Source organism: Blastococcus sp. OS1-29, assembly GCF_057628075.1.
In genome coordinates, this window is the sequence record NZ_JBXXJK010000005.1 from 339,229 (window position 1) to 395,594 (window position 56,366).

General features: G+C 74.5%; 53 protein-coding genes (2 of these 53 only partly in view). 17 read left to right on the forward strand and 36 right to left on the reverse strand.

Features of this window, described 5'->3' with window-relative positions; genetic code table 11:
• A protein-coding gene (locus AC2H4J_RS15255; RefSeq protein WP_487465718.1) for a type VII secretion EssC family protein crosses the window boundary here: on the forward strand, positions 1-2,565 show its 3' portion. 1,725 nt of this gene lie to the left of the window's left edge; the window shows 2,565 of its 4,290 coding nt (coding positions 1,726-4,290); its start codon lies beyond the left edge, outside the window; its stop codon occupies positions 2,563-2,565.
• Here the strand turns inward: AC2H4J_RS15255 and AC2H4J_RS15260 are convergent.
• The 4 genes from AC2H4J_RS15260 to AC2H4J_RS15275 are packed head-to-tail and all read right to left on the reverse strand — an operon-like array spanning position 2,508 to position 6,533.
• Positions 2,508-3,020, reverse strand: a complete 513-nt coding sequence (locus AC2H4J_RS15260; RefSeq protein ID WP_487465719.1) for a DUF6912 family protein — start codon at positions 3,018-3,020, stop codon at positions 2,508-2,510. The two genes, AC2H4J_RS15255 and AC2H4J_RS15260, sit on opposite strands and share 58 nt — an antisense overlap.
• A gap of 50 nt (positions 3,021-3,070) precedes the next feature.
• Positions 3,071-4,450 (reverse strand): WS/DGAT/MGAT family O-acyltransferase, encoded by a 1,380-nt coding sequence (locus AC2H4J_RS15265; RefSeq protein WP_487465720.1) that lies wholly within the window; start codon positions 4,448-4,450, stop codon positions 3,071-3,073.
• Between the two features lie 50 nt (positions 4,451-4,500).
• Positions 4,501-5,796 (reverse strand): CpaE/TadZ family protein, encoded by a 1,296-nt coding sequence (locus AC2H4J_RS15270; RefSeq protein WP_487465721.1) that lies wholly within the window; start codon positions 5,794-5,796, stop codon positions 4,501-4,503.
• Positions 5,796-6,533, reverse strand: coding sequence for a CpaB family protein (locus AC2H4J_RS15275; protein ID WP_487465722.1), 738 nt, complete (start codon positions 6,531-6,533; stop codon positions 5,796-5,798). The genes AC2H4J_RS15270 and AC2H4J_RS15275 overlap by 1 nt, the downstream gene beginning before the upstream one ends.
• A gap of 225 nt (positions 6,534-6,758) precedes the next feature.
• On the opposite strand from AC2H4J_RS15275, the gene AC2H4J_RS15280 reads away from it, so the two are divergent.
• Positions 6,759-6,995, forward strand: a complete 237-nt coding sequence (locus AC2H4J_RS15280; RefSeq protein WP_487465723.1) for a helix-turn-helix domain-containing protein — start codon at positions 6,759-6,761, stop codon at positions 6,993-6,995.
• A gap of 3 nt (positions 6,996-6,998) precedes the next feature.
• Here AC2H4J_RS15280 and AC2H4J_RS15285 read toward each other — a convergent pair whose 3' ends face one another.
• Positions 6,999-7,568, reverse strand: coding sequence for a hypothetical protein (locus AC2H4J_RS15285; protein ID WP_487465724.1), 570 nt, complete (start codon positions 7,566-7,568; stop codon positions 6,999-7,001).
• A 100-nt stretch (positions 7,569-7,668) separates the two neighbouring features.
• Between AC2H4J_RS15285 and AC2H4J_RS15290 the strand changes: the two genes are divergently transcribed.
• Positions 7,669-8,367: a LysM peptidoglycan-binding domain-containing protein gene (locus AC2H4J_RS15290; RefSeq protein WP_487465725.1), complete on the forward strand. Its 699-nt coding sequence runs from the start codon at positions 7,669-7,671 to the stop codon at positions 8,365-8,367.
• A gap of 49 nt (positions 8,368-8,416) precedes the next feature.
• Entirely contained in the window at positions 8,417-8,962 is a 546-nt protein-coding gene (locus AC2H4J_RS15295) for an Rv3235 family protein (RefSeq protein WP_487465726.1), read from the forward strand.
• 79 nt (positions 8,963-9,041) lie between these two features.
• Here AC2H4J_RS15295 and AC2H4J_RS15300 read toward each other — a convergent pair whose 3' ends face one another.
• The 7 genes from AC2H4J_RS15300 to AC2H4J_RS15330 form a co-directional block, all read right to left on the reverse strand.
• On the reverse strand, positions 9,042-10,502 hold the full coding sequence (locus tag AC2H4J_RS15300; protein WP_487465727.1) for a benzaldehyde dehydrogenase: 1,461 nt from the start codon (positions 10,500-10,502) through the stop codon (positions 9,042-9,044).
• A 19-nt stretch (positions 10,503-10,521) separates the two neighbouring features.
• On the reverse strand, positions 10,522-11,094 hold the full coding sequence (locus AC2H4J_RS15305) for a zinc-binding dehydrogenase (RefSeq protein WP_487465728.1): 573 nt from the start codon (positions 11,092-11,094) through the stop codon (positions 10,522-10,524).
• A gap of 78 nt (positions 11,095-11,172) precedes the next feature.
• Complete coding sequence (locus tag AC2H4J_RS15310; RefSeq protein ID WP_487465729.1) at positions 11,173-12,957, reverse strand: glycosyltransferase family 39 protein; 1,785 nt, start codon at positions 12,955-12,957, stop codon at positions 11,173-11,175.
• Entirely contained in the window at positions 12,954-13,442 is a 489-nt protein-coding gene (locus AC2H4J_RS15315; protein WP_487465730.1) for a phosphatase PAP2 family protein, read from the reverse strand. Before AC2H4J_RS15315 ends, AC2H4J_RS15310 begins: the two co-directional genes overlap by 4 nt.
• Positions 13,439-14,356 (reverse strand): DMT family transporter, encoded by a 918-nt coding sequence (locus AC2H4J_RS15320; protein ID WP_487465731.1) that lies wholly within the window; start codon positions 14,354-14,356, stop codon positions 13,439-13,441. The genes AC2H4J_RS15315 and AC2H4J_RS15320 overlap by 4 nt, the downstream gene beginning before the upstream one ends.
• The gene (locus AC2H4J_RS15325) at positions 14,350-15,063 is read right to left on the reverse strand and encodes a polysaccharide deacetylase family protein (protein WP_487465732.1); all 714 of its coding nucleotides are present in this window, start codon (positions 15,061-15,063) and stop codon (positions 14,350-14,352) included. The genes AC2H4J_RS15320 and AC2H4J_RS15325 overlap by 7 nt, the downstream gene beginning before the upstream one ends.
• Complete coding sequence (locus tag AC2H4J_RS15330; RefSeq protein WP_487465733.1) at positions 15,060-16,172, reverse strand: MGDG synthase family glycosyltransferase; 1,113 nt, start codon at positions 16,170-16,172, stop codon at positions 15,060-15,062. Before AC2H4J_RS15330 ends, AC2H4J_RS15325 begins: the two co-directional genes overlap by 4 nt.
• Positions 16,173-16,299: 127 nt before the next feature.
• On the opposite strand from AC2H4J_RS15330, the gene AC2H4J_RS15335 reads away from it, so the two are divergent.
• Together AC2H4J_RS15335 and AC2H4J_RS15340 are read left to right on the forward strand one after the other, a co-directional pair.
• Complete coding sequence (locus AC2H4J_RS15335) at positions 16,300-17,001, forward strand: response regulator transcription factor (RefSeq protein WP_487465734.1); 702 nt, start codon at positions 16,300-16,302, stop codon at positions 16,999-17,001.
• Positions 17,002-18,294 carry a sensor histidine kinase gene (locus tag AC2H4J_RS15340; RefSeq protein ID WP_487465735.1) on the forward strand — a complete coding sequence of 431 codons (1,293 nt, stop codon included), beginning with the start codon at positions 17,002-17,004 and terminating at the stop codon, positions 18,292-18,294. It begins immediately after the preceding gene.
• A 60-nt stretch (positions 18,295-18,354) separates the two neighbouring features.
• On the opposite strand, the gene secA is transcribed toward AC2H4J_RS15340, so the two are convergent.
• Positions 18,355-21,288 (reverse strand): preprotein translocase subunit SecA, encoded by a 2,934-nt coding sequence (gene secA, locus AC2H4J_RS15345; RefSeq protein ID WP_487465736.1) that lies wholly within the window; start codon positions 21,286-21,288, stop codon positions 18,355-18,357.
• 72 nt (positions 21,289-21,360) lie between these two features.
• On the opposite strand from secA, the gene AC2H4J_RS15350 reads away from it, so the two are divergent.
• Complete coding sequence (locus AC2H4J_RS15350; RefSeq protein WP_487465737.1) at positions 21,361-21,585, forward strand: pyridoxamine 5'-phosphate oxidase family protein; 225 nt, start codon at positions 21,361-21,363, stop codon at positions 21,583-21,585.
• Positions 21,586-21,766: 181 nt separating this feature from the next.
• Positions 21,767-22,321, forward strand: coding sequence for a GNAT family N-acetyltransferase (locus AC2H4J_RS15355; protein WP_487465738.1), 555 nt, complete (start codon positions 21,767-21,769; stop codon positions 22,319-22,321).
• A 45-nt stretch (positions 22,322-22,366) separates the two neighbouring features.
• On the opposite strand, the gene hpf is transcribed toward AC2H4J_RS15355, so the two are convergent.
• The 13 genes from hpf to AC2H4J_RS15420 form a co-directional block, all read right to left on the reverse strand.
• Positions 22,367-23,062, reverse strand: coding sequence for a ribosome hibernation-promoting factor, HPF/YfiA family (hpf, locus tag AC2H4J_RS15360; RefSeq protein ID WP_487465739.1), 696 nt, complete (start codon positions 23,060-23,062; stop codon positions 22,367-22,369).
• 45 nt (positions 23,063-23,107) lie between these two features.
• A complete protein-coding gene (locus tag AC2H4J_RS15365; RefSeq protein WP_487465740.1) occupies positions 23,108-23,896 on the reverse strand; it encodes a ComF family protein in 789 nt (262 codons plus the stop codon).
• 75 nt (positions 23,897-23,971) lie between these two features.
• Positions 23,972-25,693, reverse strand: coding sequence for an LpqB family beta-propeller domain-containing protein (locus AC2H4J_RS15370; RefSeq protein WP_487465741.1), 1,722 nt, complete (start codon positions 25,691-25,693; stop codon positions 23,972-23,974).
• Entirely contained in the window at positions 25,690-27,411 is a 1,722-nt protein-coding gene (gene mtrB, locus AC2H4J_RS15375) for an MtrAB system histidine kinase MtrB (RefSeq protein WP_487465742.1), read from the reverse strand. Before mtrB ends, AC2H4J_RS15370 begins: the two co-directional genes overlap by 4 nt.
• 16 nt (positions 27,412-27,427) lie before the next feature.
• Positions 27,428-28,144 carry an MtrAB system response regulator MtrA gene (mtrA, locus tag AC2H4J_RS15380; RefSeq protein WP_487465743.1) on the reverse strand — a complete coding sequence of 239 codons (717 nt, stop codon included), beginning with the start codon at positions 28,142-28,144 and terminating at the stop codon, positions 27,428-27,430.
• Between the two features lie 108 nt (positions 28,145-28,252).
• Positions 28,253-29,749 (reverse strand): adenosylhomocysteinase, encoded by a 1,497-nt coding sequence (ahcY, locus tag AC2H4J_RS15385; protein WP_487465744.1) that lies wholly within the window; start codon positions 29,747-29,749, stop codon positions 28,253-28,255.
• 171 nt (positions 29,750-29,920) lie between these two features.
• Entirely contained in the window at positions 29,921-31,096 is a 1,176-nt protein-coding gene (manA, locus tag AC2H4J_RS15390) for a mannose-6-phosphate isomerase, class I (RefSeq protein ID WP_487465745.1), read from the reverse strand.
• A gap of 73 nt (positions 31,097-31,169) precedes the next feature.
• Complete coding sequence (locus tag AC2H4J_RS15395; RefSeq protein WP_487465746.1) at positions 31,170-32,918, reverse strand: glycerol-3-phosphate dehydrogenase/oxidase; 1,749 nt, start codon at positions 32,916-32,918, stop codon at positions 31,170-31,172.
• A 69-nt stretch (positions 32,919-32,987) separates the two neighbouring features.
• Positions 32,988-33,962 carry a cation diffusion facilitator family transporter gene (locus AC2H4J_RS15400; protein WP_487465747.1) on the reverse strand — a complete coding sequence of 325 codons (975 nt, stop codon included), beginning with the start codon at positions 33,960-33,962 and terminating at the stop codon, positions 32,988-32,990.
• Positions 33,959-35,104 (reverse strand): SIS domain-containing protein, encoded by a 1,146-nt coding sequence (locus AC2H4J_RS15405; RefSeq protein ID WP_487465748.1) that lies wholly within the window; start codon positions 35,102-35,104, stop codon positions 33,959-33,961. Before AC2H4J_RS15405 ends, AC2H4J_RS15400 begins: the two co-directional genes overlap by 4 nt.
• A 13-nt stretch (positions 35,105-35,117) precedes the next feature.
• Positions 35,118-35,315: a Trm112 family protein gene (locus AC2H4J_RS15410; RefSeq protein WP_487465749.1), complete on the reverse strand. Its 198-nt coding sequence runs from the start codon at positions 35,313-35,315 to the stop codon at positions 35,118-35,120.
• Positions 35,312-36,676, reverse strand: a complete 1,365-nt coding sequence (locus AC2H4J_RS15415) for a phosphomannomutase/phosphoglucomutase (RefSeq protein WP_487465750.1) — start codon at positions 36,674-36,676, stop codon at positions 35,312-35,314. Before AC2H4J_RS15415 ends, AC2H4J_RS15410 begins: the two co-directional genes overlap by 4 nt.
• A 28-nt stretch (positions 36,677-36,704) precedes the next feature.
• Positions 36,705-37,055: a DUF3499 domain-containing protein gene (locus AC2H4J_RS15420; protein WP_487465751.1), complete on the reverse strand. Its 351-nt coding sequence runs from the start codon at positions 37,053-37,055 to the stop codon at positions 36,705-36,707.
• Positions 37,056-37,222: 167 nt separating this feature from the next.
• Between AC2H4J_RS15420 and AC2H4J_RS15425 the strand changes: the two genes are divergently transcribed.
• Entirely contained in the window at positions 37,223-37,690 is a 468-nt protein-coding gene (locus tag AC2H4J_RS15425) for a metallopeptidase family protein (RefSeq protein ID WP_487465752.1), read from the forward strand.
• On the opposite strand, the gene AC2H4J_RS15430 is transcribed toward AC2H4J_RS15425, so the two are convergent.
• The gene (locus tag AC2H4J_RS15430; protein WP_487465753.1) at positions 37,687-38,571 is read right to left on the reverse strand and encodes a phosphotransferase; all 885 of its coding nucleotides are present in this window, start codon (positions 38,569-38,571) and stop codon (positions 37,687-37,689) included. The genes AC2H4J_RS15425 and AC2H4J_RS15430 overlap by 4 nt on opposite strands.
• 83 nt (positions 38,572-38,654) lie before the next feature.
• Here AC2H4J_RS15430 and AC2H4J_RS15435 point away from each other — a divergent pair, with 83 nt between their 5' ends.
• Complete coding sequence (locus AC2H4J_RS15435; RefSeq protein ID WP_487465754.1) at positions 38,655-39,539, forward strand: hypothetical protein; 885 nt, start codon at positions 38,655-38,657, stop codon at positions 39,537-39,539.
• On the opposite strand, the gene AC2H4J_RS15440 is transcribed toward AC2H4J_RS15435, so the two are convergent.
• Together AC2H4J_RS15440 and AC2H4J_RS15445 are read right to left on the reverse strand one after the other, a co-directional pair.
• Positions 39,514-40,353 (reverse strand): hypothetical protein, encoded by an 840-nt coding sequence (locus tag AC2H4J_RS15440; protein WP_487465755.1) that lies wholly within the window; start codon positions 40,351-40,353, stop codon positions 39,514-39,516. The two genes, AC2H4J_RS15435 and AC2H4J_RS15440, sit on opposite strands and share 26 nt — an antisense overlap.
• A gap of 81 nt (positions 40,354-40,434) precedes the next feature.
• Positions 40,435-40,689, reverse strand: a complete 255-nt coding sequence (locus AC2H4J_RS15445; RefSeq protein WP_487465827.1) for a WhiB family transcriptional regulator — start codon at positions 40,687-40,689, stop codon at positions 40,435-40,437.
• A 339-nt stretch (positions 40,690-41,028) separates the two neighbouring features.
• Here AC2H4J_RS15445 and cofD point away from each other — a divergent pair, with 339 nt between their 5' ends.
• The 3 genes from cofD to AC2H4J_RS15460 are packed head-to-tail and all read left to right on the forward strand — an operon-like array spanning position 41,029 to position 43,753.
• Positions 41,029-41,988, forward strand: a complete 960-nt coding sequence (cofD, locus tag AC2H4J_RS15450) for a 2-phospho-L-lactate transferase (RefSeq protein WP_487465756.1) — start codon at positions 41,029-41,031, stop codon at positions 41,986-41,988.
• Entirely contained in the window at positions 41,981-43,117 is a 1,137-nt protein-coding gene (locus AC2H4J_RS15455; RefSeq protein ID WP_487465757.1) for a coenzyme F420-0:L-glutamate ligase, read from the forward strand. The genes cofD and AC2H4J_RS15455 overlap by 8 nt, the downstream gene beginning before the upstream one ends.
• A 27-nt stretch (positions 43,118-43,144) precedes the next feature.
• Positions 43,145-43,753 (forward strand): dTDP-4-dehydrorhamnose 3,5-epimerase family protein, encoded by a 609-nt coding sequence (locus AC2H4J_RS15460; RefSeq protein WP_487465758.1) that lies wholly within the window; start codon positions 43,145-43,147, stop codon positions 43,751-43,753.
• 101 nt (positions 43,754-43,854) lie between these two features.
• On the opposite strand, the gene AC2H4J_RS15465 is transcribed toward AC2H4J_RS15460, so the two are convergent.
• The 5 genes from AC2H4J_RS15465 to AC2H4J_RS15485 form a co-directional block, all read right to left on the reverse strand.
• Positions 43,855-44,718 carry a DNA-3-methyladenine glycosylase family protein gene (locus tag AC2H4J_RS15465; protein ID WP_487465759.1) on the reverse strand — a complete coding sequence of 288 codons (864 nt, stop codon included), beginning with the start codon at positions 44,716-44,718 and terminating at the stop codon, positions 43,855-43,857.
• Between the two features lie 103 nt (positions 44,719-44,821).
• On the reverse strand, positions 44,822-45,592 hold the full coding sequence (locus AC2H4J_RS15470) for an SDR family NAD(P)-dependent oxidoreductase (protein ID WP_487465760.1): 771 nt from the start codon (positions 45,590-45,592) through the stop codon (positions 44,822-44,824).
• 23 nt (positions 45,593-45,615) lie between these two features.
• Complete coding sequence (locus tag AC2H4J_RS15475; protein WP_487465761.1) at positions 45,616-46,716, reverse strand: mannose-1-phosphate guanylyltransferase; 1,101 nt, start codon at positions 46,714-46,716, stop codon at positions 45,616-45,618.
• Between the two features lie 22 nt (positions 46,717-46,738).
• A complete protein-coding gene (locus AC2H4J_RS15480) occupies positions 46,739-47,707 on the reverse strand; it encodes a glycosyltransferase family 2 protein (protein ID WP_487465762.1) in 969 nt (322 codons plus the stop codon).
• Between the two features lie 35 nt (positions 47,708-47,742).
• Positions 47,743-48,813 carry a glycosyltransferase family 4 protein gene (locus AC2H4J_RS15485; RefSeq protein ID WP_487465763.1) on the reverse strand — a complete coding sequence of 357 codons (1,071 nt, stop codon included), beginning with the start codon at positions 48,811-48,813 and terminating at the stop codon, positions 47,743-47,745.
• A gap of 145 nt (positions 48,814-48,958) precedes the next feature.
• Here AC2H4J_RS15485 and rfbA point away from each other — a divergent pair, with 145 nt between their 5' ends.
• Complete coding sequence (rfbA, locus tag AC2H4J_RS15490) at positions 48,959-49,843, forward strand: glucose-1-phosphate thymidylyltransferase RfbA (RefSeq protein ID WP_487465764.1); 885 nt, start codon at positions 48,959-48,961, stop codon at positions 49,841-49,843.
• On the opposite strand, the gene AC2H4J_RS15495 is transcribed toward rfbA, so the two are convergent.
• On the reverse strand, positions 49,840-50,931 hold the full coding sequence (locus AC2H4J_RS15495) for a glycosyltransferase family 4 protein (protein ID WP_487465765.1): 1,092 nt from the start codon (positions 50,929-50,931) through the stop codon (positions 49,840-49,842). The two genes, rfbA and AC2H4J_RS15495, sit on opposite strands and share 4 nt — an antisense overlap.
• Before the next feature lie 136 nt (positions 50,932-51,067).
• Between AC2H4J_RS15495 and AC2H4J_RS15500 the strand changes: the two genes are divergently transcribed.
• The 3 genes from AC2H4J_RS15500 to AC2H4J_RS15510 are packed head-to-tail and all read left to right on the forward strand — an operon-like array spanning position 51,068 to position 55,303.
• Positions 51,068-53,128, forward strand: coding sequence for a DUF7657 domain-containing protein (locus AC2H4J_RS15500; protein WP_487465766.1), 2,061 nt, complete (start codon positions 51,068-51,070; stop codon positions 53,126-53,128).
• 43 nt (positions 53,129-53,171) lie between these two features.
• Positions 53,172-54,251: a glycosyltransferase family 4 protein gene (locus AC2H4J_RS15505; protein WP_487465767.1), complete on the forward strand. Its 1,080-nt coding sequence runs from the start codon at positions 53,172-53,174 to the stop codon at positions 54,249-54,251.
• Positions 54,248-55,303, forward strand: a complete 1,056-nt coding sequence (locus AC2H4J_RS15510; RefSeq protein ID WP_487465768.1) for a glycosyltransferase family 2 protein — start codon at positions 54,248-54,250, stop codon at positions 55,301-55,303. The genes AC2H4J_RS15505 and AC2H4J_RS15510 overlap by 4 nt, the downstream gene beginning before the upstream one ends.
• 19 nt (positions 55,304-55,322) lie before the next feature.
• On the opposite strand, the gene AC2H4J_RS15515 is transcribed toward AC2H4J_RS15510, so the two are convergent.
• Positions 55,323-56,366, reverse strand: the final stretch of a protein-coding gene (locus AC2H4J_RS15515) for a glycosyltransferase (RefSeq protein WP_487465769.1). The gene runs 1,488 nt beyond the window's last position; the window shows 1,044 of its 2,532 coding nt (coding positions 1,489-2,532); its start codon lies off the right edge, out of view — the gene reads right to left on this strand; its stop codon occupies positions 55,323-55,325.

The window sequence follows — 56,366 nt, forward strand, 5'->3', positions numbered from 1 at the left end:
GCGCGCGACCTGGCTGCACTGACGCCGGCGGCCGCGGACAGCGACCTGCCCCGCCGGGTCCGGTTGCTCGATCTGCCCGACACCGGCCTCTCCCTGGACCCGGCCGGAGAGCTCGGCGGATCCTGGGTGGACGACCGGGACCGGCTGATCGCCACCCTGGGTCGGACCGCAGAGGGCCCGGTCCGGGTGGACCTGTGCCGGGAGGGTCCGCACGCTCTCGTCGCCGGCACCACGGGATCGGGCAAGTCCGAACTGCTGCAGACCCTGATCGCGGGCCTCGCGCTGCACCACCCGCCCGACCGGTGTTCGTTCCTACTCGTCGACTACAAGGGCGGCGCCGCGTTCGCCGAGGCGGCCACCCTGCCGCACACCGTGGGACTGGTCACCGATCTGGACGCGCAGAGCACCGCGCGCGCTCTGCGCTCCCTGAGCGCCGAGCTCGCCCGCCGGGAACACATCCTCGCGGCGCACGACGCCGTGGACATCGCCGGCCTACCCGGCCGCGTCCCCCTGGCCCGTCTGGTCATCGTGGTAGACGAGTTCGCCACCCTCGCCGAGGAGCTGCCGGAGTTCGTTCCCGGCCTCATCGGCATCGCCCAGCGCGGGCGCTCCCTGGGAGTGCACCTCGTGCTGGCCACCCAGCGACCGAGCGGCGTGGTGTCCCCGGAGATCCGCGCGAACTGCACCCTGCGGATCTGTCTGCGCACCACCGACGAGGCCGACTCACGGGACGTGCTCGGAACCGTCGACGCCGCCCACCTGCCCGTGGACCTGCCCGGGCGGGCGTTCCTGCGCTCGGGCAGTGGTACGCCGGTCGCCCTCCAGGTCGCCCGTGTGGCCGGCGCCGCGGACCAGGAGCTCGGCCGCGCCCCGGAGGTCCGGCTGCACCCGTGGCCGACGGAGCCGCCGCTCCCGGCCGAGCGCTCCGGCCAGGCCGGGGTCAGCGACCTCGCGCGCCTGTGCCGGGCGCTGACCCCCTACGCGACGACGCTCGATCGCCCGCTCCCGCACCGCCCCTGGCTGCCGCCGCTGCCCACCTCCATCGCCGCAGAGCACCTCATCGATCACCTCCTCGACCATCTCGCAGACCACCGCCCCCGCGAGGTGGACGAAGCAACCGGGCACGCCCGGCTGGCGATCGGACTGATCGACCGGCCCGACCGCCAGACGCGGGAAGCCCTCGAGGTCGATCTGGAGGAGGGCGGTACGTGGCTGGCCGTCGGCGGACCGCGCAGCGGGCGCACCACGCTGCTCCAGGCCGTGCTGGGGGAGGCGGTGCATCGCTTCGCCGCCGACGACCTGCACGTGCACGTCATCGAGTCCGGTGGCGGAACGCTGGCGGCCGATGCCGCCGGCCTCCCGCATGCCGGTACCACCGTCCAGACCGAGGACGCCTTCCGGACAGTTCGGCTCGTCGACCGCCTGTGCCGGGAGGTGGCCGCCCGCCGCGCCGGCACCCTGCCGGGTCGTCACCCGCGGATCCTGTTGCTCGTCGACGGCGTGGAATCACTCACCACACAGCTGGACGACGCTGACCCGGCACGTGGGTCAGCGTCGCTGCTGCGGCTGCTCCGCGACGGCGCTGCCGTCGGTCTGACCTGCGTGGTCACCGCCGATCGGGCCGTACCCGGCGGGCGCCTCGCGGCCGTGGCGCGACAGCGGATCGTCCTGCCGCTGCCCGACCGCGCCGACTACGCGGTCGCCGGGATCCCGTCGCGCGCGGTCCCCGAGGTCCGGCCGGCCGGGCGCGGCCTCGTCGGGGAGGCGGCGTTGGAGTGCCAGCTGGTGCTGCCCCGCCGGATGGCCGCGCCGGCGTCGTCCGGAGGGCCGTTCCCGCCACCGATCCGCATCGCGGAGCTCCCGGCCGAGGCGGTGCTGCCACTGTCGGCAGCGGGCGACGCCACCCCGGCAGACGGGATTCTCCCGCTCCCGCTCGGGCCGGGCGGCGACGAGGGCGAGCCGGTCGTCATCGACCTCCTGCGGACCGGCGGTCTGCTGGTCACCGGATCTCCCGGCAGCGGCCGCTCGACCGCCCTGGACGCCTTCGCCCAGCACCTGCGGGCCGGGGGCACCCAGCTGGTCCGCCTCGGGCTCTACCCGGGGTCGGCCGAGGCCGGCGGTGCGGGAGACGTTCCCTGGTTGGACCCCGGCGACGAAGCAGCCCTCCGCGGCTGGGTGGCGGCACTCGACGGGCGGCCCGGCGTGGTCCTGGCCGACGACGTGGGCGCCCCGCTGGAATGGGCCGCCCTCGGGGCGCTGCCGTCCCTCGGAGCCCGCAGCGGTGTCGTGCTGATCGCGGCGGCCGGTTCCGGTCAGCTCACCGGGCACTACCAGGGGCCGATCGCTGCCCTGCGGCGCGCCCGCTCCGGACTGCTGCTGTGCCCGGGGCCCGGCGACGCGGACGTGCTGGGCGTCCGACTGCCCCGTCTGCCGCTGCCCGTCCGGCCCGGAAGCGGCTGGCTCGTGGGGTCATCCGGCATCGATCGGGTGCAGGTGGCCAGACGTCCTCACAGCAACTCGAGCGCCGGACCGATCTCCTGCGTCGCATACCAGGCCAGCTCATGACCTTCGGCCTGGTCGACCAGGAACTGCGCGTCCTCGCTGCCTAGATCGGCCTCCAGGACGACGTTCACCGCCTTCCGGACGTCGTCCTCGGCCTCGGCGCCGTCGATGTGCGCGCTGGCGACGTCCTTGACCCGGATGTCGGCCTCGACGCGGGCGGCGCCACGATCGGTGTCCGGGTCGTCGAGCGGGCGCACCTGGGCATCGGGCACGTCCGCAGCGAGCACGACCCGGCGTCGCGCCGCGGTCGGGTCGACGTCGATCAGCCGCAGGCTCGCCCGCGCCGCGGCGAGCAGTGCCGCGTACTCCAGCTCCTCGGTGTCGGCGCCGGCGTCACTGAGCTCGTAGAACTCCCGGAGCTGCGGCGTGACGGCGAACGCCGTGTGCGGTCCGTGCAGGACCCCCTCGTCCACGAGGTTCCGCAGGACGCTCGTCGTGGCAGGCAGGTAGACGCGCACCCGGCTCGTTCCCTTCGTCGATGAAGGGCGACGGTAACCCGGCCGCGCCGTCAGCCGGCCGCCTCCACCAGCTCGGCGACCTCCTGCTCGATGAGATCGGCCAGGACGTCGACGTCTCCCACGCTGTCGCGGTCGGCGTTCAGCCCGAAGTAGACGCGCCCGTCGTAGCTGGTCATGCCGATCGACAGACCCTGGCCCCGGGCCAGCGGCACCACCGGGAACACCTCGAGCATCCGGCTGCCTGCCGCATACAGCGGGAACTGCGGGCCGGGCACGTTGGTGACGACGAGGTTGAACAGGCGCCGGGACAGGCCGCGCGCCGCCCGGGCGCCCAGCGCGTGCAGGGTCGGCGGGGCGAAGCCGGTGAGCGCGATCAGGCTGTCCGCACCGACCGACTGGCCGTGCAGGGCGATCCCCCGCATGGCATAGCTCAGCCGGGCCAGTCGCACCCGCGGATTGGGCTCGCCCACGGGCAGGTCGACGAGGTAGGAGGAGACGCGGTTGCCCGCGGCGGCGTCCTCGTCCTGCATGGAGACGGGCACCAGCGCCCGCACGGACGTTGCCGCGACGACCGGCTCGCCGCGGGAGAGCAGCCACTCCCGCAGGGCACCCGTGACGACGGTGAGCAGCACGTCGTTCACGGTGCCGCCGTAGGCCTTGCGCACCTTCTTCACCTCGTCGAGCTCGGCGCGCGCCACCGCGACCCGTCGCTGCCGGCTCACCGTCGTGTTCAGCGGGGTGTGCGGAGCCGCCAGCACGGTCTTGCGCGCCGTGCGCAGCAGGCCGCCCGCCACCCCGGTGAGCCGGACCGCGGTCGACCGGACGTCGGTGATCGCCCCCCGCGCCGTCTCCACGATGGCGGAGGGGCGGCGGGCGTACTCGTCGAGCGCCTCCCAGACCAGCTGGGCACCGTTGGGGGGCCGTTCGGGCCGCCACTCGGCCGGCTCGGGCGCCGGCGCGTCCGGCTCGACGTCGAGCAGCACCTGGCCGATGTCGATGGCGCTGAGCCCGTCCACCAGGGCCGGATGCGTCTTCGTGATGACGGCGACGCGTCCCTGCGACAGCCCGTCCACGAGGTACATCTCCCACAACGGGCGCCGCCGGTCCAGCGGCCGCGAGGCCAGCCGCGACACGAGGTCCAGCAGCTGGGCCTCGGTGCCCGGCCGTGGCAGCCCGTTGCGGCGCAGGTGGTAGGCGAGGTCGAAGTCGGGATCGTCGACCCAGACCGGGTTGGCCAGATGCCCGGGCACCTCGGCCACCCGCTGCCGGTACCGGGGCACCAGCGGCAGCCGGGCCTCCACCAGCGCCGCGAGCGCGTCCACTCCGCCGCGTGGCGCCTCGAGGATCAGCACCCCGCCGACGTGCATGGGGGTGCCGGGCTCCTCCAGGTACAGGAAGGAGGCGTCCAGTCTGGTGAGCCGCTCGACCATCGATCTCCTCACAGGTGGGGGCCCACGCTACGTGCGGCGCAGGCCGCCGGCTATCCGGCCGCGCGGTCCCGCTTCCTGGCACGCCGACCGGAGGCTGGCTCGGCGACCTCCGCCAGCTGCGCGGCCAGCGAGCGCAACCCGACCCGCAGCGGGGAGGCCGGGGCCACCTCGGCGAGGGTGCGTCCAGCGGCCAGCGCTGCATCGGTGGCCCGGCGGTCCGCGGGCAGGAAGAACCGAACGTCATGGCCGGTGAACCGCCCGATCGCGTCGGCGATCTCCTGCCGCGGGTCGCCGGGCACCGGGCCGCGGCGCACCTGGTTGACCACGAGCTCCGGCTCCACGCCGGGGAGCACCTCCCGCAGCTCCCCCAGCGCCCGGATGCTGCGCTGCAGGGCCACCGGGTCGGCGCCGCCCACGCAGAGCACCGTGTCCGCCTGCTCGAGCACCGCCAGGGTGGCCCCGTTGCGCCTCGGCGCCGCCGTGTCGAAGGAGAGTTCCTCGTCGTCCTCCAGGCTGAACGAGCAGTCCACCACGGTGAGGTCGGCCAGTCGTCGCGCCTCGTCCAGGACGGCGGTCACCGCGCGCGGACGCAGCTCGGGCCACCGGTCGGCGCGCGCCAGGCCGGTGAGCACGCGCAGGTGCGGACGCACCGACCATGCGAGCCGGACCAGTGCCGCCCCGTCCAGCGTGCCGCTCCCGGCCAGTCGCGCGGCACCGGCCAGCCCGGGCGACTCGTCGAGCAGCCCCAGCATCTGCGCGATGACGCCCCCGTACACGTCCGCGTCCACCAGCAGTGTCGAGACACCCAGGCGGGCGGCCTCGTCGGCGAGGCCCACCGCGACGGTCGTACGCCCGGGTGCGCCAGTCGGGCCCCAGACGGCGACGACGCGGCCGCGACCCACCGGTCGGTCCTCCGGCGCCACGGGGGCGCCGAGCGCCGGAAGGGCCGCGCGGGGGTCGGCGACGTCGCGGCCCGGGGTTGCGGCGCCGGCCACCGCCTCGCGCAACGCCGCCGCGATGGCCTCCGGCTCGGTGTCGGCGGGCAGCACCCGGTGGACCCCGAGCTGGCGCAGCCGGTCGGCCGCCCGCTCGTCGCCGGGTTCGACCAGGCCCACGACGGCGACGCCGGCAGCCTCGAGGCGCGCGACGGCGTCACCGTCGAGGCTGCGCAGCTCCGCGGAGAGCAGCGCGGCCTGCCCGGTGCCGGTGGCGGCGACCGACAGCAGCTCGGAGACGTCCACGCACCGGCGGACGACGGTCACACCGTGGTCGGCGCGGTCGAGGGCGCCGACCAGCTCCGACTCCCAGGCCGCGCCGGTGACCGCGGTGAAGACCTGCAGCGCCATCAGCCCGTCGGCCCTGCCCCGGGGGCCTGCCCCGCCGCCGGCACTCCGGAGCCCGCGTCGGCCGAGTCGTGCACGACGACGACCAGGGGCCGTCCGGCGATGGCGGCCAGCACCTTGGGGGCGTCGTCGGCAGCGACCGAGACGACGACCTGGATCGCCGTCGTCGGGGTGGAGAGCACCCCCTGGGAGCGGCCGGAGACTGCCGCGACGGGGGCCTTGCGCACCACCGGCGTCACGCTGCCGTCGGCGACGGCGGCCCCCGCGGCCGGGTCCGCCACGGCGTAGACGTCGACCAGCTGCCCCCGTTCCAGCCCCGGCGGCACGTAGCCCGACTGCACGGGAAGGGCCAGCTGCACCAGCTCGGTGCTCGGGTCCAGCGCCGCCCGCGGCAGCAGCTCACCGGCCCGCACGGCGCGAGCCAGCGTGCGCCCCTCCGGTCGCGTGCTCGTCCCGAGGTAGGCGTCGGCCGCATCACCCAGCCGGACGTCGACCGCGCGCAGATCGCCGGCGTCCAGCCGGGTGCCTGCGGCGAGGTCACCGGTGAGGGCCCAGACCGGGACGGTCGCGTCGGCGGCGCCCACGACCCGGGCGCCGAGCAGCACCGAGCCGAGCACGAGCAGCACGCCCAGGACGAGCCGGAGGTCCAGCCAGCGGGGTGGGCGGACGCGGCGGGGGGTCGGTCCGGGGCGTGCGTCGGACGACACCCCGACGGGAGCGGGAGTTCGGACGGCGGTCACGGCACGCGCCCCGGATCGACCCTCACGTGTGTGCGCACCCCTTCCGAGCCGACGCCGGCGACCGGTGTGTCGCATGCCGATGTGCCGACGTAGCAGCGTTCGAATGCAGATGATGCGTCATTCGTGCGATGGGGCGCACTGGCCATCCACACGTTCGGGTGTGGACGGTTGCCACGAACCACCGTTGTGGCTGACACACTGAGCGGGACCGGACGGAGAGAACCGATGCCCACGCCCCGCTTCCTGACCCTCGACGACGTCGCGGAGATCCTCAACGTGTCGTGGTCGCAGGCGTACGCACTGGTGCGCCGCAAGGAGCTGATCGCCATCCAGATCGGCGGCCGCGGTCAGTGGCGGGTCGAGGTGGACGAGCTCGAGCGGTTCATCCAGCAGAAGTACGCCGAGGCGCGCGCCGGCTCGGTTCCCGCCGAAGCGGAGACCGCCGCCGAGCAGGACGCCTGACGGTCAGCCGAGGCCCGGCGTCACCGTCCGGACGACGGCGATCCGGGCGATGACCACGGCGCGCACGCCCTGCACCGCCTCGGTGCGGCGCGGGAGATCGGCGGGGTGCTCGGCCAGCTCCACATAGTCCGCGCCCACCCGGTCCAGCGTCCCACCCAGCACGTTCCCGTCGTCCAGCACGATCTGGACGGCGCCCCGGTCGCGAACCAGCCCGCGCAGCGCGCGCCGTAGGTCCAGCCGACCGCGCACCGGTCCCGCCGGTTCTGCGGCCGCCGTCCGCCGGCCCAGTCCCGCCACCGACCGCACCGCGTCCAGCGCGACGAGGCAGGCCCGGGAGCCGTCGTCCTCGACCAGCAGCCAGTCCGGGCCCACCTCCACCAGGACGCCGCACACCGTTCCCGCGCCGCCGCAGGCCAGCGTCAGCGGAAGGCCCAGCGCACCGCGCAGGCGGTCGAGCAGGGCGACGGCGCCCACTTCCGCCCGCGTGCGTGAGGCCGACTCCGCGCGCTCCAGGGCGGCTTCCTCCGCCTCGAACTGCGCCTGCAGGTCGGCGAACAGCTGCTGCCACCGCATCTCCCCACCTCCGTCGCACAGCCTAGATCCACGCGAAGACTTGCGTTTGCGTGCATTTGCTTGCTTTAGTGCTCATCCGTCACTTACGGAGGAGGTCGAGATGTCGATACGTCGCCTGGTCGCCACGGCCGCAGCCATGGGCGTGATCGCCGTCCTGCTCGGTGTCCTGACGCCGGACCTGACCGCCATGACCCGCGCGGTCGCCGACGCGCAGCGCACGGTCGACACGCAGGGGGCCGACGTGGTCATCGCCTCGGCCGCCGGGCTGCTCGCCTGGGCGGTCTGGGGATGGGGTGCGCTCGGCCTGGTGCTGACCGCCGCCTCGGCGGTGCCGGGTGCGATCGGCGGCACGGCGCGCGCCCTCCTGCACGTCGCCCTGCCGGCCGGCGCACGCCGCGGCGCCGCGCTGCTGCTGGGCGTGGGGCTGGGCCTCTCGGCCCCGATGGCGGGAGTCGTCCTCCCCGCCCTCGCACCGCCGGCCTCGGCGGCGGGCGCGGTCCAGGACCTTCCCGACTGGCCGGCCACGGAGCTGCCCGGTACGCCCGTTCCGGACTGGCCCGACCCCGCGGCGGAGGCCCCACACGCAGCGCCGGCGCCCGGCGATCGGGTCGTCGTGCGCGGCGACTGCCTCTGGCACATCGCCGCCGACTCGCTGCTCGGTCAACTGGGCCGCCTGCCGGCCGACGCCGAGGTCGCGGCCGCCGTCGAAGCCTGGTGGCAGGCCAACGCCGACGTCATCGGCCCCGACCCCGATCTCCTGCAGCCCGGCCAGGTGCTCCGGGCCCCCGGACCACCGTGACCCGCCGCGCCGACCGCCCCCCGTCCACCGCACGCCCTGGGAGTTCCCGATGACCGCCTCGCTCCGCCCCACGACCAGGCCCCAGCGCCCGCCGCTGCGGCTGGTCGTCGTCCCCACCCCGCAGCCCCCACTGGAGGACGAGCGGATCCCGGTCCGGCTGCTCCACCCCGGCGTCGCCGTCCCCCGGCCCCTCCACCGGCCGGGGCCCCGCGTGCGCCCGGCCGCCGGACTGCCTCGGGACGACGACTTCGGCCCGACCTGGTCCAGCCGCAGCGAGCTGCCCGATCCCCGGGTCGCGGGTCGCCGGCTGTTCCTGCTCGCGCTCGAGGCGATGGCCGGACGGCGACCGCTCGCCCAGCTGCGCGCGCTGACGTCCGCCGGGGTCTTCGCCGCGCTGTCGGGGGGACGACGGCCCGGCTGGTGCACCGCCGGCACGGCGCCGCTACTGGTCGGCCGCGTCCACGTGTCCGAGCCGGTCGACGGCGTCGCCGAGGTCAGCGCGGTCGCACGGAGGGACGGCCGGGCGCACGCAGTGGCCGCGCGACTCGAGGGGATCGACGGCCACTGGCGCTGCACCGCGCTGCAGATCGGCTGAACCCGGACGTGCACAGCGCCCCCGCCGTGAAGGCTCGGCGGGGGCGCTGGCGTCCGAGGGGAACGGGCGTTCCGTGGGATCAGAAGGGGTAGGCCGGCAGGTCCCCGCGCAGGGTGACCCACTGCGTCTCGGTGAAGGCCTCGATGTTCGCCATCGGGCCACCGTGGCGGGAGCCGGTGCCGGAGGCGCCGACCCCACCGAACGGCGCTACGGCCTCGTCGTTCACGGTCTGGTCGTTGATGTGCACCAGTCCGGACGGGATCCGCTCGGCCAGCTGCAACCCGGCGTACACGTCGCGCGTCAGGATGCCCAGCGAGAGCCCGTACTCGGTGCCGGCGGCCAGATCGACGACCTCGTCCACCGAGGAGAACGGCGTCACCGGAGCCACCGGCCCGAAGATCTCCTCCTGGTACGCAGGGGCGTCCACCGACACGTCGGCGAGCACCGTCGGCCGGTAGAACAGTCCCTCGTAGGTGCCGCCGGTGCGCACCGTGGCGCCGCCCTCGACACTGGCGGTCACGAGCCCGTGCACCCGGTCGCGCTGACCGGCGTCGATCAGCGGGCCCAGCGCCACCTGGTCGCGGAACGGGTCCCCGACGGGCAGCTTCTCCACCTTCTCGGTGAGGATCTGCGTGTACTCCTCGGCGATGTCGCGGTGCACCAGGTGCCGCGACGTGGCCATGCAGATCTGACCCTGGTGGGAGAACGTGCCCCACGCGCCCACCGAGGCGGCCGCGCGGACGTCGACGTCCGGAAGCACGATCAGCGCCGAGTTGCCGCCCAGTTCCAGGTGCGCCCGCTTGAGGTGCTGACCGGCCAGGGCACCCACCGCGCGCCCGGCCCGGGTGGACCCGGTGAAGGCGATGACGCGGACGGCGGGCTCGACGACGAGCGCCTCCCCCACGTCCGCGCCGCCGGGGAGGACCTGCAGCACGCCCGCCGGCAGTCCGGCCTCCTCGAAGACCCGGGCGAACATCGCGCCACCGGAGATCGCCGTCCGCGGGTCGGGCTTGAGGATCACCGCGTTGCCGAGCGCCAGCGCCGGGGCGACGGCCCGGATCGCCAGGATCGTCGGCACGTTGAACGGCGCGATGACGCCGACCACGCCGGCCGGCACCCGGCGGGCGAAGGACAGCCGCGGCGAGCCGGTCCGCAGCAGCTCGCCGTACGGGTGCGAGGGCAGCGCCGAGGCCTCGAAACACTCCTGCGCGCTGGTGTGCACCTGGAAGTCACCGAACGGCTGGATGGCCCCGGACTCCCGCGCCAGCCAGCCCTTGATCTCCTCGGCGTTGGCCTCGAGCACCTCACCGGCCCGGCGCAGCACCCGCGCCCGCTCCTCGAACGGCAGCGCGGCCCACGACCGCTGCGCCTCCACCGCGCGCACCGCCGCGGTGTGCACGTCCTCCGGCGTCGCCTTCCCGACCGGGGCGATCACGTCCCCGGTCGCCGGCTCCACCGCGTCGTACGTCCCGCCGGAGCTGTCGCTCCACGTCCCGGTCCAGACCTTGCCCTGCCAGGCGCCGTCCTCGAGCAGTCCCATGTCCTCGTTCTCCTGTCGATCAGTGCGGCATCGTGAGGACGGGCTTGAGCACGTCCCCTCGGTGGCTGGCCTCGAGGGCCTCGTCGATCTCCTTCAGTTCGTAGAAGCGGACCAGCCGGTCGATCGGGAACCGGCCCTGCCGCTGCAGTTCCACCAGAGTGCCGATCAGCGTCTCGCTGCGGCCGCTGCCACCGAGTGTGCCCACGATCCGCTTGCCCCAGAGCGTCGTGAGGTGGTCCAGGCCGAACTCGGCTCCCGCGGGGGCCCCGCCGATCAGCACGCAGGTGCCGAGCATCCCGACGCTGTCCGCGGCCTGGCGCACGACCGGGATGACGCCGGTGCACTCCAGCGCGAAGTCGGCCGGGCCACCGCAGATGCGGTGCACCTCGGCGACGGCGTCGGCGTCGTCGGCGTTCACCGTGTGGGTCGCACCCAGCTCCTCGGCGAGCGCCAACCGGGCCGGGTGCCGGTCGACGGCGATCACCGTCCTGGCCGGCGACAGCCGCGCCGCCATCACCGCGGCCAGTCCCACGGCGCCGACGCCGTAGATCACCAGGCTGGCGCCCGGCCCCGGGCGCAGCGTGTTGAACACCGCGCCGGCGCCGGTCGAGATGCCGCACGCCAGCGGGCCCAGCAGCTCGATCGGGGCATCCTCCGGGACGACGACGGACTACGTCGCGTCCTCGTAGTGTCCCGCCGCCAGCGCCGCGAGGTCGTAGACGGTCGTGGCACCCACCCGGACCGCCGGAGCCTGCCGGCGCACCCAACGGTCGATCTGCCTGGCCGTCCCCCGCCCGACCAGGCCGGGCACGTACCAGTGGATGCGGTGTGACCGCACGTCGGCCTCGAACTCGATCAGGCTCGGTGCCGGATCGCGGCCGAAGAATCCCCCGACCGGCAGGACCGGCGCGTCGGCAGCCAACTGGAGATCGCCGGCACGGCGGCCGACGGTGGCGGCCGTCCAGGTCCAGTCGTCGGTGTCCTGCCGAAGCAGGCGCGTCAGGGCCGCGGACACCGAGCCCGGGCCGGTGGTCGCGACCGGCGCCGGCCGCGTTCGGCTCACCGGGCCGGCACGCACGGCGCTGCCGGTGTGCGGCGCCCCGGCCGTGGCGACCGACCAGGTCACGGGACCCACCATGGCCGCGACGAGCAGGAACACGGCACCCATCCGCGCGACGGACCGGTTGACGGTGCCCGCAGCGGCCAGCAGGAGTACACCGATCAGACCGCAGACCAGCACGAGCACGGCGACGGAGCCGTCCGGGGCCATCCGGCGGTCCACCAGCGACACCGCCCACGCCGTCGTTGCCAGCGACCCGGCGCCGAGGACGGCGAGACTCCGCCCGGTGTGCCGCCGCCAGAGCAGCGTCGCCCCCAGCGCGGTCAGGGCAGCGACCGCCGGGGCCAACTCGACGGTGTAGTAGGAGTGCCACGTGCCCTGCATGAGGCTGAACACCACAGCCGTGGTCAGCGCCCAGCCGCCCCACAGGACCAACGCGGCCCGGACGGGGTCCGTCCGCGGCCGTCCGCGGTGGAGCACCAGGCCGGCGGTCAGCCCCGTGACGGCGGTCGGGAGCAGCCACCCCACCTGATCCGCGGCGAGCCCGAACAGCCGCAGCGGGGACTGACGGCCGATGACCCGGACGCCGGCACTGCTCTCGTCGCCGGTGATCCGACCGACCCCGTTGTAGCCGAGGGCGAGATCGAGGGGGCTGTTCGTCGCGCTGCCCCCGACCCATGGCCGGGACGTCGCCGGTATCAGCTCCACGACCAGCAGCCACCACCCGCCGGCCACCACCAGGACGCCGGCGGCGGCCAGGAGGTAGCCCACCCGACGGCGCAGGGGCCCCGGCGCGGCGAGCAGGAAGGCCCCCGCCAGACCCGGCACCTCGAGCAGCGCCGCCATGGATTTGGTCAGGAAGGCGCATCCCAGCAGGCCGCCGGTGAGCAGCGCCCAGCGCAGCCGCCCGTCCTCGAGTGCGCGGGTGGTGCTCCATGCTGCCGCCACCAGGAGGACGGTCAGCAGGACGTCCGGATCGTCGACCCGAGCCATCAGCGTCAGCACCGGCGTCACCGCGAGCAGCACGCCGGCGAGCAGGCCGGCCCACGGGCCGGCGACCCGGCGGACGGTGGCCACCAGCAGCGCCACGGCCCCCACACCCAGCAGCGCCTCAGGGACGAGCAGCGACCAGCTCGACAGACCGAACAGCCGGACCGACAGGCTCATCACCCAGATGGCGGCCGGGGGCTTGTCGACGGTGATGGTGGCTGCGGCGTCGGAGGCGCCGAAGAAGAACGCCTTCCAGCTCTGCGCCCCCGCCTGCGCCGCGGCGGCGTAGAACGAGTTGCCCCAGCCGCTGCGATCCAGGCCGACCAGGTAGAGCAGGGCCGTGGACCCCAGGAGGGCTGCGGTGGCCAGCCGCTCACGTGCCCGCGATTCGACAGGGGCGCTCACGTGCCCACGGACTGTCGGCGGGCGAGGATCCCGCGGACGACTCCGATCAGCAGGATGGCGGCGGAACCCGCGAGTACGCCGAGCGCCAGGCCGGCCACGACGTCCTGCGCGTGGTGCACGTGCGCCGCCACCCGGGCGACACCGACCAGCACCGCGCCGACACCGACGACCACGCCCAAGGATCGGCGGTACCGGAACACCAGGGCCGCCAGCAGGCCACCGGCGGCGGCGTGATCGGAGGGGAACCCGTTGTCGGCCGGGTGCGCGAACAGCGGAGCCGACGAGGGATCGTGGACGAACGGGCGGGGATCGACGTGCAGGGCGGCCGCGACCCAGATGGCCAGCCCCAGGACGGCGAGCCCGAGCACGGCCTCGACGGCCAGACGCTGCTTCCCGCGCCGATCGAGGGCGAGCCAGGTCACCCCGGCGAGCAGCACGAGCCCGACGAGCAGGTACTGGGCCACCAGGACGATGAGCGTGTTCACGGGACCACCCCCGCCAGTTCGCCCGAACGCCGCTCGAACGGTTCCGGCACGGGCCCGTCCCCGCCGGCGTCGGCCGCCGCCGGCCCTCGTCGGGCGAGCACGACCAGCCCAGCACCCAGGAGGAGAGCACCGGCCAGCTGTCCCAGCCGGGCGCCGGCCCCGGGCAGCAGCGACTCACCGAACAGCGGTCCCGCGAGCAGGACCGCGATCGCGGGTTCCAGGACGGTGGTCACCGGCAGCGACTCGACGAGCGCCCCGGCGGCGAACGCCGTCTGGGACGTGTAGATCCCGGCCAGGGCCACGACGGCGATCTCCCCCGCCGTGCCGGCCGCGGACCACGACGGCAGGGGGACACCCAGCAGTTGCTTGAGCAGCAGCCCCGTGACCCCGAAGCAGACGCCCGCAGCCACCCCGCGGACGAGCGCCGCGTGCGACCGCCCCGACGCCCCGGTCGCGAGCACCGCCGCCGCGGCGATGAGGAGGGCGGCAGCCGCCACCAGCGCGAGTCCCGCACCGGGCGCGGTCGCCGCCCCCGACGCCGGTCGGGCCGAGAGGAGGAAGCCGGTCAGACCGAGGACGACGGCGAGTGCGGCGGCCCACTGACCTCGGCCGAGTCCCGGGCGGCCGGGCTGCCGCCGGTCGACCCAGGCACCGAGCGCGAGGGCGAACACCAGCCCGCCGGCCAGCAGTGGCTGCACGAGCGCCACCGGGCCCGTGTGCAGCGCGCCGGCGTGCAGGGCCACGCCGAGGGCGGCGGCGGCCTGGGCGGCCAGCCACGCGGGCCGGCGGGCAAGGCGCACCAACCATCGGCTTCCCCCGGCCACGGCGGTGTCGGTCGCCGTCCGGTGCTGCACGACCGTCGAGACGGCGAACGCGCCCGCTCCGGCCAGCGCGAGCAGGACCGCGATCAGCACGACGGGTCCAGGTGGTCGCCGAGGGTCCGCACCTCCAGGTCCCCCAGCCCGGCCGCGAGCAGTGGCAACGCAGCGACGGTGGACCGCCACGAGCCGGGCCGGCTGGTGCAGTCGGAGTCGTGCAGGAGCACGGTGCCGCCGTCGCGGAGCGTGCTCATCACCTCGGCCACCACGTCGCCGGGCGGCCCGGCGCGCCAGTCCTTCCCCCACGCCGTCCAGAGCACCGGGGTGAGGCCGACGTCGCGGGCGGCCCAGACCGTTCCGGCGCTGATGACCCCGTACGGAGGACGGAACCAGCGGGCGCGGACGCCGGTCACCTCGGCGACCTCGCGGATGGCGACACGCAGGTCGCGCCGGATGCCCATCGGCGTGCGGACGAGGTGGTTGCGGTGGATCGTCCCGTGGACGGCCACCTCGTGGCCCGCGTCGACGATCCGCCGCGCCATGTCCGGGTGGCGGCGGACCTGAGAGGCGAGCAGGAAGAAGGTGGCGCGCCAGCCCAGGCCGGCGAGGGCGTCGAGCACCGCCGGGGTGCCCGCCGGATCCGGGCCGTCGTCGAAGGTCAGCGCAACACCACCGCTGCGGCCTTCCCCGGCCAGCCCCGGGGTGAGCCGGCGGACCGGGCCGCATGCCGTCACCGCCGGCAGCGCGTGGACCAGCGCGGCACCGGCCAGCGGCAGCGCCAGAGCCGGCACGAGCCTTCTCATGCCGCCACCTCCGCGGACAGCGCCCCGGTGATCGGGACGTCCCTCCCGAGGATGAGTTCGGCCGGGTCGGGGAAGCGGTGCTCGGTGCGGCCGCGCGCCGCCTGCTCGCGCAGGTGCCGGGCCAGCTCCGCGCGGTCGCGGGCCCACGGGGCGAGCCCCGCCTCGTCCAGCACCCGCGCGTTCGCCCGCCCGTGGCCGGGGATCGGCCGGTAGGTCACGGCCGGGAGACCCGCGACGAGCGACTCGGTGAACGACAGCCCGCCGGCGTTCTGGACCAGCACGTCCGCGGCCTGCAGCAGCCGGTGCACGTCGTCCCGCCAGCCGAGAGCGACGACGCCCTGGCCGGCGAGGCTCCGACGGAGCCGTTCGTTGCGGCCGCACAGGACCACGGCGGTGAAGCCTGCAGCGGCGACGTCGTGGACCGTGGTGCGCACGTCCCCGAGGCCGAGCGAGCCGCCGGCGAGCAGGGCCAGCGGACGGTCGTGGGCGGGCGCGATCTCGGCGCGCAGCGTGGCCACCTCGTCCGCCGGGAGACGCTGCGCGAACCGCTCCGGCACGAGGGGACCCGCCACGTCCATGCTCACCCCGTAGGCGGCCGCGCCCTGGGCCGCCGTCGCGGCGGTCACGGTCAGGTGGCGGTCGACCGCCGGATGCAGCCAGCTGGCATGCGCGGCCGGGTCGGTGAGATAGGTGTACGCCGGCACCGGAAGGCGGCCGTCGGCCCGCAAGGCTCCGACGGCCTGGCTCGCCGGCGGGTAGGTGGCGATGACCACGTCCGGCCGGAACTCGGCCGCCCACCGTGCCACGCCGCGGGCGCCGTGCGCGCAGATCAGCTGCTCCACCTGCCAGAGGACGCCACGCCGCTCCAGCCGGTGGAAGAGGATCTCGAAGGCCAGCGGAGTCCGCTGGACCGTGGCGGTGTACCCCTCGCGGAGCAACAGGGCCACCGGGCGGGGCACCGCGTCGAGGAAGTCCCGCACCTCGACCTCCACTCCGGAGCGGCTGAGTCGCGCCGCGAGTTCGTACGCGGCGCCGTCGTGGCCCGCGCCGACGCTCCCGCTGACGATCAGCACCCGCGACGGCCTCGTCCCCACGGTCGGTGTCCCCATGCGTCCACCGTGGTCGGAGGCCGGGAACCGGCCGGTTCGCCGAAGGTGAGCGGACGGCAAACTCGCAGAGAGAGGTGACCCAGGCGACGCACAGGCGACGCACAGGTCCACGTCCTAGCGTCAACGCATGGCAGACCTGCTGGTCGTCGAGGACGACGAGACGATCGGCGCTGCGCTGAGCAGTGGCCTCCGAGCGCACGGTCACTCGGTGTCCTGGCAGCGCACCGGCCGCAAGGGGCTCGATGCCGCGGCCGGGCGCGCCTTCGACATGGCACTGCTCGACCTGGGCCTGCCCGACCTGGACGGGATCGAGGTCTGCCGGCGGCTGCGCGCCTCCTCCCCCGGCATGGTCCTGGTGGTACTGACCGCGCGCACCGACGAGATGGACGTCGTCGTGGGTCTGGAGGCCGGCGCCGACGACTACCTCACCAAGCCGTTCCGCTTCGGCGAGCTGCTCGCCCGGGTGCGCGCCCACCTGCGCCGGCAGGCGGTCGTGCCGCCGAGCCAGGAGCAGCTCGTGGTCGGGCGGCTGGTGGTGGACGCCGCGGCACGTCGGGTCACGGTCGACGACCTCGAGGTGGTGCTCCGCACCAAGGAGTTCGAACTGCTCGCCCGGCTGGCGGCCGACGCCGGCAACGCGGTGAGCCGCGAGACGCTCATGGCCGACGTGTGGGACGCCCACTGGTACGGCTCGACCAAGACACTCGACGTCCACGTCGCTGCCATCCGTCGCAAACTCGCCGCGGTCGCCGGCCCCGAGGCGCCGCCGCCGATCACCACGCTGCGGGGCCACGGCTATCGCATGGAACGCTCCGGCAGCGGGGCCTGAGTGCGCCGGCGCATCGTGACGCTCGCCCTCGCCGCCGCGGCCTTGGCCATCACGCTGTTCGGGATACCCCTGGGCTACGCGGTGGCGGTGTCGATGCTCGGGGACGAGGCAGCCGAGGCCGAGCACGTCGCCGACGTCGCGGCCATCGGCGTGGCGGCCCACCTGGCCCGGGAGGAGCCGGTGACCTCGCTTCCTGCGACGGGATCGGACATCGTGCTCGCGCTCTACAGTCCCGAGGGCACACGCCTGACCGGGACGGGACCGGCTCGCGCCGATCCCGTCGTGCTGGACGCCGTCGGGGGTCAGGTCGCCAACGATTCCGATGCACCGGGCGGGCTGGCCGTCGCCGTCCCCGTCACCGACGGCACGACGGTGACCGCCGTGATCCGGGCAGCCAGCCCCTATCCCGGCGTCTGGCTGCGGATCGCCGGGGCCTGGAGCGTGATGCTTGCCCTCGGGGTGGTCGCGGTCGGCGCGACGTGGTTGCTCGCCCGGCAGCAGGCACGCCGGCTGTCCGCTCCGCTGGAGTCCCTGGCCGGCGTGGCCCAGCGGCTCGGTGAGGGCGACTTCAGCGTCCGCACGACGGCCAGCGGGATCCCCGAGATCGACGCCGCCGGGTCGGCGCTCGACGTCACCGCCGACCGTCTGGACGACCTCGTCACCCGTGAGCGCGCCTTCTCCTCGAACGCCTCCCACCAGCTGCGCACCCCGCTCACCGGGCTCCGGCTCACGCTGGAGACCGCGCTCGACGCACCGGTCGGGGCCCAGCGGACCGCCGTCGTCCGGGCCCTGGAGTCGGCCGACCGGCTGGAGCGGACCATCGGGGACCTGCTCTCCCTGGCCCGGCACGCGCCACGGGACCGGGCGGTCCTGCCGTTGAAGGCCCTGGTGACGGACTGGACGGCCGCGTGGTCACCCGTCCTCGAGGGGCGCGGCCGGCGACTCGACGCGACGATCGCGTCCCCGCTGCCCGACGCCCTCGCCTCGGAAGCCGCGGTGCGGCAGGTCGTCGACGTGTTGCTGGACAACGCGGTCGTCCACGGGACCGGCCGCGTCGACCTCGAGGTGCGCGACGCGGGCGGGACGGTCGCGATCGACGTCAGCGACCAGGGCGACGGGCCCCCCGACCCCGACGAGGTGTTCCGCAGCCGGGACGGCGGCTCGCCCGGGCACGGAATCGGTCTGGCCCTCGCGCGTGCGCTCGCGGAGGCCGAGGGGGGCCGGCTGGTGCTCTCGCGCACCCGGCCCCCGGTGTTCAGCCTGCTGCTGCCCGCTGCAGGGCCCGGCGACTGACCGCGGCAACCGCGCCCCACCGAACGGCATCGGCAGGGCGCGGGCGTCAGCGGAGGGCGCCTACCGGCCGGCGGCGCCGTGGCACTGCTTGTACTTCTTGCCCGACCCGCACGGGCAGGGTGCGTTGCGCGGGGTCTCCTTGGTGCCGGTCACCGTCGCTGACTTCGCCGCCTTGGCGGGTCCGCTCTCCTTCGCCGAGCTGTCGAGCGTGGGCGCGGAGTACTGCAGGTTCTCCGCGGGCCGCGGCGCGTCCAGGCCCTTGACGTTGAGCTGCGGCCCGGTGCCCGACGGCTTCGGGGCGCCGACGGTGGGCGCCTGGGGAGCGCCCTTGCGGGCGGTGGCCCTGGGTGGGGCCTTCGGCTCGGCGGCCGATGGCGCAGCGGCGGCGGCCTCCGCGGCCTGGCGGGCGAGCACCCGCGCCGTCCCCTCCTGCGCGGCGGCCAGCGCCGCTGCCTCGGCCTCGGCCTGCTTCGCGGCCGCCTCGGCCTCCTGCTCCTCCTTGGACTTCACCTCCAGGTTGAACAGGAAGCCGACGGACTCCTCCTTGATGCCGTCGAGCATCGCGTTGAACATGTCGAAACCCTCGCGCTGGTACTCCACGACCGGGTCGCGGTTGGCCATCGCGCGCAGGTGGATGCCGGCCCGCAGGTAGTCCATCTCGTAAAGGTGCTCGCGCCACTTCCGGTCCAGCACGCTCAGCAGCACCCGGCGCTCCAGCTCGCGCATGACCTCCGAGCCCAGCGCCGTCTCGCGCTCGTCGTAGGCGCGGTGGACGTCCGCGAGCAGCTCCTGCTTGAGCGTCTCGGCCGACAGCGCGGCCTGGTCGCCGTCGGCGACGCGGTCGAGCAGCTCGGCACGGTCCAGGCCGACCGGGTAGAGCGCCTTGAGGCCGGCCCACAGCAGCTCGAGGTCCCAGTCCTCGGCGTACCCGGTCTCGGTCGCGCCGTCGACGTAGGCGCTGATCACGTCGTCGACCATCGACTGGATCTGCACGTGCAGATCGGCGCCCTCGAGCACCTCACGTCGCTCGCCGTAGATGACGGTGCGCTGGCGGTTGAGCACCTCGTCGTACTTGAGGACGTCCTTGCGGACCTCGAAGTTCTGCGCCTCGACCTGGGTCTGCGCCGAGCGGATCGCCCGGCTGACCATCTTCGACTCGATCGGCTGGTCGTCGGGCACCCGCAGCGTGGTCATCATCGACTCGAGCATCGGGCCGTTGAACCGGCGCATCAGGTCGTCGCCCAGGGAGAGGTAGAACCGCGACTCCCCCGGGTCGCCCTGCCGGCCGGAGCGGCCGCGCAGCTGGTTGTCGATGCGGCGGCTCTCGTGCCGCTCCGTGCCCAGCACGTAGAGGCCGCCGGCCTCGACGACCTGCTCGTGCTCCGCCTTGACCTGGGTCTTGGCCTCCTCGAGCGCGTCGTCCCAGGCCGCCTCGTACTCCTCCGGCGTGTCCGCCGGCGACAGCCCACGCGCGCGCAGGGTCTCGTCGGCGATGAACTCGGGGTTGCCGCCCAGCACGATGTCGGTGCCGCGGCCGGCCATGTTGGTGGCGACCGTGACCGCACGGAGCCGCCCGGCCTGGGCGATGATCGCCGCCTCGCGGGCGTGGTTCTTCGCGTTCAGCACCTCGTGCGGGATGCCCCGCTTGAGCAGGTACTTCGAGAGCACCTCGGACTTCTCGACGCTCGCCGTACCGGCCAGCACCGGCTGGCCGGCCTCGTGCCGCTCGGCGATGTCCTCGACGACCGAGTCGAACTTCGCCTTCTCCGTCTTGTAGATGACGTCGGAGCGGTCCTCGCGGATCATCGGCTTGTTCGTCGGGATCGGGGTGACGCCCAGCTTGTAGGTCTGGTGCAGCTCGGCGGCCTCGGTGGAGGCCGTGCCGGTCATCCCGGAGAGCTTCTCGTAGAGCCGGAAGTAGTTCTGGAGGGTGATCGTGGCGAGCGTCTGGTTCTCGTCCTTGATGTTCACCTTCTCCTTGGCCTCGATCGCCTGGTGCATGCCCTCGTTGTAGCGGCGGCCGGCCAGCACGCGACCGGTGAACTCGTCGACGATGAGGACCTCGCCGTTGGCGACGATGTACTGCTGGTCGCGGTGGAAGAGCTCCTTGGCCTTCAGCGAGTTGTTGAGGTAGCCGATCAGCGGCGTGTTGACCGCCTCGTAGAGGTTGTCGATGCCGAGCTGGTCCTCGACGAACTCGACCCCCTCCTCGGTGATGGCGACGGTGCGCTTGCCCTCCTCCACCTCGTAGTGGACGTCGCGCTTGAGCAGCGGCGCGATGCGGGCGAACTCGCCGTACCACTTGGCGCTGGTCTCGGCGGGACCGCTGATGATCAGCGGGGTGCGGGCCTCGTCGATGAGGATCGAGTCCACCTCGTCGACGATCGCGAAGTGGTGGCCGCGCTGCACGAGGTCGTCCTTGCTCCACGCCATGTTGTCGCGGAGGTAGTCGAAGCCGAACTCGTTGTTGGTGCCGTGCGTGATGTCGCACAGGTACTGCTCGCGCCGCACCGGGGGCGCCTGGCCGGAGACGATCGTGCCGACGGACAGGCCGAGGAAGCGGTGCACCCGCCCCATCCACTCCGCGTCGCGGGCGGCCAGGTAGTCGTTGGTGGTGACCACGTGGACGCCGTTGCCCGCCAGGGCGTTGAGGTACGCCGCCAGCACACCGGTCAGCGTCTTCCCCTCACCGGTCTTCATCTCGGCGACCTGGCCCAGGTGCAGCGCGGCCCCGCCCATCAGCTGCACGCGGTAGTGCCGCTGCCCCAGGGTGCGGGTCGCGGCCTCGCGGACGACGGCGAACGCCTCCGGCAGCAGCGCGTCGAGGGACTCCCCCTCGGCGTAGCGCTCCTTGAACTCGTCGGTCTTGGCGCGCAGCTCCGCGTCGGTCAGCGCGCCGACCTCGTCGGCCAGCGACTCGACGGCGTCGGCGATCTTGGAGAGCCGTCGGAGGATCTTGCCCTCACCGGCACGGAGAAGTCTGGTGAACACCACGCCCCCAGCGTAGGCGGCCGAGCCTGCGAGGTCGCCCAGCCGAGGCCGGACGGCGCTCCGTAGCCTGCACCGATGGCCATCGATCCCGCCGACCCGGGCCCGGACGCGCTCGCCTTCCTGACCGGACGGCACCTGGCCACGCTCACCACCCTGCGTCCCGACGGCACGCCGCACGTGGTCCCCGTCGGGTTCACCTACGACCCGGCGACCCGCACGGCCAGGGTGATCACGTCCGGCTCGTCGGCCAAGGTCGCGCACCTGCGGGACGGCGGAGGGCGCGTGGCGGTCTGCCAGTAGAAGGACCCCCGTGCCCCCCGGCCCTCGCAAGCTCGGGCCGGGACCCTGCACGAGGGCCACGCGGTGGCCGACGCCGTCGCGCGCTACGCCGTCCGCTACCGGCAGCCGCGCGAGAACCCGGCCCGCGTCGTTCTCGAGATCTCGGTGGACCGGATCCTCGGCAACCCCTGACCATGGGCCGGTGGAACTCGACGGCATCGACCTGACCACCGAGGTGGTGCGCGGAGAACGCCTGCTGTTGCGCCCCTTCCGGCCCGACGACGTGGAGGCGGTCTTCCGCGCCTGCCAGGACGGGGACCTGCAGCGCTGGCTGACCGCGCTGCCCTCGCCCTACACGCGAGAGGCGGCCGTCGAGTTCGTCACTGGCATCGCACCGCGTGGCCGGCAGGCCGGCACCGACCTCGGCTGTGCGGTCGAGGTCGACGGCGAGCTGGTCGGAGCCTGCGGGGCGCACCACCTGACCACCGGCCGTCTCGGTCCCGAGATCGGCTACTGGACGGCGCCCTGGGCCCGCCGGAAGGGCTACGCGGCGGAGGCGGCGCGCACGCTGGCGGACTGGGCCATCGAGCGCGGCGCACCACGCGTGCACCTGTTCACCGACGTGGCCAACACGGCCTCGCAGGCCGTCGCCGTGCGGGCCGGCTTCACCGCGGAGGGAACCGTCAGGTCCTGCCTGCACTACCAGGACGGGTCGCGAGCCGACGCCGTGCTGTTCGGGCGGGTGGCCGGCGGGTGAACCGACGGTGCGGGAGGGCGCGACACGCGCGCCCTCCCGCCTCGGTCAGGCGTGCGCCGCCGCGCCCTGGGCGGCCGGCGTCTCGGCGTGCGCCGGCCCGGCCCCGTTCTGCGACTGCTCGGAGAGCCGGATGAGGCCGTAGTCGTAGGCGTGCCGGCGGTAGACGACCGTCGGCTGGCCGGTGTCGGCGCACTGGAAGAGGAAGAAGTCGTGGCCGACCAGCTCCATCTCGTGGAGCGCCTGGTCGACGGTCATGGGAGTGGCGGGATGGTGCTTCTCCCGGACGACCCGGCCGGGCAGGTGCTCGTCCAGATCGGTCATGTGCGGACCCTCGGCCAGCTGCCGATCCAGGTCCAGGGCGCCGGTGACAGCGGTCTCGTCGACCGGGCTGTTGCCGGTGAGCCGCACGCTGGCCGGGGTCCTCCGGCCGTGGTGCACCCGACGGCGGTCGGCCGCGCGGCGCAGCCGGCTCTCGAGCTTGCCGGCGGCCAGGTCGAGGGCCTCGTAGAAGTCGGCGCCGTCGGCCTCGGCGCGGATGACGGGGCCCTTGCCGCGGAGGGTGATCTCCACGCGCTGGCAGTGCGCGGCCTGGCGGGGGTTCTTCTCGTGGAACAGCTCCACATCCATGCGGAGCATCTTCAGCTTGCCGTCGAACCGTTCGAGTTGGCCGACCTTGTCCTCGACGTGCTGGCGGTAGTGCTCCGGAACTTCGACGTTGCGACCACGGACCACGATCTCCATGTGACCTCCCGGTTGGACGGGTGTAGTCGCTTCGACGCTAGTCCTTCACCCACCGTCCCGACAGTCGGCCGGAGGGCTCCTCCGGACGTTCTCGTGCCGCTCCGGGACAACCCGCAGGTCGCCCCGCGCAGGGGACGTGGAGGGCCGTCGCGGGGTCGCGGCGACGACTGCGGCGAGCACCGGCGCGTCGTCCGGACGACACTCCGCGGACAGCGCCGCGGCGGCCTCGGTGAGGGTCGCGCCACTGGTGACCACGTCGTCCACCAGCACCAGCAGCGCGCCCGGCATCGGCACGACCGACGGGTCCCGGGCGAAGGACCCGACCAGGTTCGCCCGCCGGGCCGCGGCGGACAGGCCGGCGGAGTCGCGCACCCGTCCGCGCCGGACCAGCAGCCGGGCCTCCGCCGCCGCGAGACCCGCCGTCCGTAGTTCGGCGACGGCCCGGCGGCTCAGCTCCCGGACGTGGTCGCGGCCGCGGGTGCGCAGGGCGGCGGCCGAGCTCGGCACCGGCACCAGCAGCACCGGCCGAGCCGGCCCGGCGGCGCTCACCACCGCCGCGACGGCGAGCGCCAGTGCCGCCCCCAGGGGGCCGGCGAGCTCCGCCCGGCCCTGCTCCTTGAACGCGTTGACCGCCGGCCGCACGGGTCCGCTGTAGGCGCCCGCTGCCGCGGTCGGCGGGAATCCCCACGGGAAGCGGCGCGGGGTCGCCAGGCGCGGGACCGCCAACCGGGCCGCGCACCGCGGACAGAGCATCCGGCCGGGCACCCCGCAGCCGGCGCACGTGCGGGGCAGCACCAGATCGGCGAGCGCACCGAGCAGCGAGGGACTGGGCACCGCGACACCGTAAGGCCCCGTTCCGGGTCCCGGCCCGAGCGTGCGAGGGCTGGGGAGAACGGCGGTCCTTTCCGGCTACAGGGGGTAGAAGGGCGCCGTCCCGGGAAGGGGCTCGGCCCCGCGCACCAGGGTGACCCAGGTGCCGCCGGCCAGCTGCCAGATGGTGCCACCGGCGTCGACGAGCGGCTGGCGCGTCGGCGCCGCGGCGATCGACTCCGGTTGGCTGGGCAGACCGGCCGAGGGGAGCGTGGCGAGCCCCCAGCCGTCGACGCCGACCGCGTACGGGTCGACCCGGTCCTGCCGCTGGTCGCTGGCCAGCACCACCACGTTGGCGCTGTCCCGCCATGCGACGTCGACCACCTGCGACAGCGACGGCGCGATGCCGCGCAGGTCGCGCAGCTCCACGCTGCCGTCCTCGGCGCGGACCACCGTCCCCACGTACAGGCTGGTGCCGGACGGGCCCGCCACGACCAGCGCCGCGCGGACGCCGTCCGGCGACAGCCGGAGGACGTCGGCACGTCCCAGGCCCTGCAGCGTCGGGGCGCTCACCGCCTGCGGCGCGGCGCCGGCCGGCACCCGGACCACGTCGGTCCCGTCCCGCACCACCCACGCCTCCGAGCGGGTGGCCGCGACCGTGGGGGCCGTGAGGGTCGTGGCGGCCAGCACCTGGGCGAGGTCCTTGTCGTAGGGCCCCGCGTACAGCACGGCCCCGGACGCGTCGGACCGGACACCGACCAGGAACGAGAGCTTCCCCGTGCGCGTGTCCGCCGACACCGCGGCGCTGGTGAGCCCGTACGCGCCGGTGCCGGCCGGCCCGGGGATCGGCGCCCCCGTGGCCACCGTGTGCACGGCGCCGCCGTTGAGGTAGTGGCCCACGGCGTCCAGCGGCACCGCGTCGGGATCGAAGGCGGCCCAGTCCTCCCGGGTCTGCTGCGGTGGGACCCCGGCGATGTCCACCGGTTCGCCGTCGACACGGATCTCCACCGTCTGGCTCAGCGGCGCGAGGGTCCACACGATCTGCGCGCAGATCTCCGACAGCACCGGAGCGAGGTCCACCGGAGGATTCGTCAAGGTCAGGTCGACGACCGCCGACTGGGCGCTGATGGTCACCGCGTTCCGCAGCTGCACGCCGGTGAGCGCGTTGCGGACGCCGGCGGCGATCGGCGCGGACGGGCCGTCGAGGATCCGCTGGACGAGGGCCGTGGGCTGGGCGTCGCCCTTGATGAGCAGCCGGGGGTCGGGCACCACGCGCTGCCGGGTGGGGTCCAGGAAGAACACGTCCCGCTCGGCGTAGAGCCGCTCGAAGTCGGGCTCGAGGATGATCAGGCCGTTGGGCGGGTCGCTGATCCGCCACTGACCGCCCACCTTCTCCAGGTTGAACTGGCGGGTGAAGATCCCGGTGCCGCCGACGGTGAACACGCCTCGCGAGTCGACCGTCCCCACCGGGTTCGCGGTCAAGGTGACCGACTCGGGGGCGGTCGCCACCGTGGCGAAGTCGTTGCTGAGCACCGTGATGCCGCCCTCGTCCGACCAGTTCCTCGCCGCGGCCGGGGTGAGGTGCTGCTTGGCCACGGGGTGTCCCTGCCGCACGCTCGCGGCGGCCTCGATGAATCCCCGGACGATCTCCTCCGGAGTGGCACCCGGCTCCGGCGGCAGCGGCTCGATGCCCACCGACTCCGACGGACGGGACGGCGCATCGGTGATCTGCACGGTCGCCGACGAGCTCGGCACCGTCGAGCACCCGGTGACGGCGAGCAGCAGGGCGAGCAGCGGCGCCCAGCGGGCACCTGTCCTCATGACCCGCCGCCCGGGCGACGGACGACGGACGGCCGCAGCGGCAGCGGCGAGCTGGTGAGGTCGGCGCCGGCGCGCAGCGGCAGCGTGAGCCGGAACTGGGCGCCCGCCCCGGGTTGGCCCCACACCTGCAGCCAGCCGCCGTGCAGCCGGGCGTCCTCGAGGCTGATCGACAGGCCCAGCCCGCTGCCGCCCACGGTCCGCACGCGTGAGGGGTCGGCCCGCCAGAAGCGGTCGAAGACGTGCTGGGCGTCCGCCGAGCTCAGGCCGACGCCGTAGTCGCGCACGGTGACCGCGGCGGCGGTCCGGTTGGCGGCCAGCGTGATCTCGATCGGCTTGCCGGCGCCGTGCTCGATGGCGTTGCCGACCAGGTTCCGCAGGATGCGCTCCACCCGGCGGGCGTCGACCTCGGCGATGACGTCCTCGCCCTCCGGTCGGTTGACCACCAGCTCCGAGTCGTGCCGCTCGGCCAGCGACCACATCCCGGCGGCCACCCGGGCCACCAGCGCGCCGAGGTCGACCGGCTCGCTGTCGAGGACCGCGGCGCCGGCGTCGTAGCGGCTGATCTCCAGCAGGTCGGTGAGCAGCCTCTCGAACCGGTCCAGCTCCGCGCGCAGCAGCTCCGCCGAGCGCGCGACGTGCGGCGGGAAGTCGCCGCGTGCCTCGTGCAGCACGTCCGCGGCCATCTGCACCGTCGTCAGCGGCGTCCGCAGCTCGTGGGAGACGTCGGAGGTGAACCGCTGCTGCAGTTGGGAGAGCCCCTCCAGCTGGGTGATCTGCCGCTGCAGGCTGTCGGACATCGCGTTGAAGCTCGTCGCCAGCCGCGCGAGGTCGTCCTCACCGCGGACGATCATCCGTTCCTCGAGCTGGCCCTCGGCCAGGCGCTGGGCGATCCCCGCGGCCCGGCGGACCGGGTCGACGACGAGCCGGGTCACCAGCACGCCGATGCCGACGACGAACAGCGTCAGGGCGACCCCGCTGATGATCACCGTGCTGCGGATCAGGGAGAGGCTCTCCTCCTCCTGGTCCAGGGGGAAGGCGTAGTACAGCTCGATCTGCTGGCTGCCGGCGGAGTCGCTGGGCACCGCGGCGCCGATGAGCAGGGTCGGCCGCGGGACCTGATCGCTGTCGGGGACCAGTGCGTAACGCCACGCCTGGCCCCCGGCGTCGACGGCGGCGCGCAGATCCCCCGGCAGGGCGTCACGCAGCCCGGGGCGGCTCTCGGCGATCCGGGGCACCTGCCCGGTCCGGTGGATCATGACGACGTCGAAGTCGCCGGCGGCACCGCCACGATTGACCAGCTGGGTCACCGTGCGCGAGAGCGCCGAGCGGACGCTCGCGGCGTCGCCGGTGGCGATACCGGCCGCCTGGGTCTGGGCGTAGATCACACCGGCCTGCGCCTGGTCGATGGCCGCCTGCCGCTTGACCGACAGCAGCTGGTCGCGGATCTGGCTGAACAGCACGAGGCTCACGATGATCACGACCGTGCCGGCGACGACCATCGTGATGGCGCCGATGCGCACCTGCAACGAGGAGCGCCACACGTGCAGGGCGCGGACCACGAACCGGCGGGAGAGCACGAGGCTCCGGCGGCGCAGCCGCACCGAGCGCCGGCGCAGCCCCCGGCGGATCCGCCGGAACCCCGCGGCACTGCGGGACGGCGCGCCGACCGGCGGCGCCGCGACGTCGGCGTCGCTGCGGGGAAGGTCCGTCCGGGTCACTGCCGCCGGGTCACCGTCACGGCGGACCCGCCTTGTACCCCACACCCCGGACCGTCAGCACGACCTCGGGCTTCTCCGGGTCGCGCTCGATCTTCGCGCGCAGGCGCTGCACGTGGACGTTCACCAGCCGGGTGTCGGCCGCGTGCCGGTACCCCCACACCTGCTCGAGCAGCAGCTCCCGGGTGAACACCTGGCGGGGCTTGCGCGCCAGGGCGACCAGCAGGTCGAACTCCAGCGGGGTCAGCGCGATCGGGGCGCCGTCCCGGATGACCTGGTGCGCGGGCACGTCGATCTGCACGTCACCGATGCTCAGGTTCTCCGCCTGACCGGTCTCGCCACGGCGCAGCTGCGCCCGCACGCGGGCCACCAGCTCGACCGGCTTGAACGGCTTGGTCACGTAGTCGTCGGCGCCGGCCTCCAGCCCCTGGACGACGTCGATCGTGTCGCCCTTGGCGGTCAGCATCACGATCGGCACCGTCGACTGGGTGCGGATGTCCTGGCAGATCTGCAGGCCGTTGCGGCCCGGCAGCATCAGGTCCAGGAGCACCAGGTCGGGCCGCGTCTGCTGGAAGACGCCGACGGCGCGGTTGCCGTCGGAGACGAAGGCAGGTTCGTAGCCTTCGCGCCGCAGCACGATGCCCAGCATCTCGGCGAGGGCGGCGTCGTCGTCGACGACCAGGACTCGGCCTCTGGAGGGCCCGTTCTGGGGAGCGGTGGGTGGCACGGCGACCATTCTGCGCTGTCAGGCAAGGAAAGCGGCCCACCCATCAGGGTGAGCCGGAAAGGACCACCCTTCCCCCCACGCCTCGCAAGCTCGGCGCGGGCCCCTGAAGGGCGGCCGTCAGTAGCGGTAGTGGTCGCTCTTGAAGGGACCCTCGACGGGGACGCCGATGTAGTCGGCCTGCACCTTGGTCAGCTCGGTCAGCTTCACGCCGAGGGCGTCGAGGTGCAGCCGGGCCACGTGCTCGTCGAGCTTCTTCGGGAGCACGGTGACACCGGGCGTCCGGCCCTCGTAGGCCGCGCGGTTGTTCCACAGCTCGATCTGGGCCAGCGTCTGGTTGGAGAACGACGCGCTCATCACGAAGCTCGGGTGCCCGGTGGCGTTGCCCAGGTTCAGCAGCCGGCCCTCCGACAGCACGATGATCGTGTGGCCGTCGGCGAACCGCCACTCGTCCACCTGCGGCTTGATGGTCGTCTTGACGACACCCGGGGTTCGGGCCAGGCCGGCCATGTCGATCTCGTTGTCGAAGTGGCCGATGTTGCCGATGATCGCCTGGTGCTTGGTCTGGCTGAGCTGCTCGGCCGAGATGATGTCCTTGTTGCCGGTCGTGGTGATGATGATGTCGGCCTTGCCGATCACCTCGTCCAGCGTCGTGACCTCGTAGCCGTGCATGGCGGCCTGCAGCGCGCAGATCGGGTCGATCTCGGTGACGATGACCCGGGCGCCCTGGCCGCGCAGCGACTCCGCGCACCCCTTGCCCACGTCGCCGTAGCCGCAGACGACGGCGACCTTGCCGCCGATCATCACGTCGGTGGCCCGGTTGAGGCCGTCGATCAGCGAGTGCCGGCAGCCGTAGAGGTTGTCGAACTTGCTCTTGGTGACCGAGTCGTTGACGTTGATGGCCGGGAAGAGCAGGCGGCCGTCGCGGGCGAGCTCGTACAGGCGCATGACGCCGGTCGTCGTCTCCTCGGTGACGCCCTTGATGCCCTGGCCGATGCGGGTCCAGTAGCCCTTGTCCTCGGCGAGCGTGCCGCGGAGGACGTCGAGGATGACGCCGTACTCCTCGGAGTCGGCCTCGGTCGTGTCCGGGACGGCGCCCTCGGCCTCGAAGCGGGTGCCGAGGTGGACCAGCAGGGTCGCGTCGCCGCCGTCGTCCAGGAGCATGTTCGGCCCGACGACCTCGCCCGCCTCGTCGCGGAACTCGAACAGCCGCTGCGTGCACCACCAGTACTCGGGCAGCGTCTCGCCCTTCCAGGCGAAGACCGGCACGCCGGCGGGCTCCTCCGGGGTGCCCTCGCCGACGACGATCGCGGCGGCCGCGTGGTCCTGCGTGGAGAAGATGTTGCAGCTGACCCAGCGGACGTCGGCGCCCAGCGCGGTCAGGGTCTCGATGAGGACGGCGGTCTGCACGGTCATGTGCAGCGAGCCGGCGATGCGCGCGCCGGCCAGTGGCTGTGCCTCGCCGTACTCGGCGCGCAGCGCCATCAGACCGGGCATCTCGTGCTCGGCGAGCTGGATCTCCTTGCGGCCGAAGCCGGCGAGGGAGAGATCGGCGACCTTGTAGTCGGCCTCGCCGGTCGAGGTGGTCAGTGGACGGGTGCCAGTGCTGGCGGTCATGTCGCTCCAGGGTGCCATTCACCGGATCAGCCGGGCGCTGCGCAGCGCGCAGCGGGGGCCTCTCGGCGGTCTGCGGGATTCGAGCGAGCAAGCCGAGGCTTCGGCGGGGCTCGTGCCGGGTCCCACAGTACGGGAATGTCGCGTTCCGGTCACGATCGGCGACCGGACGCGTCAGCCGAGGTTCGTGGTCGCCCGGTAGAGGACGGCGGGGCCCGAGGCGGTGACCGGCGCCCCTGCGGGCACGAACGCGGAGCCACCCTTCGGGAGGGTCACCTCGTCGTCGTCGGAGGTGAGGACGGCGGTGCCCTCCGTGCAGAGCAGCACCTGCGGGCCGGAGGTCCCCAGCGACCCCGACCGGGCGTCGAGCTGGCAGCGGGTCAGGTCGAAGTCCTCGACCGGCACGGGATAGCGCAGCCCTCCGGGCCCGAGGACGGGGTGCAGGATCGGCACCCGGCCGTCGGTGAAGTCGAGCACCTCGATGAGGGCGGCCAGGTCGACGTGCTTGGCGGTCAGCCCGCCGCGCAGCACGTTGTCCGACGCGGCCATCACCTCGACGCCGGCCCCGGAGAGGTAGGCGTGCAGGTTCCCCGCGGGCAGGAACACCGCCTCCCCCGGCTCGAGCGTCAGGTGGTTGCACATCAGCGAGATGACGACGCCGGGGTCGCCGGCGTAGGTCGCGGCCAGCGACGCGGCCCACCGGTAGGTGTTGATGAACTCCGGGTCGTGCGCGGCCACGAACCCGGATGCCGCCGCGGCGACCGCCTCGACGAGCACGGCCCGGACATCCGGCGCGAGGGCGATCAACTGCGGGATGGCCGCGCGCAGACCGCCACGGGCGAGGGCGGCGATGGTGGGCTTGAGCTCGGACACCTGGAGCTTGGCCAGGCAGTGCAGCGACTCCTCGACCGGCCGGAAGCCGCACAGCGCCTCGACCGGGGTCAGCGCGAGCAGCAGCTCGGGCTTGTGGAAGGGGTCCTTGAAGGTGCGCGTCGGGCTGTCGCGCGGCACCCCGGCGGCCTCCTCGGCCGCGAACCCCGCCTGGGCCTGCTCAGTGGTCGGGTGCGCCTGCAGGGAGAGCGGCAGGTCGGCGGCGAGGACCTTCATCAGGAACGGCAGCCGGGTGCCGAACCGCTCGCGCACCCCGGTGCCGAGCATCCGATCGGGATCCTCCTCGATCGCCTTGTCCAGCGGTGTGCCCGTGGACAGCGCGCTGGGGGCGTCCGGGTGCGCGCCCAGCCACAGCTCCGCGTACGGCTCGTCCGCAGGGCTCGTCTCACCGAGGAGCTCGGGGATCACGGTGCGCGACCCCCAGGGGTAGTGACGCACCGTGTTCGTCAGCGACCACATCGACTCGAGGCTACCGGCAACAAGGCGTCCGAGCGGCAGGTCGCCCGCCCCCTCCGAGGGAGAAAGGCCGCAGCTAGACCGGGGAGCGGACGTCGGGCGCGCCCAGCCGGGCGGCGTCCGCCGTCCGATCGTCGGGCATCCGCTGCGACTCCCGCTCCGCCGCCACCCGCGCCGCGTAGTGCTCGACCTCCCGGGCCGTGCGCTCGTCGTCCCACCCGAGCGCGCCGGCCATGAGGGCCGCGACCTCCGGGGCGGACTCGACGCCGCGGTGTGCGGTCTCGATGGAGATCCGGGTCCGGCGGGTGAGGACGTCGTCCAGGTGCATGGCGCCCTCCGCGGTGACCGCGTGCACGACCTCCGCGGCCAGATATCCCGGGGCACCGGTCAGGGGCCGGCCCAGCGCGGGGTGCTCCCGGGCGAGCTCGAGCACGTCACCGACCCGGTCGCCGTGGCGGTGCAGCAGCCGCTCGACGGCGTCCTCGGGCAGCCGCCACGCGGCCGCCAGCTGGGGGGCCGCGTCGCGGACGACGTCCCACTGGTGCGCGCCGACGAGCGGCAGGTGCGCCGTCCGCGACGCCGGGATCCCCGGCAACCCGGCCACCGCCGCGTCCACGGCGTCCTCGGCCATGACGCGGTAGGTCGTGTACTTGCCCCCTGCCACCAGCACCAGCCCGGGAGCGGGCGCCACGACGGCGTGCTCGCGCGAGAGCCGGCTGGTCTGGTCGGACTCCCCCGCCAGCAGCGGCCGCAGCCCCGCGTAGACGCCGAGGATCTGGTCGGGCGTGACCGGCCGCACCAGCACGCGGTTCACCTGGTCGAGGATGTAGCTGATGTCGGTGCTGCAGGCGGCCGGGTGGTCGCGGTCGAGCTTCCACGGGGTGTCGGTGGTGCCGACGATCCAGCGCTCGCCCCACGGGATGACGAACAGCACGCTGGTCGGCGTCCGCAGGATCAGGCCGGGCTGCCGGCCGTCGCCCGCGTCCAGGTCGCCGGCGTCGATCGCCTCCCGCGACACGACCAGGTGCACTCCCTTCGAGGCACGCACCTTCAGGCTCGGTGCCGCGGCGCCGAGCATCGCGCCGATGTCGTCGCTCCACACACCGGTCGCGGCGATGACGCTGCGCGCGCGGACCCGGAACGAGCTGCCGTCGGTCAGGTCGGACGCCCGCACGCCGACGACCGGGGCCGACGGGCCGTCCCCGTCCCGGATCAGCCCGGTCACCCGGGCACTGGACAGCACCCGTGCCCCGTAGCCCGCTGCCGTGCGGACGACGGCGAGCGTGTGCCGCGCGTCGTCGACCTGGGCGTCCCAGTAGCGGATCGACCCCCGGACGACGTCGGGGCGCAGCCCCGGGAACGCCTCGAGCGTCGCGGTGCGGGACAGGTGGCGGTGTCGCGGGATCTCCCGGTCGCTGGTGAACGCCGCACCCAGGACGTCGTAGAGGGCCACCCCCGCGCCGTAGTACGCGCGCTGCCAGACCGGCGCGGTCAGGGGCAGCAGGAAGGGCAGCGGGGTGACCAGGTGCGGCGCGATCGTCTGCACGAGTCGCGACCGCTCCGACAGCGCCTCGTGCACCAGCGGGAAGGCCAGCTGCTCCAGGTACCGCAGACCGCCGTGGATCAGCTTGCTCGAGCGGCTGGACGTGCCTGCGGCGAAGTCGCGGGCCTCGAGCAGGGCGACCGACAGGCCGCGGCTGGCGGCGTCGAGGGCGGCCCCGGCGCCGGTGACCCCGCCCCCGATGACGAGGACGTCGACGACGTCGGTCTCGACGGCGGCACGGTCGGCCCGGCGGCGCGCCGGGGACAGCTGCGTCCGGCTCATGACCCCACTGTCCCCCGGCCCTCGGGGAGCCGGAGCACGACCCGCCACCGCACCGGTCTCCGGCGCCTCTCAGGCCCCGTGCGTCCCGGGCGCTCCCGGGGCGGCCACCGTGCCGGACCGCCGCAGGTCTGGCTCGAGGAAGATCATCCGGGCGGTGGGGACGGCGTCGCGGATCCGGCGCTCGGCGTCGTCGATGCCGCGGGCGATGCCGGCGGCGGTGTCGTCGTGGTCGATGGCGATCTTCGCGGCCACCAGGATCTCGTCGGGGCCCAGGTGCATCGTCCGGATGTGGATGACCGGGAACTGCCCGGACTCCAGGGCGGCGACGATCCTGCGCTGGTCCTCCGGTGTCGCCGACTCACCCAGCAGCAGGCTCTTGGTCTCGACCGCGAGGATGACCGCCACCACGAGCAGCAGCAGGCCGATGGCGACAGTGCCGACCCCGTCGTAGACGCCGTTGCCGGTCAGGGCGGCCACCCCGACGCCGAGCAGCGCGAAGACGAGGCCGAGCAGGGCGGCGGTGTCCTCGAGCAGGACGACCGGCAGCTCGGGAGCGCGCGCGGTCCGGATGAACCGCCAGTAGCTCTCCCCCGGCGCCTTGACCGCGGCCGTCTCCTTGACCGCCGTCCGCAGGGAGAAGCCCTCCAGGAAGATCGCGACGACGAGGACGCCGAGCGCCCACGCCGGTGAGTCGACGGCCTCGGGGTGCCGGAGCTTGTGCACGCCCTCGTAGACCGCGAACAGGCCGCCGACGCTGAAGAGCACGATCGAGACGATGAAGGCGTAGATGTAGCGGTCGCGACCAAACCCGAAGGGGTGCTCGGGGGTGGCGGCGCGCTTCGCCCGGCGCCCGCCGACCAGCAGCAGCACCTGGTTTCCCGAGTCGGCCAGGGAGTGGATCGCCTCGGCCAGCATCGAGGAGGCGCCGGTGACCGCGAAGGCGACGAACTTGGCGATCGCGATGCCCAGGTTCGCGCCCAGGGCGGCGAGGATCGCGATGGTGCCGCCGTGCCCCCCGCCGTGGTCGTCGGTGTGCGTCGTCATGAGCCGAATGCCCTCTCGTTGTCCAGCGCGAGCGCCAGGTACACGGCGGTGAAGTCGGCGACCTCCAGCTGGCGGGCCAGCCGCGGCAGGCGGGCGAACCGTGCCGGGTCGCCGTGTTCGGCCAGTCCGCTGACCGGGACGTTGTGCGCGGCCGCGGTGCGCAGCACCTCGTCCATCGCCTCCAGGGCCGACCGGGGCTCCCGCTCCCCGGCGGCGTCCTCGGCCCCGGCGTCGGTGTCCCGGATGGTCAGCAGCCGGAGCCGCCGGCCCTCGTCCTCGGCGCGGTCGCGGAAGAAGTCCTCGGCACCGTCGGACGGCGCCAGCGGCCCCCGCAGGACGGCGCAGGCGGCCACCCGCTGATCGGGCAGCCGGAACCCCGACACCGGCAGCCCGGCCAGGGTGGCCAGCTGGTCGGCGACCCGGGTGGCGGCCGCGCCGGCGAGCGGCCCCTCGGCGGCGATGACCGGGAGTGCGTCGAGCAGCTCCAGCGCCAGGGTCTTGGCCGGGTTGACGAACGACTCCTGCGCCGGACCGCACTCGCCCGCCACCTCGTCGAGCGCTGCCGCGATGGCCTCCGGCTCGGCGACACCGGCCGGGAGCAGGTCGAGCTCGGTGGCCAGGCGCAGCAGCGGGACCAGCAGCGACCAGAGCGTGGTGTGCTGCACCCGGGACCGCGGCAGGGCCACGTAGGGCGCCCGGGCGGTCGAGCACGCCCCGCGCAGCGGCGCGTCCTCGGCCCCCACACCGACCAGCGACACCCCGCGCCGCGCCGCCTCGTACGCCGGGGTGACGGCGTAGCGGCCGGCGCCGGTGCGGGTGACCACCACGGCGATGTCGCTCGGTCCGGTCCAGACGGGAAGGGTCGGGCCGGGGACGACGTCGATGGTCACCGGGCTGGACGGGCCCAGCAGGGCGCGCAGCACCGAGGCCGCGACCGCGCCCTCCCGGCGGGCCACGATGACCAGCCCGCGCGGGCGGCCGCCCTGGGTGACGCGCCCGAGACCGGCCTCCTCGGTGAGCCGGTCGGTCTCGCGCACCTGGGCGCCGGCGCCGGCGACCGCCGGGAGCAGGCCGCGGGGGTCACGGGCGCGGAGCAGGTCGAGGTCGTCGAGGACCTCCTCGGCGAACTCGGGCGAGGTCATGCGCGGCCGGTCATCAGGACCGGTGCCGTGCCTCGTCCAGCAGCAGCACGGGGATGCCGTCCCGCACCGGGAACGCCCGGTCGCACGTGGTGCACAGCAACTCGCTCGCCTCCTCGTCGACCGTCAGCGGGCTGTGGTGGGTGTCGGGGCAGGCCAGGATCTCCAGCAGGTGGGGGTCGAGGCCCAGCGGGCCGGTCGTCGCGTCGGTCATGCCCGCACCATCCTCAGTACCTGGTCCCGGAGTTCGGTCATCCGCGCCGCGTCCGGCGCCTCGACGTTGAGCCGCAGCAACGGCTCGGTGTTGCTGGCCCGCAGGTTGAACCACGCGCCGTCGGAGAGCTCGACGGTCAGCCCGTCCAGCTCGTCCACCCGCGCGCCGTCGACGTCGGCGAACGCCTCGCGCACCTCGGCCGTCTTCGCCGTCGCGTCGGCCACGGAGGAGTTGACCTCCCCCGACGCCGCGTACCGGCTGTAGGCGGCGGTCAGCTCCGACAGGGGCCGGCCCTGCTCGCCCAGCGCGGCCAGCACGTGCATCGCGGCGAGCATGCCGGTGTCGGCGCGCCAGAAGTCGCGGAAGTAGTAGTGCGCCGAGTGCTCCCCGCCGAAGACGGCGTCCGTGCGGGCCATCTCGGCCTTGACGAACGAGTGCCCCACCCGGGTGCGCACCGGCTCGCCACCGTGCTCGCGGACGATCTCGGGCACCGCGCGCGAGGTGATCAGGTTGTGGATGATCGTCGTCCCGTGGCCCTTGGCCAGCTCCCGAACCGCGACCAGCGCGGTGACCGCCGACGGGCTCACCGGGTCGCCGCGCTCGTCGACGACGAACACCCGGTCGGCGTCGCCGTCGAAGGCGAGCCCGATGTCGGCGCCGTGCTCGCGGACCGCTGCCTGCAGGTCGACCAGGTTGGCCGGGTCCAGCGGGTTGGCCTCGTGGTTGGGGAACGACCCGTCCAGCTCGAAGTACATCGGCACGATCTCCAGGGGCAGACCGGCGAGGACGACGGGCACGGTGTGGCCGCCCATGCCGTTGCCGGCGTCCACGACGACCTTCAGCGGCCGGCCGCCCGACAGGTCGACAAGGCCGTTCAGGTGCGCCGCGTACTCGGCGAGGACGTCGCGCTGGGACACCTGCCCGACCCGGCCCGGCTCGCGGTCGTAGTCGTCGCGCTCGGCCCACTCCCGGATCGTGGCCAGCCCCGAGTCCTGCCCGATGGGGGCGGCGCCGGCCCGGCACATCTTGATGCCGTTGTACTGCGCCGGGTTGTGGCTGGCGGTGAACATGGCACCCGGAAGATCCAGCGAGCCGGCCGCGAAGTACAGCAGGTCGGTCGACCCGAGGCCCGCCTCCACGACGTCGACGCCACGACTGATCACGCCCTCGGCGAAGGCGCGGGACAACGGGATCGAGGACTCACGCATGTCGTGGGCGGTGACCACGGCGGTCGCGCCTGTCTCGGCGGCGACGAACTCCGCGAAGGCGGCGCCGATCGCCCGGCTGATCTCCTCGTCCCACTGATCGGGGACGACTCCGCGCACGTCGTACGCCTTGATGATCGAGGAGAGGTCGCCCACGGGAGCGACCCTATCGGCGGGGGCGGCCCTAGTTGATGTCGGGCAGGACGCGCAGGTGGCCGCGCCGGGTGCCGCTGCCGTCGTCCGCGGGGTCGCGCGGGGGCTCGGGACGGGCCGCCTCGCGGACCGCGTCGGCGAGCGCGAGCAGGTCGTCACCGGTGGGACCGGCGTCCTCGAGGTCGATCTCGTGCCGCACGACCTCCCACCCACGGGGCACCGTGAGGCGCTGCGCGTGGAACTCGCACAGGTCGTAGCTGTGCGGCTCCGAGAAGGTCGCCAGCGGGCCGACGACGGCGGTCGACTCCGCGTACACGTAGGTCAGTGTCGCCGCTGCCGGTTGCGCGCAGCCGCTGCGCGAGCAGCGACGTGACTGCCTCACCACCGGATCCTCACGGACAGCACACTAAACCTGGGCAGGGGTCGACCGCAGCAGGCCACGCTGGAAGGAGAGCGGGAGTCGGGCTCGGGCGCCCCATCCTGCACGATGACCCCGCGGGCACCGACACCGGTCCGGAGCCTCCGGCCCGCCGTAGGCTGCCCGGTGAGATGAGCCGTCCACCACGCCGAACGAGCCGATCCCGCCGCGACCGACACGGCCGCGGCCTGCGCGGACGACTCGTCCCGGCCGAGGTGCCGCTGGCGCGCAGCCGCGCCGAGCAGTTCGACGATCTCGTCCTCGACGCGGTCGAGGAGCTCGAGCGCCGCTGGGAGCGGGAGCTCGCCGGCGTCGAGTTCGCGGTCGAGGACGTGCCGTGGGTCGAGCACACCAGTCCGGACGACGTGGTCCTCGATGCCGACGTGCTCGACGACGGGAGCGTGCCGCTGGCCCGGGTACTGCCCGCCCACCGCGAGGACGGGCGGGACGTGCCGCCCCGGATCGTGGTGTACCGGCGCCCGCTGGAGATCCGCGCCCACGACCGGGAGGACCTCGCCGACCTCGTGCGTGACGTGGTGGTCGACCAGGTGGCCGTGCTGCTCGGCCGCGACCCGGAGGAGATCGACCCCACCTCCTAACCGAGGTCGGCGGCGATCCGGCGGGCCTCGGCGAGACGGGCCCGCGCGAAGGCCGCGTCCAGGCCGTCGCCGCGGTCGGGCCGGGTGAGCCGCGCGACGAGCTGCTCCAGCGCGATCGCCTGCCAGAGCAGGCCGACGTCGGGCTCCTCCCACGCGGCCGTGCGCTGGAGCACCGCGGCGGCGATCCGCGCCCGGTCCTCCTCGTGGGCCGACGTCGCCCACAGCGTGAGCAGGTCGTGGTGCCGCGGGCCGGTGGTCACTCCGGCCCATTCCAGGACGACGACCCGGCCCACCGCCTGGTCCAGGACGACGTTCGCCGCACGCAGGTCGCCGTGGCAGGTCTCGGCCAGCGGCAACTCCGCAGCCGCGGCCCGCACGGCGCGGAGCTCGCCGCGCCGGATGCCCCCGCGGGCGAGGCGGCCGGCGTCCTCCACCGAGCCCAGGACCCGGCGCAGCCCCGTCGTCCGGACCGCACCCCCGTCGCCCGGGTGCCAGGGCGCGCCCGGCGGTGGGGGGAGGGGGCCGATCCGGACCGCGGCCTCGATCGCCTCCTCCGACCACCGGGCGCCGCGGTCGGGGCCCGGGTGCACCCGCCGGGAGAGCAGCCAGCGCCCGTCGTCGGCCGCGGCGAGCACGTCGGGGACGCCGACGCCGCGCTGCTCGGCCCATCGGCGCCCGCGCAGCTCCGCGCGGAGCCGGAGCCGGCCGCTCTCGGTGACGGCGAGGTCGAGGATCCGGTCGGCGAGCACCCCCTGGACAACGCCCAGCCGGGCCCCCCGGTCGATGACGGCGAGCAGCTGCTGGGTCACGCCCAGCTCGGCGAGGAGGGCGCCGACCCTGCTCCGCGGATCCGCCGCCGTGCCGCCCATCCGAGTGGTCACCACCCGGATGGTCCCAGCGCACCGGGTGGGACGCACCGGGTTCCGCGCCGGTCGTCGTGCCGGCCCCTGGGATGCTGGGCCCGATGGACATCCTCGGCGCGACGACCGGCACCACCGCGGTGCCGTGGCTCGTGCTGGGCGTCGTTCTCGGGGTCGGCGTGGTGCTCCTCGCCGGCGCGGCGACCGCACTGGTCCTCCGGCGTCGGCCGCCCGAGGCCCCGGACGACCCGGCCGGCGACGACCTGCCCGGTTTCCTGGAGTCCCCACCCGGCACCGCGACTCCGCTCGCGCCCGCAGGCTGGGCTGCCCTGACCGCACCTCCCGAACACGCCACGGCGGCGCCGCGCTTCCGGCGCGACACCCTCCTCCCGCTCGGCGTCATGGCGGTCACCGCTCTCCTGCTGCTCGGCGCCGCCGCGGTCGCCGCCACCTCGCGGGCGGACGACGGGCGCCCGCACGCCCGGCCACCCGCTGCGGCGACCTCCGCGACCACGGCGACCGGCGTGGCCGCCCGGCTGACCTTCGGCGGAATGGTCCTGGAGCCCCGCGTCGTCGGGGTGACCGCCACCTATCCGCTGGTCGAGGTCTCGGCGGAGGGCGACCGCACCCGCGTCCGGGTGGAGTTGCCGGCCTTCAACTGCCTCACCGTGGACGCCCCGGCCGATCCGGTCGCGGCGGGCTGCACCCGCGCCCCCACGGAGTACGCCGAACTCACCACGCCCGACGTGGCCGTCCGCACGCCCGGCGACGGGCTGGAGGTCACCGGGCGGTTCGCGACCGAGGTGCACCCGAACGGCAGTGCGCCGGTCGCCACCGGGCGGGTCTACGTGCTGCGGATCACCGCCGCACCCGCCGGCGGCGCGGCGGACGGCGGCTGGCGACCCGCCCGCGGGGTGCTCGAGCTGGGCCCGGAGCGTGCGGTCACGGTCGACGATCCCGGCGTCAGCGTGGTGCGCTCCGCCTCCTGAGCCGGGGCACCGGGGGCCAGTCGCCGGCGGGTGCGGTGACGGTCACCGACGGCGAGCCCAGCGCGGTGGCGAGTGGGCGCCCGCCCGCAGAGCCCCACCAGGGGCGCCGCGCGGCACCGTCCACCAGCGTCAGCAGGGTGGCGGGCGACCGGTCGCCGGCGGGAACCACCGCGACCTCCAGCTGACCGATCGCGGCGTGCAGCCGGGCCGATGCACGCAGGAACGTCCGGGAGCGGGCGTCGTCCTGTCCGGCCAGCACGTTCGGCAGCCACCGCTCCAGGACACGCGGGTCGCGGCTCCGGACGACCGGCCCGCGCTCGTCGAGGTCGTCGACCAGCGCGGAGGTGCGCGTCGTGGCGATCAGGGCGTCGTCGAGCCGGCCCTTCAGTTGCCGGGCCGTGGGATCACCGAGCGGCAGGCCGGCCAGCCGGAGCCGGCGGGGCCGCCGCAGCGAACAGAACAGGTCCGCGATCCCGGCAGCGAGCAGACCCGCGGCGTCGTCGTCCCGGGCGAGCAGCCGCGCCCCGGGCCCACCGGGTGGCGCGAGCCCGCCGCCGAGCACCGTGACGACGGTGAGCAGACCACGACGCCGCACCTGCAGGAAGGCCGCGGCCTCCGGCCGGCCCTGCGGATGCTCCTCCACGACCACCGCCACCGGACGGCCGGAGAACCGGCTGGCCACCGATGCGTTCAGGACGGCGGTGAGCCACGGTCCGCGGGCCGTCACCGGCGCCCGCAGCTGCGCCATCAGCGGCGCCGCCGAGCGGATCTCCCGGACGACCCGCGCGCGGCCGGAGGCGACCCGGGTGAACACCCCGGAATAGCACCACAGCCGCCGGCCCTCTGCAGGGGCCCGCCGCGAGCTTGCGAGTGGTGGGGGGCAGGGGCTGTTTTCTTAGACCGCGCGACGGCGCAGGCGACGGCGCTCGCGCTCCGACAGCCCGCCCCAGATGCCGAACCGCTCGTCGTTGGACAGCGCGTACTCGAGGCACTGCGCCTTGACCTCGCAGCCGGTGCAGATCTTCTTCGCCTCGCGGGTGGAGCCGCCCTTCTCGGGGAAGAACGCCTCAGGGTCGGTCTCGGCGCACAGCGCCTGCTCCTGCCAGGACTGGGCGTCGCCCTCGGTCCCGATGCCCAGCAGACCCGCGATGCCCTGCCCGCCGAAGGCAGACACGCCCTGGCCCGCGGCCGCCCCGAACCGGTCCGCGGACCGGTCGTTCGAACTGACGTAATCGCTCAACCACGACACCTCCGCCATGACGATGCGTCCCCTCTCGCTTTCGTCCCGGTGCGCGATTCCCGGGACGATCCCGGACCGCTGTGCACTCGATGACATCGCCGGAATTACACGCGTGTCGTTGCCCGGCCGTCAACTTCGCCCGGTGTAAGCGACACGCCACACCAGTCACATGCGTCACAGGCGTTCGTCAGATCTCGTTCCACGCCCCGACACGCCCGCCGAACAGTCGACAACTGCCTATCCGGCAGGATGTGTTTCGTGAAGATCGTCGTGCTGGCCGGAGGGACCGGCGGGGCTCGTTTCCTGCGCGGGGTCCGCGCGGCAGCCCCCCAGGCCGAGATCACCGCCGTCGTCAACACCGGCGACGACGTGACGATGCACGGGCTGCGCATCTGTCCCGACCTCGACACCGTGATGTACACCCTCGGCGGCGGGATCGACGAGGACCGCGGCTGGGGCCGCGCGGGCGAGACCTGGACGGTCAAGACAGAGCTCGCCGCCTACGACGCCGACCCGACCTGGTTCGGGCTGGGCGACCGCGACCTGGCCACCCACCTGATCCGCACGCGGATGCTCGACGCCGGCTATCCGCTCTCGGCGGTCACCGCCGCGCTCGCCGACCGCTGGCAACCGGGCGTCACCCTGCTGCCGATGAGCGACCAGCGGGTCGAGACCCACGTGGTCGTCGCCGACCCCGGCACCGGCCGGCAGCAGGCCATCCACTTCCAGGAGTGGTGGGTGCGCCACCGCGCCGGCCTCGACCCCTCGGCCTTCGTGCAGGTGGGCGTGGAGTCCGCGCGCCCGGCGCCGGGGGTGACCGAGGCGATCGCCGCGGCGGACGCCGTCCTGCTGGCGCCGTCGAACCCGGTCGTCTCCATCGGCACGATCCTCGGTGTCCCCGGCCTGCGGGACGCGCTGCTGGCCACATCCGGCCGCATCGCCGGGGTCTCCCCGATCGTCGGCGGCGACGTGGTGCGCGGCATGGCCGACCGCTGCCTGCCCGTGCTCGGCGTCGAGGTGAGCGCGGAGGGCGTCGGCCGGCACTACGGCGCGCGGAGCTCGGGCGGCCTCCTCGACGCCTGGCTGATCGCCCCCGACGACGCCGCCGACGTGCCCGGTGTCGACGTCCGCCCCGTCCCGCTGCTGATGTCCTCCCCCGAGGCGACCCGCGAGCTGGCCGGCGCTGCCCTGGACGCGGCACGTGCCTGAGAAAGGACCACGTCCTCCCCACCCTTCGCAGGCTCAGGGCGGCACCCGGGACGCGGCCGAACCGCGAACCGGAACGTCCGCTCCACCCGGCGGCCTGGCGGTCCTCCCGGTTCCCGGGCTGCCCGAGTTCGCCCCGAATGACGACCTGGCGGCGGCGATCGCTGCCGCCGCGCCGTGGCTGGCCGACGGCGACGTGGTCGTCGTCACCTCCAAGGTCGTCTCCAAGGTGGAGGGCCGGCTGGTCCCGGTCCCACCGGGCGCCGACCGGGAGGAACTCCGGCTGCAGGCGGTCGAGGACGAGGCCGTGCGCGTGGTGGCCCGCCGCGGGCCGCTGGCGATCGTGCAGACCCGGCAGGGCTGGGTCGTCGCTGCAGCGGGCATCGACGCGTCCAACGTGGCGCAGGACGCCCTGGTCCTCCTGCCCGAGGACGGCGACGCCTCGGCCCGCGCCCTCCGGTCCCGCGTCGGCGAGCTGCTCGGCGTCGACGTCGCCGTGGTGATCAGCGACACGTTCGGCCGCACCTGGCGCGAGGGCCTCACCGACGTCGCCGTCGGGGCGGCCGGCATCGAGGCCCTGATCGACCACCGGGGAGCGGTCGACGGTTTCGGCAACCGGCTCGAGACGACGCGCACGGCGGTCGTCGACGAGCTGGCGTCGGCCGCGGACCTGGTGAAGGGCAAGCTCGGCGGCGTACCGGTCGCGGTGATCCGGGGGCTGTCCGTGCGGCGACCCGAGCCCGATACCGGCACCCGACCGCTGGTCCGGCTGCCGGCCGACGACCTCTTCCCCTACGGCGCCCGCGACCTGGTCGGCTCCCGGACGTCGGGGGCCGAGCTGGTCCCGCGTCCCGGGGAGCTCGCGGCGGTCGCGGCGGCCTTCCGCGTCGCGAGCGCCGCCCTGCCGGAGTTCCCGGTGGTGCTCCGGTACGGCGGTGAGGGGGACGGCGCCGTCGACGTGCACCTCACCGACACGGTGACCACGACGACCGCGGTCAACCTCGGCGCGCTCCTCGGCGCGGCGATCGTGCAGCTGCACGCCGAGGGTTGGACGACCCGCTGGGAGCCGGTCGGCACTCCGGGTGGCACCTCTCTGGTGGGCCGGTTGTGGCTCGGCACCCCTCCGGAGTGAGCGGGCCCGTTCGATAACGTCGGGGGGGTGGAGATCCGTGAGCTCGCCGTTCCCGACAGCTACGCACTCGACCTCGTGCCGCACGGCGACTCCCGCGGCCGGTTCACCGAGTGGTACCGAGCCGACGTCCTCGCCGGGGCGACCGGCTTCGGGCTGACCCTCGCGCAGGCCAACCACAGCGTCTCCGCCCGGGGCGTGCTGCGCGGCGTGCACTTCGCGCTCGTGCCGCCCGGCCAGGCGAAGTACGTCTACTGCCCGGCCGGCAAGGTGCTCGACGTCATCGTCGACATCCGGGTCGGCTCCCCCACCTTCGGCGTCCACGACTCCGTCGTGCTCGACAGCGAGCAGCCGAGCGCCGTCTACCTCGCCGAGGGGCTCGGGCACGCGTTCGTGTCCCTCGCCGACAACAGCTCGGTCACCTACCTCGTGTCCTCCGGCTACTCCCCCGGACGCGAGTTCGGCATCAACCCGATGGACCCGGCCCTCGACCTGCCGTGGCCGACGGACATGGAGTTCGAGTTCTCGGCCAAGGACCAGGCCGCGCCGACGCTGGCCGAGGCGCACGAGCAGGGCCTGCTGCCCACCATGGAGCAGTGCTCGGCCCGCTACGCCGAGCTCCGCGCGAAGACTGCCTGAGCCGGCGCCGCAGCGTCGAGAACGGGGTTGCCGGGGTCTCACGGCCCGCCACGACCCCGATCTCCCCGATCTCACGGCTCCAGAGCCCGGGGAAGGCCCCGCTAGATGCGGCGGTAGTCCGTCGGTGCGAACCGCGGGCCCCGCCGCGGCCGGCGGGATCCGCCGGCCAGCAGCAGCCGGACCACCCGCTGGCGCTGACCCCGCCAGGGCTCGAGCAGCTCCAGCATCCCGGCGTCGTCGGTCTCCCGCCGGCCGGCCAGCGACCAGCCCACGATGTTCTTCAGGTGGTAGTCGCCGACGCTGACGGTGTCGGGGCAGCCGAGCGTGCGCTGCGCGACCTCGGCGGCCGTCCACACGCCGATGCCGGGGATCGCGCAGAGCCGGCGCTGCAGCGACGGGGAGTCTCCGGCGACCTCCGGTTCCAGCCGGGAGGCGACCGAGGCGACGGCCCGCAGTGCCCGGCGGCGTGCGCCGTCGAGACCGCAGGCGTGCCACTGCCAGTCGGTCACGTCCAGCACCCGCTGCGGCGACGGCGGGATGCGCATGCCGTCCGGCGCCGGTCCCGGAGCCGGCTCACCGGCCAGCCGCAGCAGCTCCCGCCACACCCGGTTCGCCTCCACCGTGGTGACCTTCTGCTCCAGCACCGCGGGCACGACCGCATCCCACGTGCGCCCGGTGCGGCCCAGTCGCAGCGACGCGAACCGGCGGTGCAGGTCGGCCACGACGGGGTGGTCCCCCGGCTCGAAGTCCTCGGGCCGGTCGGCGGCACCGAGCCAGTCCGGGACGGCGGCACCGGCCCGCTCGGCGCCCGGTCCCCAGGCGGTGATGCGGACCGTCCCCGTCGAGAGGGCCATCCGCACGGTCGCCGGGCCGTCCGGGGTGGTCGTCGTCCGCCACACCCCGTCGTCGGCCACCCGCAGAGTGGGGTCCCCGGTGCCGCGCCGGTGCGGCCCCAGCATGCGCATGAGGTCCACGGCCCGGCCCGGCGTCCAGACCAACTCGTGCGCGGACAGCCCGGTCTGTGACAGAGCGGTACTCAGGACGTTCCCCCGGTGGTGCGATGAGTGACTAGCGCGGCGCCATGCGCAGGGCGCCGTCCATGCGGATGACCTCGCCGTTGAGGTAGCCGTGCCGGACGATGTCGAGCGCGAGCTCGGCGAAGTCCTCCGGCCTGCCCAGCCGCTTCGGGAAGGGTATGCCCGCCGACAGCGCCTGCCGCGCCTCCGCGGGAAGAGAGCCGAGCAGCGGCGTGTCGACCAGCCCGGGCGCGATCGTGCAGACCCGCACGCCGACGCTGGACAGGTCGCGCGCGGCCGGCAGGGTCATGCCGACGATGCCGCCCTTGGACGCCGCGTAGGCGATCTGACCGATCTGGCCGTCGTAGGCCGCGATCGAGGCCGTGTTGACGACGACGCCGCGCTCGCCGTCCTCACCCGGCTCGGTCGACGCCATCGCGGCGGCGGCCAGCCGCAGCACGTTGAACGTGCCGATCAGGTTGACCTGCACCGTCGTCACGAAGGCACCGAGGTCGTGCGGCTCGCCGCCGCGCCCGACGGTGCGCTGTGCCCAGCCGATGCCGGCGCAGTTGATCGCGATCCGCAGCGGCCGGTCCTTCCCGGTGGCCTCGGCGATCGCCGCCTGCACCGACGCCTCGTCGGTGACGTCGGTGCGGACGAAGCTGGTATGCCCGCCCAGCTCGGCGGCGAGCGCCTGCCCGCGATCGGCGTTGAGATCGAGGATCGTGACGGCGGCGCCCTCGGCGGCCAGTGCTCGGGTGGTGGCCTCGCCGAGCCCGGAGGCTCCTCCGGTGACCACGGCTGCGACGTCGAAGCTCTTCATGCCCCGGAGGCTAACCACCCGTCTCAGCTGTACCGCAGGCCGTGTCTCTCCTCGACCGCGGCCAGCAGCTGCTTGACCCGCTCGGCGTCGGCCACCGGGCACACCATGGTCACGTCCGCGGTGTGCACGACCACGCTGTCGCTCAGGCCCACCAGGGCGACGACGTGCTCGGGGTCGTCGCTGAGCACGATGTTGCCCGTCCCGTCGACGACGACGGTCAGCCCGCGGACGGCGTTGCCCGCGCCGTCGGACTCCAGGGTGGAGGCCAGCGCCGGCCACGAGCCGACGTCGAGCCAGTCGACGTCGAGATCGGCGACGAGGACCCGGCCGGGCTGCGCCGCGGCCGGTTCGAGCACGGCGTAGTCGACGCTGATCTTCGGCAGCGTCGGGAAGACCTCGGCGAGGACGGCGTCGCGATCGGCGCCCGGCGCGGCGGCCACGACCCGGCGCAGGCCCGCGGCGGTCTCCGGCAGGTGGTCGGCCAGCGCGTCGAGCACCGTCTGCGCGCGCCACACGAACATGCCGGAGTTCCACAGGTACTGCCCCGACGCCAGGTAGGCCTCGGCCGTCGCCCGGTCGGGCTTCTCCCGGAAGGAGGCGGCCTCCGACACCCCCGGCACCTCGGTCGGCGCGCCGCGCTGGACGTAGCCGAACCCGGTGGCCGGAGAAGTGGGGGTGATACCCAGCGTGACCAGCGAGTCGGGCCGGACGGCGAGGGCGTCGTAGGCGGTCTCGAGCGTCGCGGCGAACCGCTCCACCGGCCGGATCACGTGGTCGGCGCTCACCACCGCCAGCTCGGCGTCCGGGTCGACGTCGGCCACCAGTGCCGCCGTGAGCCCGACCGCGTTGGCGGTGTCCCGCGCGACCGGCTCCAGGATCAGCCGGCCGGGCTGCAGGTCGGGCAGCGCCGCGCGGACCAGGTCCCCGTACCGGGCGGCCGTGCAGACCCAGATCCGGTCGGCCGGCAGCACCGCCCGGAGCCGGTCGAATGCCTCCACGAGCAGGCTGTGCGGGCCGCCGTCCGCGGCGGTGAGGACGTCGAGCAGCTGCTTGGGGCGACCGGCCCGCGACAGCGGCCACAGCCGCGTGCCCGAGCCGCCGGCCATGATCACTGCGTGGCGCACGTCGGCGTCCTCTCCCGGGGGGTCACTCGCCGGCCGCCATCGTGCCCGAGCCGCCCGCGCCTGGCCGCCAGGGCCGTCGCCTGCGCCGGGGGAGCTCGGTCGCCGACCACTGGGGCTGCGCGCCGGAACCCACGCGGGCGCTCACGTAGGAGACCAGCATGCGGCCGCCCAGCCCCGCCCGCAGCGCCCAGCGCAACGGCGCCCGGAGCGGACCGGGGTAGCGGCGGGACAGGTAGCGCAGGGCACTGGTGTGGTGGACCCGCTGCATCCGGTGCGGCTCACGGCGGGTGGCGTGCCCGCCCTCGTGCTCGACGACGGCCGACGGTGCGTACACGTGCAGCCAGCCCCGCTCGCCGAGCCGGGCGGCCAGGTCGACGTCCTCGAAGTACATGAAGTAGCCCGGGTCGAACCCGCTGACCGAGTGGAACGCCTCCAGGTCCACGAGGAAGCAGGAACCGGACAGCCAGCCGGCGGTCCGCTCCCGCGGCGCCTCGCGCTCCCGGCGGTAGCGGGCGGTCCACGGGTTGGCCGGCCACAGCCAGCCCAGCAGCGCGTGGCCGACGCCGGTCGACAGCGAGGGCAGGTCGCGCGCGGAGGGGTAGAGCTGCCCGTCGGGCGTGCGGATGGCCGGACCGACGGTCGCGGCCCGCGGCCAGCGGGCGGCGACGGCGAGCAGCTCGTCGACCGCGCCGGGCTCGAACCGGATGTCGGGGTTGGCGACGACCGCCCACCCCGACGCGCGATCGGCCAGGCCGGCGTTGGCCGCCGGGCCGTACCCGACGTTGCCGCCGGTGTGCAGCACCCGGACGTGCGGGTAGCGCTCGGCCGCCCGCTCGGGGGCACCGTCGGTGGAGCCGTTGTCGGCCAGCACCACGTCGACCGGCCGCGTCGTGGCGCCGGCCAGCGAGGTCAGGAAGCCGTCGAGGGATTCCCCGGGTGAGTAGGTGACCGCCACGACGCGGAGCGGCTGCTCCTCCGGACCGGTGCCCACCTCCGGGACCCTACGGTCCGGCGTCCGCGGGCCGGTCAGGACCCGGCCGCCGTCCGGTAGCTGGTCAGATGCGCCCGGGCGCAGGCCCGCCAGTCGAACAGTGCCGCCCGGGCGCGCGCCGCCTGGCCCAGTTCGCGCCGCCGCGCCGGGTCGTCGAGCAGGTCGCGCAGCGCCGCGGCGATCGACGCGTCGTCCGGCTCGGTGTAGGCCACGGCGTCCCCACCGACCTCGGGCAGCGACAGCCGGCGGGTGGTGAGCACGGGCGCACCGCAGGCCATCGCCTCGAGCACCGGCAGGCCGAAGCCCTCCCCCAGGCTCGGGTAGGCGACGACCTCCGCGTCGCCGAGCAGCCCGGCGAGCAGCTCCAGGGGCAGGTAGCCCGGCCGGAGCAGCGTCAGCCCGGCGGGCACCTCGGCGGCGGCCCGCTCGATCTGCTCGTCCCAGCCCCGTCCCCCCGCGAGCACCAGGGCCGGGGGGTCCTCGGTCCCGGCGACCGCCCGCACCCAGCCGCGCACCAGGCTCGCGGCGTTCTTCCGCGGCTCGAGGGTGCCGAGGAAGGCGACGTACCGGCCGCGCAGCCCGAGGTGCTCGCGGACGGCGGCCCGTTCGGCGTCCGACGGCACGTGGAACCGGCGGGCGTCGACACCGAGGTGCGCCACGTCGATCCGGTCGGCGGAGGCGCCGGCGACCCGGACCAGCTCGTCCCGCGTCGCCGCGGAGGGGGTCACGCACCGGCGGGCCCGGCGCAGGGAGATCCGCGTCCAGGTGCGGAAGAAGTGCCGCTTGACCGGCAGGTGGACGTCGGGGTGGGTGAAGAAGGTGGCGTCGTGCAGCGTCGTCACCACGGGCACGCCGACGACCAGCGGCATCGTGTAGTGCGGGCTGTGCAGCACGTCGGCCCCGCTGCGCCGGACGAGCGCGGGCAGCCCGGCCTGCTCCCAGGCCAGCCGTGCGGCCGGCCGGGCGATCGCGCCGGGGGCGGCCAGCAGGTCGACGCCCGGCAGCAGCGCCCGGTAGTGGTCGACGTCGTGGGCCTGGACGGCGACGGCGAGATCGGCGCCCTCCGCCAGCAGGGCAGGCAGCAGTTCGTCGACGTAGCGGCCCACACCGCCGCGGTCGGATGGGACGGCGGTCGCGTCGACGAGGACGCGGGGGTCATTCGGCAGGACGGGCTCCCGGGCAGGGGCGGGACGAGGTCGGTTCCGAGACTACGAGGCGGGCGCGGCCGACCCCGCCCGTACGCTGCCCCTCATGCGCGGCATCATCCTGGCAGGCGGCAGCGGCACCCGGCTGTACCCGATCACGAAGGCGATCAGCAAGCAGCTGATGCCGATCTACGACAAGCCGATGATCTACTACCCGCTCTCGCTGCTCATGAATGCCGGCATCCGCGAGGTCCTCATCATCACGACGCCCGAGGACCAGGCAGGCTTCCAGCGGCTGCTCGGCGACGGCTCCGATGTCGGGATCGAGATCAGCTACGCGGTGCAGCCCCGGCCCGAGGGCCTGGCGCAGGCGTTCATCATCGGAGCCAAGTTCATCGGCGAGGAGTCCGTCGCTCTCGTGCTGGGCGACAACATCTTCTACGGCACCGGCCTCGGCGAGAGCCTGCGGGCCAACACCGATCCCACCGGCGGCCACGTGTTCGCCTACCACGTCGCCAACCCCAGCGAGTACGGCGTGGTCGAGTTCGCCGACGACGGCCGGGTCATCTCCATCGAGGAGAAGCCGGCCGCCCCGAAGAGCTCCTACGCCGTGCCGGGGCTCTACTTCTACGACAACCAGGTCGTCGACATCGCGGCGAAGATCCGGCCGAGCGCGCGCGGCGAGCTGGAGATCACCGCGATCAACGACGAGTACCTACGGCGGGGGCAGCTCACGGTCACCGTGCTCGAGCGGGGCACCGCCTGGCTCGACACCGGCACGCACGCGTCGATGATGCAGGCCGCCGACTTCGTGCGGGTCGTCGAGGAGCGGCAGGGCTGGAAGATCGGCTGCATCGAGGAGATCGCCTGGCGGCGCGGATTCATCGACGACGCCCAGTTGGAGACGCTGGCCAAGCCGCTGCAGAAGAGCGGCTACGGCGACTACCTGCTCGGCCTGCTGGCCGAGCAGCCGGTGGCCAGGCGCTCCTAGAGCTCGGCGTACAGCCGCTCGAGCCGCGCGGCGGCCCCGTCCCAGGTGAACCCGGCGGCCCGACGGCGGCCGCGGGTGACCATGTCGGCCCGCACCCCCGGGTCGTCCACCACGTCCCGGAGCACCCCGGCCAGCGCGGCAGCGTCCCCGACGGGGGCGGTCCGCACGGCGTCCCCGCCCACCTCCACCAGGGCCGCCGCGTCCGAGGTCACGACCGGGACGCCGACCGCCATCCCCTCCACGACGGGCAGCCCGAAGCCCTCCGACCGGCTCGGCACGACGAGCACGCTCGCGGCCGCGAGGGTCACCGCGAGGTCCGCGTCGTCCAGCCGGCCCATCAGCCGGACGCGGTCGGCGACGCCGCGCTCGGACGCCATCCGTCCGAGGTCGAGGTTCCCCCAGCCCGGCTGGCCGACCACGAGCAGCGGGAGGTCGGGCGCCACCGGGTCGGCCAGGGCACCGAGCAGGACGTCGAGGCCCTTCCGGGGCTCGAGGGTCGCCAGGCTCAGCAGGAAACCCCCCGTCGGCAGGTCGAGCCGGCGTGCCCGGTCGGCGGCGTCGGCCGGCGGGTTCGAGAGCACGCTCGTCGTGCCGTGCCCGATGACTTCGACCCGTCGCAGCGGCAGGTGCTCCCGCAGGGCATCCGCCACCGCGTGGCTGGGCACCACCACCACGTCGGCGGTGCGGGCTGCCCGCTCGGCCATGGTGCGGTGCCAGCGGACCCCGCGAGGCGTGAGCGTCTCCGGATGGGTCCAGGGCACCGCGTCGTGGATGGTCACCACCAGCGGGCGGCCCCGGCGAGGTGGCAGGAACAGCGTGGGGGCGTGCACGACGTCGGCGCCGCGCCCCGGCACCGGTCCCACACCCCGCTCCCACGCCGCGATCAGTGGGCGACGGGGCAGCGGCAGGCGGTACGGCCCCGCGGCGCCGGGGACCTGGGCCCGACCGGTGCGGCGGTGCCAGGCGACCCACCCGGTGACGTCGCTCCCGCCGCGCGCGGCGAGCGCACGAGCGACCTCGAACGCGTAGCGGCCCGTGCCTCCCGGGACGGAGCCGAGGCACTGCTCCATCACGAGGGCCACCCGCATGCGAGCGAGCCTACGGTGGCCCGGCGGCGGCCCCGGCACGGAGCCCGGACGACCACAACGTCCCCCGTCGTCCCACGGGCACCCGGGATCCCAACGGATCACGGGGTTTCCCGAACCCGGAGTTAGCCTCCAGGGGATGACCAGGAACAGCATGCCCACAGCGACGGTGCCGGTGCGCACCGAGGAGCGGGCCCCGAGCCGGCCGATGCCCGGACGACGTCCCCCGCGGCGGACCGGAACCCTCGTCGTCGGCGGCCTGGTCCTGCTGTACGCACTGCTCGTCGTGTTCGGTGTGACCACCAGTTCCCTGGGCTACCTGACCGAGCGGCAGAACCCGGACCAGCCGCTGGGCATCACGATCGGCGAGCCACGGGCCATCCGGTCCGACGAGTTCTCCGTCGAGACCCCGCTGCTGTTCGGTCTGGCCGCGAGCGGCTCGGACTCGGTGAACTTCCCCCTGTCCGAGCAGGACGACTTCGTGTCCGGCGTGCCGACCACCGGCCAGATCTTCGCCTCGATCGTGCACTTCGACGCCACCGCCATGCGCCTGGGCGCCGTCCTGCCCGACGACTCGCTCTTCGCGGCCCGCTGGTGGCTGCCCTGGCTGCTGCTGTTCCTCGGTCTGCCGGCCTGGCTGCGCCGGGTGGGTGCGACACCGCAGATGGCCTGGTTCGCCACGGCCCTCTGCGCGGCCGCACCAGCGACGGCCTGGTGGTCGGCGTTCCCGATCCGGATCCTCGGTTTCGCAGCGGCCGGCTGCGTGCTGGGCATGGCGGCGGCCGCGTCCTACGGCCGGAGGCGCTGGCTGGTCGGCACCGGTCAGGCGGTCCTCGCCGGGCTGCTGTTGTCCCGCCTGGCGACGTGGTACATCCCCTGGTCGGTCACGCTGGCCGCTCCGCTCATCGTGGCGACGCTGTGCTGGCTCCTCGTCGATCGCGAGCACCGGCGGTCCGGACTGCTGGCGATCCTCGTGGCCGGGACGGTCTCTGTGATCCTGCTCGCCGGGCTCTACTGGCAGAACTGGGACGGCCTGCAGGCCAGCATGAACACCCTCTACCCCGGCCAGCGCCGCAGCGGCGGTGAGGCGTCCCCGATCTCGCAGATCTTCGGCGCTCCCGGCGAGGCATACTTCCAGCTCGGCCGGGACGTCACCGCGCTCAACATGAGCGAGCTGAGCAACAGCTATGCGGTGGCCGCGATCTGGGCCGCCGTCCTGTTCATCGCCGCGCCGCTGGCTGTGACGCGGGTGCGGCTCCTCACGCGGGAGCACGGGCTCCTGCGCCGGGTGCCGCGCGTGCATGCCGACCGCGACACCTGGGTGGTCGGCGTGCTGGCCGTGGCCACCGCCCTCGAGCTGCTCTGGTCGATGGTGAGCCTGGGCGTGGTGGGCCAGGCGATCCCGATCCTCAACCGCGTGCCGGCGAAGCGGGCGGCCGAGACGGTGGGCTTCATCGCCGTCCTCCTCGTGGCCCTGCTGCTCTCCCGCCGCGGCCGGTCGGAGGGTTGGCGGGTGCCGCTGCTGGCAGCCGGCGCCAGTGCGGCCGTGACCGCCTACGCGGTCTCGGACCTGCAGAAGTACGCGCCCGGGATCGGCGCCCCGCTGATCGTGGGCGTCTCCGCCGCCGTCTTCGTCGTCGTCCTCACGATCACCCGGGAACCGGACCGCTGGCGCTGGACCGTCGCCGCCACCATCCTGGCCGGCCTGGTCGTGGGCGCCGTCAACCCCGTCCAGATCGGCTCCGGCGACCTGCGCCGGTCCTCCAGCGCCCAGATGATGATGGCCGCCGGCAAGGAGGCCCGGGCGGACGGCACCTACTGGGCCACCGACGGCGCGGACACCGACACCCTGATGATGGCCACCGGAACGCCCACGCTGAGCGGCATCCAGGTCTCCGGCCCCGACGTCTCCAGCTGGCGGAAACTCGACCCGCGGGGGAAGTACGAAGGCGCCTGGAACAGGGGCGGCGCGTCGGTGGAGTTCACCTGGCTGCCCGAGGGCCCCCCGGTCGTGCAGGTCGGCGCGCCCGACCAGATCATCGTGCAGGCCGACCCCTGCGACCTCGTCGACCGCGGTTTCGCGGTGAGCCACATCCTGTCGCAGACACAGCTGCAGAACGCGTGCCTGACCCCCGAGGGAACGATGGAGTGGAGCGGCCGGACCCGGTACGTCTACGCCACCGGGTACTCCGGGAACTGACCTCCGCCGGGAGCGCCGGCCCAGCAGTGTCTAATGACCGACGATGAGAGTCGCGCTGGACGGCACGCCGCTGCTCGGGCGGCCGACAGGTGTCGGCACCTACGTCCGTGGCCTGCTCGAGGGGCTTGCCGCTCGGCCCGACCTGGAGCTCCGCGCGGTGCCCTTCACCGCCCGCGGCGGCGACCGCCCGACCGGCCTGCCGTCCTCGGTCCGGTGGCGGCACCTCCCCGTGCCGGCGCGGCTGCTCCAGGCCGCCTGGTCCGCGACGTCCGTTCCGCCGGTCGAGCTGTTCGCCGGTGCGGCGCAGGTCTTCCACGCCACGAACTTCGTGGCTCCACCGGCGTGGCGGGCGGGCGTGGTGGTCACGGTGCACGACCTGACGTTCGTGCGGCACCCGGAGTGGGTCGCCCCCGCCGTGCTGCGCTACCGCCGGCTGGTCCCCCGGGCCCTGCGCCGCGGCGCCGTGGTGGTGACGCCGAGCCGGGCGGTCGCCGACGAGGTCGCGGTGGAGTTCGGGGTGCCGTCGGATCGGCTGGTGGTCACGCCGCTCGGCGTGGACGACGCCTGGGCGGCCGCGGCGCCGGCGACCGACGAGTGGCTGACCGCGCGCGGGCTGCCCACCGAGTTCCTGCTGTTCACCGGGGCTCGGGAGCCGCGCAAGAACCTGTCCACCCTGCTCGAGGCGCACGGACGGGCGCGCGCCCAGGGGACCGTGCCCGATCTGGTGCTCGCCGGCCCGCCCGGCTGGGGGCCCGAGCTCGGACCCCGCCCCGGCGTCCACGAGACGGGCTGGCTCGCCCGGGAGGAGCTGCGGGGCCTCGTCGCCCGCGCCCGGGCCTCGGTGCTGCCGTCCCACTACGAGGGCTTCGGCCTGCCGCTGCTGGAGGCCATGGCAGCCGGTACCCGGGTGCTGGCCAGCGACATCCCGGTGCACCGTGAGGTGTCGGGCGGGCACGCCCGGCTCGTCCCGCCCACCGACGTCGACGCGTGGGCCGCAGCACTGGCCTCGGCAGTCCCCCTGGCCGAGCCCGACCGGTCCGCCGCACGCGCCTGGGCCGGCCGGCACAGCTGGGCCCGGTGCGCCGACGCGACCGTCGAGGCCTACCGCCGGGCGATCGCGTGAGCGCCGACGCCGCTGCCGCGATCACGGTCGTCGTCGTCACCTGGAACGGGCGGCACCTGCTGGACGACTGCCTGTCGGGCCTCGCCCGCCAGGACCTCGATCCGGCCCGCTGGACGGTGCTGGTGGTCGACAACGCGTCCTCCGACGGCACCGTCGAGCACCTCGCCGCACGCCACCCGTCGGTGCGTGTGCTGCGGTCGGACGTGAACCGGGGCTTCGCCGGCGGCAACCACCTGGCCCTCGCCGAGGTCGACACCCCGTTCGCCGTGCTCCTGAACAACGACGCGGTCCCCGAGCCCGGTTTCCTGTCCGCGCTGCTCCGCGCCGCCACGGCGGACGGCGCCGAGCGGGTGGCCGCGGTGACCGCGAAGGTGCTGCTCCGGCCGAGGTTCCGGCTCCTCCCGGCCGGTTCTCCCGCGGAGCCCCGTGACGTCCCGACCCCGGACGGCGTCGCCCGGCCGGACCCGGCGGGGGACGTCGACGTCATAAACTCCACCGGCAACGAGGTGACCCGCGACGGCTACGGCCGCGACCGCGGATGGCTCGAGGTGGACCGTGGCCTCGAGCCGCCCCGGGACGTCTTCGCGTTCTGCGGCGCAGCGGTCCTGCTCCGGACGGCCGCCCTGCGCGACGTGGGCGACTTCGACGAGGACTTCTTCCTCTACTACGAGGACACCGACCTGTCCTGGCGCCTGCGCGCTGCCGGGTGGACGGTGCGGTACGAGCCGGCCGCCGTCGTCCGCCATGCCCACGCGGCGAGCAGCGACGTCCGGTCCCGGTTGTTCCGATTCCACGACGACCGTAACCGGCTGCTGATGCTCACGAAGAACGCCCCGGCCGGGACGGCGCTGCGGGCGGTGGCCCGCTACCCGCTGACCGTCGCCTCGCTGACCGTGCGCCAGGGACCGCGACCGGCCATGACCGGGACCCGGCTCCACGCCCTGGCGTCCTACCTGCGCCTGCTGCCGCGGATGCTGCGGCGTCGACGGGCGATCGTGCGCTCGGCCGTGGTCCCGCCCCGGGAGACCGCGGCCCTGCTCGTCACCCACTGACCGCCGCAGCGGCACCGGGTCAGCGCGAGCCGCGGACGATCTCCCCCGCACGCCGGCGCAACCGGCGGGCCACGCGGCGGGCCAGCGTCACCGGGCCGCCCTCCCCGAGGTACTGCTTCGCCAGCGCGAGGTCACCGCGCACCGAGGGCCGGTAGCCGGTGTCGATCAGCCGGCCCGGGACGCCGCCACGGTCGCGCTCCCCGGCTGCGCCGACCAGATCGGGCGCCCGGCGGGGTGCCCGGCAGAACTCCAGCAACGGCCGCAGCGCGGTCTCCCACGTGTAGTCGTCGCGCACGCTGCCGACGGCGGTCCGCGCGGCGGCGGCGAACTCGTCGTCGTACAGCGTCCGCTCCAGCGCGTCGGTGAGCGCGGCGACGTCCTGCTCAGGAACGGTGACGCCGAGGCCCTCGGCCTGCACCAGGTCACCGAAGGTGTCCCCGCCGGTCGCGACGATCGGCAGGCCCGCCCACAGGTAGTCGAGCATGCGAGTGCGGAAGGAGAAGGTCGTCTCGACGTGCTCGAAGTGCGTGCTCACGCCGACGTCGGCGTCGAGCAGGTAGTTCTGCCGGTCGTCGAAGTCGACCCATTCCTCGTTGAAGAAGACGTGCTTGCCGGTCAGCCCCAGCGCGTCGGCCAGCTCGCGCGTGGCGTTCGCCATCTGCATCTCCGGCACGTGCGGGTTCGGGTTGCGCATGCCCATGAAGTACAGCCGCACATCGGGGCGCGCGTGCCGGAGCTGGTCCACGGCCCGGACCAGGCTCAGCGGATCGAACCAGTTGTAGACGCCGCCGGCCCACAGGATGACCTTGTCGGTCTCGGAGATGCCGGGAACGACGCCCTTGATCGCCGGCCGGGTCCGCCGGGGGGGCACCGAGCTGAGCCCGAACGGCACGACCGCGAGCAGCGAGTTCATCGACGAGTCGTCGTCGTAGGTCGCGGGGTTCAGGCGGCCCACTCCGGCCATCTGGCCCAGCCAGAAGTGCCGCTGCTTCTCGCTCGCGCAGAGGAAGAAGTCGCCCCGGGCCAGCTGCTGGTTGAGCGCGGTGGTCGTGTTCGCGACGTC

Bases quoted from the DNA above. Each gene is read 5' to 3' on its own strand.
- AC2H4J_RS15265 (WP_487465720.1), bottom strand. From the start codon at position 4,450: ATGGTCGAGCGGCTCACCAGACTGGACGCCTCCTTCCTGTACCTGGAG.
- AC2H4J_RS15270 (WP_487465721.1), bottom strand. From the start codon at position 5,796: ATGGCGCTGCAGGTCTTCACCGCGGTCACCGGCGCGGCCTGGGAGTCG.
- AC2H4J_RS15280 (WP_487465723.1), top strand. From the start codon at position 6,759: ATGCCCACGCCCCGCTTCCTGACCCTCGACGACGTCGCGGAGATCCTC.
- AC2H4J_RS15285 (WP_487465724.1), bottom strand. From the start codon at position 7,568: ATGCGGTGGCAGCAGCTGTTCGCCGACCTGCAGGCGCAGTTCGAGGCG.
- AC2H4J_RS15290 (WP_487465725.1), top strand. From the start codon at position 7,669: ATGTCGATACGTCGCCTGGTCGCCACGGCCGCAGCCATGGGCGTGATC.
- AC2H4J_RS15295 (WP_487465726.1), top strand. From the start codon at position 8,417: ATGACCGCCTCGCTCCGCCCCACGACCAGGCCCCAGCGCCCGCCGCTG.
- AC2H4J_RS15300 (WP_487465727.1), bottom strand. From the start codon at position 10,502: ATGGGACTGCTCGAGGACGGCGCCTGGCAGGGCAAGGTCTGGACCGGG.
- AC2H4J_RS15325 (WP_487465732.1), bottom strand. From the start codon at position 15,063: ATGAGAAGGCTCGTGCCGGCTCTGGCGCTGCCGCTGGCCGGTGCCGCG.
- AC2H4J_RS15330 (WP_487465733.1), bottom strand. From the start codon at position 16,172: ATGGGGACACCGACCGTGGGGACGAGGCCGTCGCGGGTGCTGATCGTC.
- AC2H4J_RS15335 (WP_487465734.1), top strand. From the start codon at position 16,300: ATGGCAGACCTGCTGGTCGTCGAGGACGACGAGACGATCGGCGCTGCG.
- AC2H4J_RS15350 (WP_487465737.1), top strand. From the start codon at position 21,361: ATGGCCATCGATCCCGCCGACCCGGGCCCGGACGCGCTCGCCTTCCTG.
- hpf (WP_487465739.1), bottom strand. From the start codon at position 23,062: ATGGAGATCGTGGTCCGTGGTCGCAACGTCGAAGTTCCGGAGCACTAC.
- AC2H4J_RS15370 (WP_487465741.1), bottom strand. From the start codon at position 25,693: ATGAGGACAGGTGCCCGCTGGGCGCCGCTGCTCGCCCTGCTGCTCGCC.
- mtrA (WP_487465743.1), bottom strand. From the start codon at position 28,144: ATGGTCGCCGTGCCACCCACCGCTCCCCAGAACGGGCCCTCCAGAGGC.
- ahcY (WP_487465744.1), bottom strand. From the start codon at position 29,749: ATGACCGCCAGCACTGGCACCCGTCCACTGACCACCTCGACCGGCGAG.
- manA (WP_487465745.1), bottom strand. From the start codon at position 31,096: ATGTGGTCGCTGACGAACACGGTGCGTCACTACCCCTGGGGGTCGCGC.
- AC2H4J_RS15395 (WP_487465746.1), bottom strand. From the start codon at position 32,918: ATGAGCCGGACGCAGCTGTCCCCGGCGCGCCGCCGGGCCGACCGTGCC.
- AC2H4J_RS15400 (WP_487465747.1), bottom strand. From the start codon at position 33,962: ATGACGACGCACACCGACGACCACGGCGGGGGGCACGGCGGCACCATC.
- AC2H4J_RS15405 (WP_487465748.1), bottom strand. From the start codon at position 35,104: ATGACCTCGCCCGAGTTCGCCGAGGAGGTCCTCGACGACCTCGACCTG.
- AC2H4J_RS15410 (WP_487465749.1), bottom strand. From the start codon at position 35,315: ATGACCGACGCGACGACCGGCCCGCTGGGCCTCGACCCCCACCTGCTG.
- AC2H4J_RS15425 (WP_487465752.1), top strand. From the start codon at position 37,223: ATGAGCCGTCCACCACGCCGAACGAGCCGATCCCGCCGCGACCGACAC.
- AC2H4J_RS15435 (WP_487465754.1), top strand. From the start codon at position 38,655: ATGGACATCCTCGGCGCGACGACCGGCACCACCGCGGTGCCGTGGCTC.
- cofD (WP_487465756.1), top strand. From the start codon at position 41,029: ATGTGTTTCGTGAAGATCGTCGTGCTGGCCGGAGGGACCGGCGGGGCT.
- AC2H4J_RS15465 (WP_487465759.1), bottom strand. From the start codon at position 44,718: ATGCGCATGCTGGGGCCGCACCGGCGCGGCACCGGGGACCCCACTCTG.
- AC2H4J_RS15470 (WP_487465760.1), bottom strand. From the start codon at position 45,592: ATGAAGAGCTTCGACGTCGCAGCCGTGGTCACCGGAGGAGCCTCCGGG.
- rfbA (WP_487465764.1), top strand. From the start codon at position 48,959: ATGCGCGGCATCATCCTGGCAGGCGGCAGCGGCACCCGGCTGTACCCG.
- AC2H4J_RS15495 (WP_487465765.1), bottom strand. From the start codon at position 50,931: ATGCGGGTGGCCCTCGTGATGGAGCAGTGCCTCGGCTCCGTCCCGGGA.
- AC2H4J_RS15500 (WP_487465766.1), top strand. From the start codon at position 51,068: ATGACCAGGAACAGCATGCCCACAGCGACGGTGCCGGTGCGCACCGAG.
- AC2H4J_RS15505 (WP_487465767.1), top strand. From the start codon at position 53,172: ATGAGAGTCGCGCTGGACGGCACGCCGCTGCTCGGGCGGCCGACAGGT.